This window comes from Providencia sp. PROV129, from assembly GCF_028482245.1.
GTDB classification, from domain to species: Bacteria; Pseudomonadota; Gammaproteobacteria; order Enterobacterales; family Enterobacteriaceae; genus Providencia; species Providencia vermicola.
Map to the genome: position 1 here is coordinate 115,344 of NZ_JAMPQD010000016.1, position 57,671 is coordinate 173,014.

Genomic DNA, 57,671 nt, shown 5'->3' on the forward strand with positions numbered 1-57,671 from the left:
TACAGAAACACCCTGTTCAGAAGCAACATCTTTGATTGTTTGGCGTAACTCTTTGTTGTATACCTCGCTCACATCCAAGAAACGAACACCCAACTCAGGGTTATTCGGCCCCATTAATGGATTATTTGCTGTCAGGTTAATGTGATCGGTAATAATCATCAGGTCACCTGGGTTAAAATCGGTATTTACCGCGCCACAGGCGTTAGTGATAATTAATTTTTCGACACCGAGTGCTTTCATCAAACGCACAGGGAAAGTCACTTGGTCTAATGAAAAACCTTCGTAATAGTGAAAACGGCCTTTCATCGCAACTACCGTTTTGCCAGCAATCGTACCAATCACTAATTCATTCGCATGGCCAACAGCCTCAGACTTAGCAAAATGAGGCACTTCGCTATAAGGAATATGAACCGCATTCTCTAGCGTATCTGCAAATGGGCCCAATCCAGAGCCTAAAATAATCCCAACAGTTGGCTTTAATTCCGTACGTGACTGAATAAATTTCAGGCTTTCTAAAATATCTTTCGTCTGGTGCATGGCTATCTCCAAATTAAAATCGAATACTGATTGTTGAAATCGATCATAGCGTAATTTAGAAACAGAACAGCGATCTTAATCTCATTTTAAGAAAAAGATTTTAGGTATGATGTGCGGCATAATGCAGAACTTTATATATAGATTTGGTAATCTTAAGCCTAATGGTTGGAACGAAAAGGAGTGGGGCGCTTGTTACATACATTATTAAATGAATTTCGCACCTCAAAAAATTCAAAAACACAAAAACTGAAAGTGCTTTACCGATTAGTTCTCAATCACGGGCCAATTCGAGCCGAGATGCTCGCTACACTCGCGAGTATGAAGCCAGCCACCTGTGCAAGATTGCTAGATGAGCTGAGTAAATGCCAATTAATTTCAACCTCTGAGCTGGGTGAATCCACAGGAGGACGTAAGCCCATTTTGTACAGTATCAACCCTGCGGATGGTTACCTTGTTGGTATTGAAATGAGTGATATCTATTCCACCATTGTTTTACAAAACCTAAAACTCGAAATTCTAGGGATGGTGAAAGTCAAATATGAGCACCTTGAAACGGCTGAGAACATGCTCGATCATCTGCTTAGTAAAGTTGACTCCCTCCTTGCAGGACATCAACTAAGTGTAGAAAACCTGCTCGGTATCGGCATTGCTATCGACCATATTTTAGAGCGTGACAAACTCCCCTATCATCAATATAACTCGCGCATCAAAGGGCTCTATAACTACATCACGCAAAAAGTACCGTGCTTTGTGCTACTGGGAAGCGGGATCAGTTTTGCCGCATTCGCCGAATACCGTTTACATTATACGTCTGATAGCCAACGATTTTTATTTACCACCTGCGACACGGACATTCGCAGTTGCACGATCATCAATAATCATTACGCACCCGCACCAATTAGCACTGCGCAGGCATTTGGCCATACAACGATTGATATTAATGGGCAACGCTGTGAATGTGGCTCGTTTGGCTGTTTAAAGCAATACAGCTCGTTGTCCGCCATAAAATCTCGGGTGATCCAACAACTCCGATTAGGTAAAAGCTCGGTCATTAATGATCTTGTTAATAATGAAGCAGATATTAACTACCACACAATTTTCCAAGCGCTGACATTAAACGACACCATTTGTCTCGAAGCTCTTGAAGAAGCGGCTTATTATTATGGAATCGCTATCGCGAATGCTATTTTAACGACTCAAGCAGATGTCGTTGTTTGTGGTGGAACCTTAACACCAAAAAATCATTTCTTTGAGATGACGAAAAAGTCCGTTGAAGAAAAATTAGCCGCCTTCCCTCATATCAAAACACGTATTTATGCAGCTAATGACTCTTATGAAATTGTCGCACAAGGTGCTGGGGGAATGGTAATGGAAAATTACCTTTCAGATTAACGACTTCTTTCATTAAGAGGGATAGAGTGTAGAATAAATCCACTATTTTATACTCTATCACGCAAAATGAGGGGATCATGATCGAATTTGAACATATCAACGATGCTGTAATATCACCGATATTACAGCAACTTCACAGCAAATCTCCTCTCGTTCACTGCATGACCAATGATGTCGTTCAAACCTTTACCGCAAATGTTCTGTTAGCGCTAAATTGTTCCCCTGCCATGGTCATTGAACCTGAAGAAGCTGAGCAATTTGCTGCCATAGCAAACAGTTTATTAATTAATGTGGGAACACTCACGACGGATAGGCAACAAGCAATGAAACGCGCTGTACATAGTGCAAATACCGCGGAAAAACCTTGGGTTCTTGACCCTGTAGCTGTTGGTGCTCTCACTTTTCGTACCCGCTTCTGTCATGAGCTTCTTGGCCTTAAACCTGCTGCAATTCGGGGCAATGCATCCGAAATTATGGCATTAGCAGGTAACAGTCTCGGTGGTCGAGGGGTAGACTCCCTAAACTCCACAAATGATGCCCTTCCTGCAGCAAAATCACTGGCCAAACAAGCGAACACCATTGTCGCCATCAGTGGCGAAATTGATTATGTCACTGATGGCAAACGCACAATTGCTATCGCAGGCGGGGATATTTTAATGACTCGCGTAGTTGGGACGGGATGCGCACTATCCGCTGTCGTTGCCGCTAGCTGTGCGCTATCTGGTGATAGGCTACAACATGTTGCAACCGCTTGTGCACTAATGAAACAGGCAGGGGAAACAGCGACACATCGCTGTCGCGGTACTGGTAGCTTTATCCCTGAGTTTTTAGATGCACTTTATCAATTAAACCCATAAATTCACCGATAAGAAAACTCAATTTAGTCTATAACCGAGTTTTCTTACCTCGCAACTTTCTAGACCAATGGCGAAAGTTATCCCTAAAACGAATAAACCGATAAGCCCCGTTTTTTTTGTCTGGCTCAATACCATAAAAACGTTTTAAGGCGATTAAATCATTTGCTTTACATATGGTTAAATTTCCGTAATCAGACAAATCAATCACTTTCAGTCCATTCTCTGTCAAAACAAAGTTTCCTGCATGAATGTCATTAGAAGATAAACCATAGCGATGAAGTTGGTCGATAACCGATTTCATTTCAGCATAATAAGGTGTTAGATCATCCAATTCTGATAGGACAGTTCCTTCAACATATTCAGCAATAATCCACGTTTCAACTGATTCGCGGCATTGCATTTTTTCTGCCACAAAATAGATGTCATTTGTAACAGTGCAGCCCTGATTTTGTGCGGAGACTAAACGCATTAATAAACGTGAATAAAATGGGCCAGATAACATACGCATTACTCTTTTTTCAATGCGTTTATCCCGCTCTTTTTCACATTTGATAATATAATTTTGGCCATTTAGTTGAATACGTTCGACACTTCGTTCTGTATTTCCACTGCCTAAATCTTTACCAACAATTCGTCCATCAATATAGTCAGTCATGACTTGCCAAAAATCAATTTCACCTGCTTTTTGGTAAGTTATGAAGTCACCTCTTTGTTTTTTTATAATTTTTTGCATGACAGAGCGCCCGCTTTTTAATCAATCGGCGGATGCTAACAAATGAAAAAAGACATTTCTTAGCGATTCTTGCAAAAATGGTTCAAAAATAAAGAAGTTGTGGAATACCGCACAAAATGAGCGGTTTTTAGGAAGGAAAAGGTGAAAAATAGGCTGGCAAACTGCCAACCCATTCTTACTATTAATATTTAGTCATTACCAAATAAATCACGGGTATACACTTTGTCTGCCACATCTTCGATTTCAGGCACCATACGGTTAGCCAAAATGATGTCGCATTGAGCTTTAAATTCCGCTAAATCATTGACCACTTTTGAACGGAAAAACTCGGTTTCTTTCATCACAGGCTCATACACCACCACTTCAATGCCTTTGGCTTTGATGCGCTTCATGATGCCCTGCACCGCAGAAGCACGGAAATTATCTGAACCGGCTTTCATCACTAAGCGATAGACACCAACTTTACGTGGTGCTTTGGCAATAATTGCGTCCGAAATGAAGTCTTTACGCGTGCGGTTGGATTCGACAATCGCGTTAATCAGGTTGTTCGGCACATCATCGTAGTTAGCCAGCAATTGCTTGGTATCTTTCGGTAAACAATAACCGCCGTAACCGAATGATGGGTTGTTATAATGGCTGCCAATACGTGGGTCTAACGAAACACCTTCAATAATTTGGCGTGCATTTAAACCGCGGCTTTCTGCGTAAGTGTCTAGCTCATTAAAATACGCCACGCGCATCGCTAAGTAAGTGTTAGCGAACAACTTAATGGCTTCGGCTTCAGTTCCATCCGTGAATAACACAGGAACGTCTTTTTTGATGGCACCTTCCAGCAACAAATCGGCAAAAATCTGCGCGCGCTCAGAGCGCTCACCGACCACAATACGGGACGGATGAAGGTTATCCCACAATGCGCGGCCCTCACGTAGAAATTCGGGGGAGAAAATCACGTTGGTGTAGCCAAATTCTTCCCGCAAACGTGCGGTAAAACCGACAGGAATGGTCGATTTCACGATAATCGTGGCGGTTGGGTTGATTTTATTTACATCATGAATAACCGATTCCACCGATTTAGTATTGAAATAGTTAGTTTTTGGGTCATAGTCTGTTGGCGTAGCAACAATAACGTACTGCGCACCCGTATAAGCTTCCACTTTATCTTCCGTGGCGCGGAAATGCAGTGTTTTTTCCGTTAAAAACTGCTCAATCTCCGTGTCGACAATGGGTGATTGGTGGTTGTTCAACATCGCCACTTTTTCGGGAATGATGTCCACAGCAACCACTTCGTGGTGTTGTGACAGTAACATGGCGTTAGATAGACCGACGTAGCCAGTCCCTGCGATTGCTATTTTCAAACTTGCCTCTCAAATCCTGCTACGGATATTACAGGTTGTTGATATTATTGATGGTAATAAGAACGATACCAATCAACAAACGCCTGAACACCCTGTTCAATAGAAACCTGTGGGCGATAACCTATTACATTAAACAGGTCTTCAGTATCTGCCCACGTTGTGTACACATCCCCAGCTTGCATCGGTAAAAAGTTTTTAATTGCTTCTTTTCCAAGGGCTTTTTCTAACGCAGAAATAAACTCAATCAACTTAACGGGCTGGCCGTTACCAATATTATAGATGCGATACGGTGCGCTGCTTTGCGCTGGTGATGTCGAATGATTGTTTGGGTCTGCTTGAGGGATTATATCGGAAATTCGTATCACCCCTTCGACAATATCATCAACAAAAGTGAAATCACGGCTCAGATTGCCGTTATTATAAACATCAATAGCTTCGCCCGCTAAAATGGCTTTAGTAAATTTAAATAACGCCATATCAGGACGTCCCCATGGCCCATATACCGTAAAGAAGCGCAAACCTGTTGTTGGCAACTGATATAGGTGTGAATAGGAATGGGACATTAATTCATTGGCTTTCTTTGTTGCGGCATACAATGAAATGGGGTGATCTGTAGGCATGTCCGTGGTAAATGGCGCATTATCCGTCACACCGTATACAGAACTAGAAGAAGCATACACCAGATGCTTCACTTTCGCTTGACGGCAGCCTTCTAAAATCGATAAATGCCCAGTTAAGTTGCTGTCCGCGTAAGCAAATGGATTTTCTAACGAGTAACGCACACCAGCTTGAGCGGCAAGGTGGATCACTCGGTCAAACTGCTCTTGGGTACATAGTACTCTGACCGTTTCACGATCCGTCAAATCAAGGTGAATAAAGCGAAATAAGGGGTGTTGCTCTAATAAATGTAAACGAGATTGTTTAAGGCCCTGATCGTAATAGGCATTTAGGTTATCAATTCCAACGACTTCATGCCCATTTTCTAATAAACGCTGACACAATCTAAAACCAATAAAACCCGCACTTCCCGTGACCAAGTATTTCATATTTATCGTCTTCTAGCATTAAACCATTCACAAAGCTCAATAGAGCACCAAGTTTCACAGAAAAAATTAACTTAATTTAAGACAAAAAAAACAGTGAATGGTTTTATGGTTAGAATAATAATGTGTAAAAAAGCAGTGAATTTTAAGGAAGTATTAAGATTTCAAAAATAGACATAAAAGAAAGCCGCAAGTTTGCTCCAACCTGCGGCCAATCATCACAATTTATTGAGTACCGCTTTTATCTGCCGCTTCCAATGTGCGATAAATGTAATTACGGTAACTATCTAACAATTTTTGGTCTTCACAATCATTGAGCTTACCATCACATAAATGACGCATTTTGATATTTGCTTCATAGAATGGAGAAATCTTTAAGTTTGCTCTTTCCAGCAAAATTCCACCCAAGAATGAAATATCGGTTAATTCCCCTGTTTTGATTGCAGTACCTGATTTTAAATTGTCCCGCAATGTAAATTGCGTTAAATACGCAGGGGATGAAAATGGTGAATCGTACTGATTTAGGCTAATACCTGGTTGATGATCCCCAAAATATAAAAACATTAACGGGCGGTCGCGCTTATCAATAAACTCAGCGAAATCTCGCATCGCCCCATCGGACGCGGTAATTTTTTCCATATAGTGGCTAAATTCACCAGCTGCATCTTGATGCTTAATTTTATCTTTTATACCGAAATCATCACTATGTGTTTCTTTATAAGGCCCATGTTCATACATGGTTAAAGAGAAAATAAAGACTGGCTTATCCGTTTCTTTTGCTAAGATTTCTTTGACGTACTTCAGCATGTCGTCCGTGCTAATAGTCCATAGATTATCTTGTAATTTCCCTGGGTAGCCAAGTTCCTGGGGCTGAATAATTCTATCCACACCTAATGTTTCATATGCATGACCCGAATGATAAGCCCCTTTATTAAATGGCGTCAGCACAACAGTATAATAACCATTGGCTTTCATTTCTTTAAATAAGCTATTTTTCAAGTTATCGACAATAAAGTAAAACACACCACTTTTTTGTGCCCCGAAATCATCACTATTTAACCCAGTTAACGCTGAAAACTCAGATAACCAAGTGCCACCTCCAAAGGTTTGGACTCGCATTTGACTATGAGCAATGACCCCTGCATCCTGCTGGAACATAAATAAATTAGGGAGTTTCGTGCCTTCTGGCAAATCATAAATGTGCGGGTCAACCGTTGATTCTTGCAGTAATAAAACAATGTCTGGCTTTTCTGACGAGGTGCTATTGTTTAATGAGACTGTCGCCGCTTTTTCGATAAAGTAGTCAGCGGTACCCACAAACTCAGGAGATTGGTAACTGGAATTTTTTGCGGACATAATGATATTAGTCACAGTCCCGCGGCCTTTTGGCAACGTCTGGGACCATCGGTCATAATAATGGGAGCTAGCAAAATTAGCGCCAAAATAACCCACAACAACCAGTATCACACCTAAAATGCGTGAAACATGTGATTTGCTCGACTTAATTAAACGCCAACTAATGGCACCATTAACGACCAGTAGAATTAATAGCCCAACTAGCGCAACACCTGCTAACCAATAATGGCTTAACGTGCCCATATTAGAGGTGTCTGTCATAATATTAATATCAGTGAAGAAAAGCTGTTCTTTGTAATAATGGACTTTTAACTGATTTAGGAATTTTATGATAATAAACAGGGTACTGGTAATTACGACAGAAAATAACCAGCGTGCGGTTAATACCATTAAAATACCAAATAACACAGCATATACACTGAGCGATATGAGAGCAGGATAAATCACGCTACCTTTCTCAAACACCAAGAAAAGAGAGCCAATAAAAATCAATGCTAGATAAAAGCCTGCAAATAACTTTTTCTTCATCAGTTTTACCACAAGTTTAATATGAGGGGTTTGCTATGAGGCACCACTATAGCGGATCAAAACACTCAATTTATTCAACGAAAATGCCTTTATCTCGTAAATAGTGACCATCGCCTTTACGACGAGTAAAACCGCTTTTGTCAAAAAACTCAAGAATTTGTATCGCAAGTTTTCGACCAATCCCTAACTCATTACGAAAATCAGCAGCAAAAATGACGTCATTTTCCAAACAATGACGGTGGATTAGTGATGCGAAATGATTAATTTGCTCATGGCTATAATAACGATCACGAACAATAGCGGTAATTAACCCCATTTGAGCCGCTTTTTTGAGTACTCGGCGCATAGCCTCTTCTTCATGCCCAGTTTCTACTGCTAAATCACGTACCCACCATGCCTCATTGCGCGTCAATAAAGGGAAAATTTGTTGCCAAATCACTTCCTGCTGGGCATCAAAAATAAGTCCATGCTGCGGCATATGCAACCAACCGCGCGTTTGCTTAATCGTTCCATTTTCAATCAAGTCATTAATTAATTTGAAAACTAACGCATCACTCATTGAAGGCAGTGCCATACGTTTTAAACGCGCTTTTCCAACGCCTATCTGGTCGCTATGTACTTCATTAAATTTTTCAAGAGTTTGAATTAATCGGTCTTTCGCAGTTTGTGCTTTAAACGCAGAGAGAACGCTATTTCCAACATGTTCTGCATCCGTTTGCACTAATATGTTTTCAAGTGCATCACCTGTTAACTGCCTAGCCCAACCATAATCTTGTAGGTTTAATTCACCTTGAGGAAGTTGCAACTTGAAATGCGTTAGCTCATCATCTTCTTTCGACAATAAAGCTAACCAATCTAAAAATTCTGGAAGGCGCTTTCCTCGACGAGGAGAGGTTAATCTGAGCACTCTAGCCCCCCCTAATGTTTGGCGGGCACTGATATCTCGAATAATCAATCGGTCATTATCAGCTAACCATAATGGGGTATCTAAAATTAACTCGGCAAGAACAGGTGTTTCCCCTTGCTCAACCAATAAAGAAACTCGCCCAGTGATATGACTAGCACCATGGTATAAGTGGACAGGCTGCCAATGCTTAATTAGCGAGTCACACTCCAGTTCAACAATCACACGATTAGCAATAAATGCAGGTTTTTCGGCCAGTAACCAATCACCTCGGGTGATATCTTCTTTATCAATATCACCTGAAAGATTTAATGCAACACGGTCACCCGCCTGTGCAAAATCTGCAGGTTGATTTTGCCGATGGATCCCCCTAACGCGCACTTGCTTATCTGCGCCTGTCACCCACAATGAGCCGCCGACTTGAACTTGGCCTGCAAGGGCCGTTCCTGTAACAACAATCCCTGCGCCTTTAACATGGAAAACACGGTCTATCGCTAAGCGAAAACGGCGTTGTAAATTTTCATGTGTTCCACTTTGCTGATGTAACTGCTGCAAGTATTCGCGTAATGCATCAATACCGCGCCCATCTAGGGTCGAGGTGATAAACAAAGTCGCATTAGGCCAACCTTGTTGAGATAATTCAGCTTTAACCTGTTCAGCCACCTGTTCGATACGTAAATCATCAGCGCGGTCTGCTTTCGTTAAAATAACCGTAAGATCTTGGCAACCTGCAAGCCTTAAAATAGACAAGTGCTCAAGAGTTTGCGCCATCACGCCATCATCACACGCCACGACAAGAAGTGCATGATTAATCCCGCCGATTCCCGCCAACATATTAGCTAAGAACTTTTCATGCCCTGGAACATCAATAAAACCAATAGCACTACCATCACGTTGAGGCCAATAGGCATAGCCCAAATCGATAGTCATCCCACGCTTTTTCTCTTCAGGAAGATGCGCAGTGTTTATGCCTGTAATTAGTTGAATTAATGATGTTTTTCCATGGTCAACATGGCCTGCAGTTGCGAAAATCATGAAAGTAAAACCTGTAATAATGTATGTTCATCATCGAGGCAGCGCAAATCTAGCCACAGTTTCCCATCTTTCATTCGTCCAATCACAGGTTCAGATAGTTGACGCCAATGAGACGCTAACTGCTCCAATGTACCGCCTTTACCATTGAGAGGCGCAAAGGTAATCGCAAAGCTTGGCAATCTATCAATAGGTAATGAGCCACTACCAATTTGTGACAAGCAAGGTTCAATTTCAACGATAAACTTGTCACCATAGAATGCCTGTAAAGCCACTAACACATTATCTGCACTACGACGAATTGTCTCAGGGTCACGCGTTAACCAACGTAATGTCGGTAAATCATTAGTCAGTTTTTCAGGGGTAAGATAGAGCTTTAATGTCGCTTCCAGTGCCGCTAACGTCATTTTGTCGACTCGCAATGCACGTTTTAACGGATGTTTTTGTATAGCATCGATCCATTTTTTCTTTCCAAGAATGATACCTGCTTGTGGGCCTCCTAGCAGTTTATCTCCTGAAATAGAAACCAAATCAATACCTTGAGTGAGATAAGTATGAGGCATAGGCTCCTCAGGCAAACCATATGCCGTCATATCAATCATGGAACCACTGCCTAAATCAATTGCTGTGGGAAGCTGGTATTTTTTGCCTAACTCAGCCAGTTCATGACCTTCAACCTCAGCGGTGAAGCCTTCAATGCTATAGTTACTGGTATGCACCTTCATTAATAGTGCGGTGTGCTCATTAATCGCATTTTCGTAATCACGTAAGTGAGTACGATTAGTGGTACCCACTTCAACCAGTTGGCAACCCGCTTGAGACATTACATCTGGCACACGAAAAGCACCGCCAATTTCAACCAACTCACCGCGAGAAACAATCACTTGCTGACCATTTGCCACCGTTGCAAGCAACAATAAAACTGCTGCGGCATTATTATTTACAATACAAGCATCCTCTGCGCCTGTGAGCTCGCAAAGTAAGTCTGCAATTGCGCGATCCCGATGACCACGCATTGCGCCATCAAGAGAATATTCTAATGTGACAGATGAACTCATCGCTTTGCTAACTGCGTCAATCGCTGTTTTGGACATCACTGCTCGCCCAAGATTGGTATGCAAAACCGTTCCCGTTAGATTAAAGACATTTTTTAATGCACTTTGGCCTAATTCATCGTGGCGTTTAGCGAGTTCTTTTAGCCAGTCAATATGCCAATCTGGTAGCTGTCCCTGCTGAGAGATACACTTTCGCGCTTGTTCCTGCATTTCACGTAAACACGTGGTGACCCAATGCAACCCCGACTGTTCAACCAATATTTGCACTTCATCAAGCTGCAATAGTTTGTCAATTGAGGGTAATTGTCGATATAACGCTAAGTTTGCTTCCACCATAGTCACTATTCTCTTTTACAACTTACTTTTCGCCAGGAAACAGGAATGGGTTAATACTGCTACGAGCAAAGCCTTCTTCTTCCATACGAGCATCAAGAATAATTGAGGCTAAATCATCCGCAACGGCTTCCACTTTGGCTTCTTTTTCTTGGTAAAGAATTTTAAGATAACTGCCGCAATCGCCGCAACTTTCCGCCTTCACCGCCGCATTTTCATCATCAAGAGACCAATAGTTTAACTTACCTGTTTGCTCGCAATTGCTGCACTTCACTCTCACCATGTGCCATTCAGTTTCACACAAGTTACAGTGTAAATAGCGTAGACCTTGAGAAGTCCCAATTTGAACGATGCTAGAAACAGGCATGCTATTACACACAGGGCAAAAATGACGATGATCACCGTGTTCTGCACGCGCTTTACCTGGAATATTCGCCGCCATTTGCGCCCAATAAACAGAAAGCGCGGCCCAGATAAACATAGACTTATCTGCAGGTACCTTTTCAAACTCTTCATTTAATAACGCTGTTGCCATGGCCTCTAATTCATTTTCAGATGCCTTATCTAAATTTTCGAGCGCTGGACGTACAGATTCAGGAACAACTGGCATTAATTCTGCAATTATTGATTTTAATAATTTATGCCAATGTGTTGTACGAGGCAGCGTTTTAGCATCCAACGGCGGATTATTAGTATGAATTGAACGCTCTAAAACTACTGTCATATCAATATCTAGTGGATTATCATGCTGTGCATTATGTTGTGCAGTTGCCACTTCAGCTGCAAAGCTAAGATAATCAGCAAAAGGATGTTCCCCAATACCTAGCTCTTTCAGTCTCTCAGCTCGACGTTGGTATAAGCTTTTTAAGTTAGGGAACAGTACTGGCGGAATAAAACCAATGCCTTTTTCTTTTAATCTTTCTTGTCCTAACTCTTCTTTAGGAACGATACGAATACCCATTGCATTCTCACTTTTCTATTTTCTGAACGATTTTTTGAGCATATAGGGTAAGCCTATACACAAATTTATCATTCCTATTTTATGCCATCAGCAAAAATTGCTGCTATTAACTGCTCAGGATAAAACAAATTTGGTTGGGTCGCTACCTTAACCCCTTTGTATCAATACGGGTATTTGATCTGATAAGGGTTTTGCGGACAACTAAAGAAAAAACACCGACAAATTTACCTTAAAGAATCGGCAATTATGATATTGAGTAATCGATAAAAATCCGTTTTTGAAGTATGGATTATGCCTATTTCAATGCTATAAATTATCGAAGCACTCTAACCTGTGAAGTTCATAAAATTTTAATAATATCAAAATTATTAATCATTCAATAAATACAGTTAAATAAAATTTCGTTTTAATCAGTAATAATAAATTATTACAGAGAAAGAAAATAAAGAGAAACAACTCACGTATTGTTAATTTTACGTCCAAATCACTCAATTTTATTTCTTATCTAATTATAGTGAAATCAAAAATATAGTTAAACCAACATTAGCAATCTAATGCTTTTATAATAATATTAATTGCATTTTTTATCGTAATACATTATCAATGGTCTGATAACCTAACTTATAATCTACCAACCAACTAAGGACAGTTATATTTTTCTCAAAATAATTAAACCAATTTATTTCTCTGACTAAAAATAGTTCACTAAATCAATCGGATGAACCTATCAACGTCACATCCTTAGGGATATCGCAAGGTTTAATTTTACTCGATAAAAGCTTGGAAAGAACATGTTAGTAGAAAAACAAACTACTTATTTCAGACGATAGCATTGCGTTATTTAATAAAATCCCGCCCACAATGAGAGTATAAATAAAATATTAAATAACAATATATTAATATTAGATAACTTGAAAAATTAACGGGGTTACTATTAGGGAAAATTCAGTCATAATAAAAACACAGCATTAAATTTGGCAATATTTTACCAAGATATCATAGATGGGGTGCTAAATTTTAATTTAAAACCGTATTTATATACGCGACCAGTTTATCTTGATCGCGTATATTTAAGTATATCTAACTATTCGATAGTTCAATAATGCCAAATCATCAAAGCAAGCATTATGAAGATAAATTATGCTTTTAATAACTCAGGATAATACATCCGCTTAAGTGCTAGCTCTAATCCCCGTACTTCCGCCAGTCCTTTTAAACGACCAATCGCTGAGTAACCTGGGTTTGTAACTTTCTTTAGGTCATCCAAAATTTGGTGACCATGGTCAGGACGCATTGGAATAGGTGGTAAACCCGCCTCATTGCGTTTTTGTTCAATCGCTAAAATCGCTTTAACGACTTCGAACATGTCGACATCACCCGCAATGTGGTTCCCTTCATGGAAAGTATTTGGGTTTTCTTCTCTCACCGTTGAACGCAAATGTGTAAAATGAATACGATCCCCAAATGTATTAATCATTTTCACAAGGTCGTTATCTGCGCGTACACCATATGAGCCTGTACACATCGTAAAACCATTATGAATACTATCGCAGCTTTCTTTAATAAACTGCATATCTTCAATTGTTGAAACAATACGTGGTAAACCTAAAATAGGGCGTGGTGGGTCATCAGGGTGAATTGCTAATACAACATTTTCTTCTTCACAGACAGGTACGATTTTCTGCAAGAAATAACGTAAGTTTTCACGCAATTGGTTTTTATCAATATCATTATACAATGCTAAGCGCTCACGGAATTGGTCTAATGTATAGCCCTCTTCTGCTCCAGGTAGCCCTGCAATAATGGTTTTAATTAAATTATCAATATCGTCGGATGACATTGCCGCATAATATTCAGCCGCCTCTTTAACTTCTTGTTCTGAATAACTTGCTGCTGCATTTTCACGTTTTAAAATATGAATTTCAAATGCTGCAAACGCGATATTATCAAAGCGTAATGCTTTAGAACCATCAGGCAACGTATAGCCAAGGTCGGTACGCGTCCAATCAAGAATTGGCATGAAGTTATAGCAAATTGTTTTAATGCCACATGAGGCTAAATTGCGAATACTTTGCTGATAATTCTGAATATATTTTTCGAAATCACCCTGTTGGGTTTTAATATCTTCGTGAACAGGGATGCTTTCAACAACAGACCAAACTAAACCAGCGTCCTCAATGATAGCCTTACGCTTTACGATTTCCTCAACACTCCAAACAACACCGTTTGGAATATGATGGAGAGCAGAGACGATCCCTGTCGCCTCAGCTTGCCTTGCATCACTTAAAGAAACTGGGTCATTAGGCCCATACCAACGCCACGTATGCTCCATGAGTACATCTCCTTCACTTATTCAAAAATAGTCTGATAAGGAATTGTTTCAAATAAATAACCATCAAAATTGGGGTCGTCAAAATCGGAAAGCTGCATTAGAGTATTTTTGACATTCTCTAAGTGTTGCCACATCTCTTTTTTCGCCAATTCAGGGTCACGCTTTTGTAGTGCATTTAAAATATTTTCATGATCAATCAACCACTTCTTACGGTAAGTCGTGTTATCGATATGCTCATGCAATTTGTCCCACATTGGACTTTGTAACCGTACAGCCCAAATATCATCAATGATCTTCGCCATCATGTCGTTCTTACTTGCGCGAGCAATAAGCACATGAAACTTATGATCATTTTCATCATCACTTTCATTATTAGCAACTTTAATCCGTTCATCTTCGAGTAACGCACGGATTTCTTGGATATCTGCTTTTGTTGCTGACAAGGCAGCGCATGCCGCAATTGCGCTTTCAATCACTTGGCGAGCTTGTAGAATTTCAAAAGGCCCATGATCCAAACTCTTGATTTCATCAATAAGCAAGTCTGGATGATTAATGACATAAACACCTGAACCCTTCTTGATAGAAACCAACTTTTCAATTTCCAGCATGATGAGCGCTTCACGTACCAATGAGCGACTGACATCATATTTTTTAGCGATCTCACGTTCTGGCATTAAACGACTTCCTATCGGATATTCACCAGATGCAATGAGCTCTTTTAACTGCTGACCTAGGTACTGGTACGAGCGGTATTGAGTTTTCATATATATGTACAACGCGTTGTCGAATTAAATTTAGTTCTTCCATTGTAGATTATCGTCACTCTTGATAATGGTCAACCAATTTATCCATTATTTTGGCCAAATTAGTTAACCAATTTGTGATCACCTTCACTTATTGTCGGCTTTTTAGTCGTTGTCTTTTAATTTCTTGGTTGGTAGAGTGAAAAAAAGAAAATTTGGTCAACCAATAAATAAACCAGTTAGGTGTTTTTCTCTCATTTTGGTTGATCAGTTGGTTAACATAAATATGGATATGGGCAAAAATGAAAATCGTAAACGCAGAAGTGTTTGTATGTAGCCCCGGTCGTAACTTTGTCACATTAAAAATTACCACGGATGAAGGCGTGTATGGCGTGGGTGACGCGACACTCAATGGTCGTGAACTCTCCGTTGTTTCATACTTAAAAGACCACCTATGCCCTCAGCTCATTGGTCGTGACCCACACAAAATTGAAGATATTTACCAGTTTTTCTACAAAGGGGCTTATTGGCGTAGAGGCCCAGTGACCATGTCTGCCATTTCAGCCATCGACATGGCTTTATGGGATATTAAAGGCAAAATTGCTAACTTGCCTGTATACCAATTATTAGGTGGAGCATCCCGTGAAGGCGTGATGGTGTACTGCCATACAACAGGTAAAGATATTCCTGAAGCATTAGATAACTACGCAAAATATAAGGAAAAAGGCTTTAAAGCTATCCGCGTGCAGTGTGGGATCCCTGGTATGGCAACGACCTATGGTCAAAGCAAAGGACAAAACCTTGCTTACGAACCTGCCACCAAAGGACACCACCCCGAAGAACAACTTTGGTCAACCGAAAAATACCTCGATTTCATGCCAAAACTGTTTGAAGCTGTTCGCGATAAATACGGTTTCAATGAACACCTCCTGCACGATGTGCATCACCGCTTAACACCGATTGAAGCGGCTCGCTTTGGTAAAAGTATTGAAGATGCACGTTTATTTTGGATGGAAGATCCAACACCAGCGGAAAATCAATCCTGTTTTAGACTGATCCGCCAGCACACAGTCACCCCAATCGCCGTTGGTGAAGTTTTCAATAGTATTTGGGACTGCAAACAACTAATCGAAGAACAGCTTATCGACTATATCCGTACCACTATTACACATGCGGGCGGTATCACAGGTATGCGTCGAATTGCAGATTTCGCCTCACTTTATCAAGTTAGAACGGGCTCACATGGCCCATCCGATCTGTCCCCTATTTGTCACGCCGCTGCCCTGCACTTTGACCTATGGGTACCCAACTTTGGTGTACAAGAATTTATGGGGTACTCCGAAGAAATGCTCTCTGTCTTTAGCCCTAACTGGACATTTAAAGACGGCTACATGCACCCAAGTGATAAGCCTGGTTTAGGTATCGATTTTGATGAAAAACGGGCAGCGAAATACCCGTACAACCCAGCTTACCTACCTATTGCCCGTCTTGAAGACGGTACTTTATGGAATTGGTGATTTTTAGATAATTCGGAGTTAAATATGAAAGCTGTAGTGATAAAAGAACCCAATACATTATTGATAGAAGAGCGTTCAATTCCTGAACCTGCTGAAAATCAAGTGCAAATCAAAGTTCGCTTAGCGGGTATTTGTGGCTCTGATAGCCATATATATCGTGGTCACAACCCATTTGCAAAATACCCTCGTATCATCGGCCATGAGTTTTTTGGCGTCATTGAAAAAGTGGGTAGCGGTGTGGATAGCAAACGTATCGGTGAACGCGTCTCTATCGACCCTGTACTCAGTTGTGGTCATTGTTACCCTTGCTCAATTGGTAAACCAAATGTCTGTGAAACCTTAGAAGTCTTGGGCGTTCATACTGATGGCGGCTTTACTGAGTATGTCACTGTGCCTGCAGCCAATGCGTATACCATTCCTGATTCAATCAGTGATGAGTGTGCAGTGACTGTCGAGCCTTACTCTATCGCAGCCAACGTTACCTCGCACGTTCAGCCAACCAAAGATGATGTGGCCTTAGTCTATGGTGCAGGCACGATTGGATTAACCTGTGCACAAGTCTTAAAAGGCGTTTACCAAGTCAAAACCTTAATTGTGGTTGACCGTGTTGCTGAGCGATTAGCCAGAGCCACAGCATGTGGAGCGGATATCGTGATTGATAACTCACAAACACCGCTTCCTGAACAACTCAAAGCCTTAAATCTACGACCTACGGTTGTGTTAGATGCAGCGTGCCATCCCGCTATTTTGCAAGAAGCGATTTTAATTGCATCTCCTGCGGCAAGAGTATCTATTATGGGATTCTCGAGTGAGCCAAGTTCCGTGACACAACAGAGCATTACCAGTAAAGAGATTGCCCTATTCTCTTCACGCCTAAATGCGAAAAAATTCCCAGAGGTGATTAGCTGGATTGAATCGAACAAAATCGACCCAACCAAAATCTTAACCCATCAGTTCCCATTCACTGAGGCGCAAGAGGCAATTCTAACCTTTGAGAAAGACCAAAAAACCTGCTGTAAAATTCTTTTAACCTTTTAATTTTATTACAAAAAAATAATTATTTTAAATACTACCCGACGTGATTAATAGGATAATAATATGAATACTCAGTCGATAGACCAATCAGGGAAAGTCGAACGTAGCTCTGGGGATCTCACCAAAGCTGCTGTTTCTGGTTGGCTTGGAACCGCCCTCGAATTTATGGATTTTCAGCTTTACTCACTAGGTGCAGCACTTGTTTTCCACGAAATTTTCTTCCCAGAGCAATCGGCATCAATGGCGTTAATCCTCGCCATGGGTACCTATGGTGCGGGATATGTCGCCCGTATTGTTGGTGCCGTCTTCTTTGGTCAGATGGGGGATAGAATCGGTCGTAAAAAAGTGTTATTCATTACCATCACTATGATGGGGGTGTGTACCACCTTAATCGGGGTATTACCGACTTATGCACAGGTTGGTATCCTCGCACCGCTGCTATTAGTTCTCTTGCGAATTATTCAAGGCTTAGGTGCTGGTGCTGAAATTTCAGGCGCAGGAACCATGCTCGCCGAATATGCGCCAAAAGGCCGCCGCGGTATTGTCGCTTCACTGGTTGGTTTAGGTACAAACTGCGGAACACTGAGCGCAACGGCTATCTGGGCATTTATGTTCTTCTGGTTAGACAAAGAAGACTTACTGGCTTGGGGTTGGCGTGTACCATTCTTAGCAAGTTTTGTTGTGATGCTGTTTGCTGTCTGGCTACGACTGAACCTCAAAGAAAGCCCAGTGTTTGAGAAAGTACAAAATGCAGAAGAGCAAGAAGCTCAGGTGGCTGTCCAAACACCACCAAAAGAAAGTTTCTTTGCGATGTTCAAAACGAAAGCGTTTTGGTTGGCAACAGGTATCCGTTTTGGCCAAGCAGGTAACTCAGGGCTGATCCAAACATTCCTCGCGGGTTATTTAGTTCAAAGTCTATTATTCGATAAAAGCATTCCAACTGATGCGATCATGATCAGTTCCGTTGTAGGTTTCCTTACAATCCCTGTGATTGGCCTACTATCAGATAAATTTGGTCGCCGTATTCCTTATATCATCCTTAGTTTATCCGCGATGCTGCTCGCCTACCCGATGCTTTCCGTCATCGTAAACGGAGCCAACAGTGTCAGCTTAATCACCATCTGTATTATTATTGTCCATAACTGTTCAGTTCTCGGGTTATTTGCTCTTGAAAATATTACGATGGCTGAAATGTTCAACTCACGTAACCGTTTTACGGGTATGGCTGTTGCAAAAGAAATTGGTGGGTTAATTGCATCTGGCTTAGGCCCAGTGCTTGCAGGTATCTTCTGTAGCATCACAGAGAGCTGGTGGCCTATCGCTATTATGATCATTGTTTATTCTGCCATTTCATTAATTACCGCCATCATCATGCCTGAAGTCAAAGACCGTGACTTAGCCAGCCCACTGGATGCGGTTGAAGAAGTTGAGCAACAAAAAAATAAAGGTAAGGCCAAATATGCAACTGTCAATCAATAACCTAAACCAACTCCCTGCGGCTATCAAAGTGCCAAACTACGATAGAAATCAGGTTAACGTTAAAATGCTTCACTTGGGTTTCGGCGCGTTTCACCGCGCCCATCAAGCCATCTTTGCAGACATTTTAGCGACGGAGCACCAAAGTGATTGGGGATTTTGTGAAGTTAACTTAGTGGGTGGCGAGCAGCAAATCGAAGATTTACTGGCCCAAGACTGCTTGTATAACGTTGTTGAAATGCAAGGTGATAACTGGCAAACCCGTACCGTTGGCGTGGTTAAAGAGGCACTACACCCAACCATTCACGGTATTGATGCTGTTATCAATCGTATGTTAGACCCAAATATTGCTATCGTCTCCATGACGGTCACAGAAAAAGGGTACTGCTACGTTCCATCAACTGGGTCAATTGATTTTGATAACCCCGCTATCGCCCATGATTTAGTGTCCCCTGAAGCACCTAAATCATTGCCTGGCGTGATTGTTGAAGCGCTTCGTCGCCGCAAAGTATTAGGATTAGCACCCTTTACCGTGATGTCCTGCGACAATATGCCAGAAAATGGGCATATTACGAAAAATGTTATCCTTGCGATGGCGGCAAAGCGCGATGCAGAGTTAGCCAAATGGATTGAGGAAAATGTCACGTTTCCGTCAACCATGGTAGATAGAATTGTACCTGCAATGACCACAGAAACCGCAGAGAAAATTCAATCCCAACTTGGTTCTGTTGTTGATAAAGTTGCGATTGCCTGTGAGCCTTTTAAGCAATGGGTGATAGAAGATAACTTTGTTGCAGGCCGCCCTGAATGGGAAAAAGCAGGTGCCCAGTTAGTCACAGATGTTATCCCATTTGAAGAAATGAAACTGCGCATGTTAAACGGCAGCCACTCATTCCTTGCTTACTTGGGATACTTAGCAGGCTATCAGTACATTAATGAATGTATGCAAGACAGTGCTTATGAAAAAGCGGCTTACCACTTGATGGTGAATGAGCAAGCATCGACACTTTCCATTAAAAATGTCGATTTACCTCAGTATGCAAATGCGTTAATTGAACGCTTTAAAAATACGGGGCTCAAACACCGCACATGGCAAATTGCGATGGATGGAACCCTAAAACTATCTCAACGTTTGTTGGATTCGATTCAAATTCACCTAAAAAATGGCCAATCATTTGATTATTTAGCGTTAGCTGTTGCAGGGTGGATGCGTTATGTCAGTGGGAAGGACGATCAGGGTGCAGATATTCAAGTGAGTGACCCACAGGCCGCTAAACTGGCTGAACTGGTGGCGCAAAGTCAGGATGATGAAAACCGCGTTAAGGCATTGCTCTCACTGGAAAGTTTGTTTACCCAAGAATTGGTCAACAACCCGTTATTTACTGAAAAAGTGACTGCGTTTTACCTATCACTGCGTGATAACGGTGCAAAAAAAACCATTGAAGCATTAAACCGCGAACATTCGCTGTAATTATTCGCTGATAAACGTCGTTAACTCTCAAACCTGATACTTCCCGTATCAGGTTTTTTTATTATTTTCTAAATAATGCATATACTCACCATCACTATCTATTTTGATGAGCGGCAGGACAACCAATGTCATTATTCCAATTTGAAGCCAACTCCCATACGCCCTTTTTCCTCTTACTGGCCTTTATTGGCGGGTTTGTTGATGCCTGCTCTTTCGTGATTTTTGAAGTGTTCACGGGGCATCTGACGGGGAACAGTATTTTAAGCATGGTGTACCTCGCCAAGTTAGATTGGCCAATGCTCCTACTTTCCGCAGTTTCTATCTGTGGCTTTTTTCTAGGGACTTGCCTTGGTTCATGGCAACGGTTAAAAAATAACTCACTACGTGATTACCGTTTTCTGATTGGTTTATCATTTTTATTATTTACTGGGGTGTTTGCGCTCTATTTCTTCGCCCATGCCGTCTATTCTGACAATATCGTAATATTTATCATTAGTTTATCCATGGGGTTACAAAACGGCTTTTTTAATAAGGCGGGGACTGTTGGTATTCATTCAACGTATGTTACTGGGATGACAACATCCTGCATCAATGCTTTTTTAAAAAACGTGCAAGGTGATAGCAGCAAAAAGGTGCTGTTCCTCGCCGTATTATCTTTTATTCTGGGGGGATTAACGGGCGGGGTGTTATCCGTCAATTACCAATTCCTCGGTTTTTCTTTTGTGTTGATACTGCTAGCACTGGCTTTTGTCTATAGCCTGACCATTAATGATAGGTGATTTTTTGATTACTGTAATCATAATAAAATAACACAAATGACAACACATTAGGCTTATTATGGATACTATTCATTTTAGAATTGATTAAGAAACAAAGCGCTTAGCGATGCAAGCTGCAAAGCGCCACCAAACAGACCTAACAAAATTAATGCGATAAATAATAATGAAAGTGGTAAAGCGGCTTTTATAGAACATGGTGAAAGTCAAAAACGAATGGCTCAATTACGGAAAAAACTCTGTGGAGATGATAAATGATAAAACTGCTTTGGGAAAAAGCGGCACAAACAGATAGGGAACACATTTATCACTATTTTTTAAACATGCAAGAATATTACTCGCAGATAAAATTAACAAACGATTTCAAGAAGTTACAGAATTACCACAAGCACCCCTACTCTGGTGTGAAAGTTAAAAACAAAGAAAGTTACAGAAAATTAATCATTCCTAATTTCCCATTTTTCATACTTTATCAAGTTCACAAAAAAGATAATCACATTCGCATACTTAGAATGTTACGCATTGCGACACGTTTAGCCTCTAATTATTAACTCTTCTCTCCAATAAAAAAGCCTGCCTCAATATCATCAAGAGCAGGCCTTATTATTACGTGACAAGATAAAACTTAGTTTTTCTCTTGCTGTTGTTTTTCTTGCTTTTCTTTTTCAAGAAGTTGGCGGTACCACAGTGGGTGGTGCTTTCTCGCCCAACCACGGGTTACCCAACCTTCGACCATCGCACGAACCGAACCTTTCACCCAAATCGCCGCGTAAGCGTGAACCACAATCATAATGATCAACGCAATCGCAGAGAGTGAGTGGATCAGAATCGCTGCACGATAAACAGGGATTGGGAAGTATTCGGCGAAATAAGGGCGCCACATGATGACACCTGTGACCACCAGTGCCAATAAGCAGATAGTGACCACCCAATACACCCCTTTTTGACCGAGGTTATACTGACCTACATCGCCTGCTTCTTCGTTTTTCAGTACTTTGCCGATATTTTTTGCCCACTTAATATCTTCTTTATTAATGAAGTTATGGTGGAAATAACGGAAAAACATGAACACGAACAGCAAGAACATCGCCGTACCCACGAATGGATGCAAAATACGCGACAGCTGTGGCGTGCCTAAAATATTCATAAACCAGTTCAGTGAGGGGAAGAAAAACCCTAAGCCACTGATTGCTGTGAACAAAAAGCAAATCACAACCGCCCAGTGATTGATCCTTTCAATCGGCTTATGGCGGATAATTTTGTCGTTATCATCTGGCATCATTTCTGATCCTCCCCTTCTTTTGACTTGGAAGTGTCATCAGATGACATTGCATTATGCAAATCTTCTAGAGCCTCTTCTTCATCTTTTTTGGAGACGCGGTTCGGACCAATACCCACATAGTGGAAGATGGCCGCCGCAAATGTTGCAGCAAAACCAACCGCAGCTAACGGCTTCCAAATACCTTTCCAGAAAGTCACTGTTGGGCTAATTGTCGGGTTTTCTGGCAGTCCGTGGTACAACTGGGGTTTATCTGCGTGGTGCAGGACGTACATCACGTGCGTACCGCCAACACCTTCAGGGTCATATAAACCTGCATTTGCATAACCACGGGTTTTCAGCTCTTCAACACGCTCACCCGCCATGCCAATCATGTCTTCTTTGCTACCAAAGTGAATAGCACCTGTTGGGCATGTTTTCACACACGCAGGTTCTTGACCCACTTCAACACGGTCAACACACAGCGTACATTTGTATGCACGGTTATCTTCAGGGTTGATGCGTGGTACATCAAACGGGCAACCCGCGATACAGTAGCCACAACCAATACAGTGTTCTGATTGGAAATCAACAATACCGTTTTTATACTGAACAATCGCACCTTCTGAAGGACACGCCTTCAGACAGCCTGGGTCAGCACAGTGCATACAGCCATCTTTACGAATTAGCCATTCGAATTTATCGTTCTCTTCTACTTCAGAGAAGCGCATTACCGTCCATGACTTGGCGGTTAAATCGGTTGGGTTATCATATACCCCAACGTTAGTACCGATTTTGTCACGGATATCGTTCCATTCGGAACACGCGACCTGACACGCTTTACAGCCGATACAGGTCGTTACGTCGATAAGCTTTGCAACTTCTTCCTTATAGTCCCGCACCTGAGGCGCGGGAGTCAGGGAATTGGTGGCAGAGCGACGAATAATGTCCTGAGATTGCATTGACATAATTTATCTCCTTACACCTTTTCCACGTTGACAAGGAATGATTTAAATTCCGGCGTTTGTGTATTCGCATCGCCCACATATGGCGTTAGCGTGTTGGCAATAAAGCCTTTCACCGCCAAACCTTCAAAGCCCCAGTGGATTGGAATACCAATAGTATCGATATCTTTTCCAGCCACTTTCAGCGTATGAATACGTTTGGTGACCACCGCTTTTGCTTTAATGTAGCCACGTTTAGAACTCACTTTCACTGTATCACCTTGCTCGATACCCTTCTCTTTCGCCAAGCGCTCACCGATTTCGATAAATTGCTGTGGCTGAATGATGGCATTCAACAGGGCGTGTTTTGTCCAATAGTGGAAGTGCTCTGTTAAGCGATAAGTTGTTCCCACATAAGGGAATTCTGTCGCTTTACCCATTTGCGCCCAGTCGTCTTTAAACACGCGAGCCGCAGGGTTAGACACCACATTTGGATGCAGCGGGTTAGTATCCAGCGGCGTTTCGATAGGTTCATAGTGCTCAGGGAATGGGCCTTCGGCCATTTTATCCAGTGCAAACAAACGTCCCATACCTTCAGGCTGCATGATAAACGGCCCTACACCACTTCCAGGAGGCGCATTGCTATAGTCAGGAATATCCATCCCTGTCCACTTGCTGCCATCCCACTCAAGAATTTGACGTTTCGGATCCCACGGTTTACCCATTGGGTCTGCCGATGCACGGTTATAAATGACGCGGCGGTTCAGCGGCCATGCCCATGCCCAACCTAATGTGTTACCCAGACCTGTTGGGTCAGAGTTATCACGATTCGCCATTTGGTTACCTTTCGGCGTCCAGCTACCCGTAAAGATCCAACAGCCGCTTGATGTTGTCCCGTCGTCACGTAATTGAGCAAACGAAGTCAACAGCTCACCTTTCTTCACAATGACGTTGCCGTCAGCGTCTTTCAAGTCAACTAAAGCATAACCATTGTTTTCTTGAGCGACTTCTTCTGGCGTTGGATTATCTCGGTCGAAGTAATTCCAAGTCATACTTAGAACTTGTTCAGGTACCGCACCGCCTTCAGAGGCATACAGTTGACGTAGACGATGGAAAATACCCGACAGAATTTCACCATCACTGATCGCTTCGCCTGGGGCATCAGCACCTTTCCAGTGCCACTGTAACCAACGCGCTGAGTTAACAATCGAACCGTTTTCTTCTGCGAAACAGCATGAAGGCAAACGGAATACCGTAGTTTGGATTTCCGCTGGATTTACATCGTTCATTTCGCCATGGTTTTGCCAGAAATTCGACGTTTCCGTATTCAGTGGGTCAATAGTAATCAAGAATTTCAGTTTTGATAACGACTTAACCACTTTGTTTTTATTCGGGAATGACGCTAATGGGTTAAAGCCTTGGCAGATATAACCATTGACTTCGCCCTTATCCATCATCTCGAAATAACGCAGCACGTCATAGCCTTGATCCCACTTAGGTAAGTAGTCAAAGCCCCAATTATTTTCTTTCTGCGCTTTATCACCGTAAAACGTCTTCATCATACTGACAAAGAATTTCGGGTAGTTGCCCCAGTAGTTTACTTGGCCTGCAACAGTGGCTTTCGGTGTATTCGCCGCTAAATAGGTTTCTAACGTGGTTTGTTTTTCTGAAGGTAATGTCAGATAGCCAGGTAGACTTTGTGACAATAAACCTAAGTCAGTTAAACCTTGAATGTTCGAGTGGCCACGCAGTGCGTTAACACCACCACCTAGCATCCCCATATTACCTAACAGCAATTGGATCATCGCCATCGTACGGATGTTTTGTGCACCCACCGTATGTTGAGTCCAACCTAACGCATATAAGAACGATGCTGTTTTATCTTTAACACTGGTTTCTGCAAGGTATTCACAGACTTGCAGGAAGTCTTTGATTGGCGTACCACAGATGTTATTCACCACTTCTGGTGTATAACGGCTAACGTGTTCTTTTAATAAATTCAGTACACAACGTGGGTGTTTCAGAGTTGGATCGCGCAGCGCAAGGCCGTTTTCGTCCATCTCATAGTTCCACGTAGTTTTATCGTATTGGCGTTTTTCTTCGTCATAGCCAGTAAATAGACCATCATCGAAGCCAAAATCTTCACGGATCACTAAACTCGCATTGGTATACGCTTCCACGTATTCACGCTGAATTTTTTCATTATCCAGTAAGTATTTGATAACACCTGATAAAAACGCAATATCTGTACCTGAACGGATAGGCGTGTAGAAATCCGCCACTGCCGCAGTACGGGTAAAGCGTGGGTCAATCACGATTAATTTGGCTTTATTATGGATTTTAGCTTCCATCGCCCAGCGGAAACCGACTGGATGCGCTTCTGCCGCATTACCACCCATAACGACAACTAGGTTTGCATTTTTAATGTCAACCCAGTGGTTGGTCATCGCACCGCGACCAAATGTTGGAGCAAGACTTGCTACCGTTGGTCCGTGTCAGACACGCGCTTGGTTATCTACGGCAAGCATGCCGAGAGCGCGAGTAAATTTTTGAGTGACAAAGCCACTTTCATTACTTCCCGCAGATGCGCACAGCATACCTGTGGTCAGCCAACGGTTAACTGTGACGCCGTCTTTATTTTTTTCAATGAAGTTTGCATCGCGGTCTTCTTTCATCAACTTAGCGATACGGTCAAAAGCGTCGTTCCACGTGATACGTTTCCACTCATTGGTACCAGGCTCACGCACTTCGGGGTATTTTAAGCGGCTTTCACTGTGGATGAAATCGATAAGTCCAGCACCTTTAGGACAAAGTGCACCACGGTTTACCGGATGATCCGGGTCCCCTTCAATATGGAAAATGCTCTCTTTTGCATTTTTCGCGCCATCACCGAGACTGTACATTAACAGCCCACAGCCGACAGAACAGTAGGTACAGGTATTTCTGGTTTCCTTCGCACGCAGTAATTTATACTGGCGCGTTGACGCTAACGCGGTTGCAGGTGCAAAACCTAACGCCGCTGCCGTCGTACCTGCCATACCGCCAGCGCAGATCTTAAAGAACTGCCTTCTGCTGACTTGCATGGGGATCTCCTCATTTACATTGCTCATGTTTACCTAACGTCAATTGCGATAATCAGGTAAACTGTTTTTATTCAACGTCTTCCTTACGTCCCAGGTTCATTGCCTGGCAAATGGTGTAAATTCTTTTTACCCATAATTAATATTATGTATCATTAATGCTAGGAATTCATCTAATGTATGAAACAAATACTACAAATGACTCCCAAATCACCCAAATGATTGGCTTAAACAGCACAATTGTGCAACAAAAAGGCAACCTTAACTCACCAGTGAAAGATTACGTTGCAGAAGAATATCCTGTTGCATTAGTGTTCAATGGCATATCCCATGTGGTAATGATGGCAACCCCAAAAGATCTTGAGGATTTCGCTGTCGGGTTCTCACTTTCGGAAGGCATAATACAGTCCAGTGATGAAATTCGTGGAATTGATATCGTTGAAGGCTGCAATCGGGGCATTGAAGTTCACGTGGAATTATCTAGCCGCCGCTTTATGGAACTCAAAGAACGTCGTCGTAATTTAGCAGGCCGCACAGGCTGTGGTATTTGTGGCACAGAGCAGCTTGATGAAATTTTTAAGCCTATCTCTCCCCTACCTTTCAGCCAAACCTTCTCTCTCTCGCACCTTGATAATGCATTGCATGAATTGAAAAAAGTACAGGAAATTGGCGCACTAACAGGCTGTACCCATGCCGCTGCATGGATATCCCCAGAAGGTCAATTAGTCGGTGGTTGTGAAGATGTCGGCCGCCATGTTGCTCTTGATAAACTACTGGGAATGAAAAGCCGTCATCAATGGCAACAAGGAGCCGTTTTGGTTTCCAGCCGTGCCAGTTACGAAATGGTGCAAAAAGCCGCCAGTTGCGGCGCGGAAATTTTATTTGCCGTTTCTGCTGCCACCGCGCTTGCTATCGAGGTAGCAGAGAAGGCTAACTTGACGCTAGTCGGCTTTTGCCGTCAAGGTAAAGCGACGGTGTTTACTCATGGTAGCCGTATCACTGATTAATTTACCAAACTTTAAAAGAATGCAGCATCCGCAAATTAGGTTCGACTTGTAGGCGCTGCGTATCAGTACATATGAACACTCCATACGCTTAGTTTCATACCGCTAAAACTCGTGTATAAACTAAACCTCCACAGATAGTCTAGCTATAAGTCTATACCTCTCATTTCTAATGAGCTCGAGCGTGGAATTTCAGTGACAAAAGGTTACCGAGACACTAAAGATACTTTAACGAGGATATTTTTACTCTCTTGGCTTTTCCAAAACTGTGCTTGCAGTGGGATCAGCCCTTCATAAACCCCATCCTCTAGTTTAATATCCTGATTATCTTCAGGAAAATATTGCAATATGAATTTAGAATACTTATTGGACGAAGCACAAGCCGCTGCAGTATTCATGGAGCTTGAAGAACAATCTGTTGCACGCTGGCCTCTCAAATTAACCAATACTTCATCACCAGATGCAGATTTTAATAATGCTTTTACCTTTGAATAGCCTTTTTCAAACCAAACCAAAGACATTGGACCTTGATCGCGATATAAAGCAACAAACCCATAATAATCACTGCCTTTCACAACATAGTTGATCGTGTTTTTCTCCCGTTGACTAAGATTAAAATCTAAAACTTCTGCGCTTTCAATATCAAATGGGATATCGTAAGGATCATAATTATCAAAAACTAACCTAATAACATGATTTTTTATATTATGCATATCGTCAGATATTTTAAAAGTGATCCAAAATTTAACTAGCTCTTTTTTCCCAAGATCAAAATCATATAACCTTAAAAAAACATCACCGGTAATATCACCATGAAGATGAGTTTGATAATCATCATTCACTAAACCAGCTTTAAATATGAGTGGAGATATTTCATTCATGACTAAATCAATGGCTTCAACCTGCATAATTGAATAGTCATCATAACCTTCAATTTTAACTGTATCAAACGGCTGAATACGACTCCCCTCACTGAGATATAGAGGAATTAATTTTTCAAACGAACTAATTGGTGTTAATTCAAGATTCGTCGATGAAACTTTTCCTAACCCTATTATAGAATTATTACTATTTTCTATAAAATGCCCTAACTGAAAATTCAAATTTTGAGCAGATACACCAACGTTTACATTACCGCCCCCCCAATGTAACCCAATTAGTTTATTATCATCTCTAGAAATAACGGGGGAACCTGATGAACCGCCTTGTGAATCGGCATTATACGTTATTTTATTTCCATTGTTTTCAATCTTCAGTATTTTTGCAGGCTCCCCATTTTTTGTATCACCAATATGCATTGGACGTAATCCACCATTACCATATTGAGGAATATAAATCTTCTCGCCTTTTTCTGGGTTATTTTTTCTTAGCTCAAGCCCACCAAATAATACTTTTACATTTGAATTTAAATAATCAAAATTATCCAATGTAAATAATGCATAATCATTATCTCCACTACTCGCGCCCTTTTTTAACACTTTGCCCGGTTTTAAACGCACAGGTTCAGTCACCGGTGATGTTGAGCTACAAGTCTCATTAAACCAATTAAACCATATTTCGCCATTGATTAAATTAGGATCACTTTCGACAACATGGTTATTAGTGAGAACATGATTTTCACTACCAATTAAGGAACAAGACCCCCATCCACCAATACGTGCAGCTGCACTTGATAACGCATACTCCGCAATTGTGCTTCCTTCATAACACATATAAGGTTTTCGTTCGTCTTGGCCGATAATCACCCTTGAGTGATTATCGTGCTCAATCGAATCTAGGAAAAACGAAAATACATTTTCTACATCAGTGAGTAATGGTAATCTAACACGAATATTAACACCGCTACTCGGGATCGTCATTATCGCCTCATTCATCTGATAAAAACTTTCTCGCTGTATAACGCTATCCCCATATTCAAATTCAACATAACCATTTTTAGGTAAATTAATATGTGAGAAATACAACTTTAAAAAATTCGAATTAGTGCGTTCGAAAAAAAAGGTATGAAGCTTTTCTTTGCTATTTTTTTTAATAATATCAATATTAATTTTTTCATTAACACTTTTTACATCATATATTTCCATCATTGAGCCCTTTATTTAAAATTTAAATTACAGGGTTAATGATAGTTTTTTTATTCATGTAAAAAATAACATAAAAATTAATATTGTTTTTTATTATTTAATTAAAATAAAAATAATAGGGTAAATAACAATTTTAGTAGTGATTTAATATTCAAAAGTGAATGATGACTTATATGTAATGCGTTGCTCAGCTGTTTTTAGGTCAGGTATCAGCACGAATTCAATAATCGGCTGATACCCTCTCAGATTTTACTATTTTCCAATACAAAAACTGGAGAAAATACGGCCTAATAAATCATCAGAGGTAAATTCACCTGTAATTTCACTCAGTTCTTGCTGAGCCAAACGCAGCTCTTCGGCCAGTAATTCACCGGAGCGAGCATTCACTAACTGGTCATATCCCTGTTCTAGGTGAACGGCCGCTGCATTCAGTGCTTGTAAATGGCGGCTACGAGCAAGGAACCCACCTTCGGTATTACTGTTAAAGCCAATGGCCTCTTTCAGATGATCGCGCAGCAAATCGATACCTTTTTCTTCACGAGCAGACAAACGAATCAATGGGTAACGCGTATCATCGATAAACTCAACAGGTTCCCCCGTCATATCTGCTTTATTGCGGATCACCGTAACAGGCAGTTCAGCTGGTAATCGTGCCATAAATTCAGGCCAAATTTCTTGTGGTTCCGTGGCATTGGTTGTGGTGCTATCCACCATAAACAACACATGGTCAGCTTGTTCAATCTCTTTCCATGCGCGCTCGATACCAATACGCTCAACTTCATCACTGGCTTCGCGCAGACCTGCGGTATCAATGATATGCAGTGGCATCCCATCAATATGAATATGTTCACGCAGTACATCACGCGTGGTCCCCGCAATATCGGTTACAATTGCGGCTTCACGACCTGCTAATGCATTAAGCAAACTGGACTTCCCTGCATTTGGACGCCCAGCAATAACCACTTTCATTCCTTCACGCAACAAACTGCCTTGGCGAGCTTGGGAACGAACCTGCTCTAAATCCGCCACAACTTCATTAAGTTTGGCTTCAATTTTACCGTCAGAAAGGAAATCAATTTCTTCATCAGGGAAATCAATCGCGGCTTCCACATAGATGCGTAAGTGAGTGAGTGCTTCCACCAATTGGTGGATATGGGAAGAAAATGCGCCTTGTAATGAATTCATTGCTGAACGTGCCGCTTGCTCAGAACTGGCGTCAATTAAGTCGGCGATCGCTTCGGCTTGGGCTAAATCGAGCTTATCATTTAAAAATGCGCGCTCAGAAAACTCTCCAGGATTTGCGATACGAATACCATCGATAGCTAGAATTCTTCTCAGTAATAGGTCAAGGATGACCGGGCCACCATGCCCTTGTAGCTCAAGAACATCTTCCCCTGTAAAGGAGTTGGGGCCAGGAAAATAAATCGCAATACCTTGATCAAGAACAGCGCCTTCCACATCACGAAAAGGGAGATAATCCGCATAACGCGGCTTAGGAAGTTTCCCCAATACGGTTTCAGCAACCAGTGCCGCCTTCGGGCCTGATACACGTAAAATACCGACACCACCACGACCGGGAGGTGTTGCCTGTGCGATGATAGTATCGTTAATCAGCATGATGTTTCTCTGTCTTTGACTTTTTGAAAAGAATAAGGCGACCTTATCTGGTCGCCTTAATACTACTATAGAATCCCGCTTTGTGAAGCCATTCTCATCTTACTGAGAACCGAGATTATTTTTTCTCTTTTTTATCGCGACTATGCAGACCACGTTTTTCCAAGCCACGGTAAATCACTTGTTGCTGGATGATGGTTACTAAGTTACTCACGATATAATACAGTACCAGACCTGATGGGAACCACAGGAAGAAGATAGTGAACACGACTGGCATGTACGTCATAATCTTCTGCTGCATTGGGTCAGTGACTGCTGTTGGTGACATTTTCTGGATAACAAACATCGTCACACCCATCAATACTGGCAGGATGTAGTACGGGTCTTGTGCAGACAAGTCTTGGATCCAACCGAAGAACGGCGCATGACGCAGTTCAACAGAACCCATCAACATATAGTAAAGTGCAAGGAAAATAGGCATTTGGATAAGCAGCGGTAAACAACCACCCAGTGGGTTTACTTTTTCTGCTTTATACATCGCCATCATTTCTTGGCTCATACGCTGTTTATCATCACCAATACGCTCACGCATTGCCGCCAGTTTTGGTTGCAGTAAACGCATTTTCGCCATGGAGGTGTACTGCGCTTTAGTCAGCGGATACATGATACCACGAACGATAAAGGTGATAACGATGATGGCAATACCCCAGTTACCCACGAAACCGTGAATAAATTTCAGCAATTTAAACAATGGCTGAGAGATAAACCATAACCAACCGTAATCAACAGTTAAGTCTAAGTGTGGTGCAACTGCTGCCATCTCAGACTGAATTTCTGGGCCAACCCATAACGTTGATGAATAAGTACCTGCGCCATTTGCGGCAATCGTCATTGGTTCACTCTTATAACCAATGATGGCAGATTTTTTATCAAGGTCGATGGTGTAGAACGTGCTTTTCTCTGCGCTTGCAGGGATCCAAGCTGTCGCAAAGTATTGTTGCAACATCGCAACCCAACCGCCTTTCGTTGTCAGGCTCAGGTTTTTATCTTCGATGTCTCCAAAGCTATATTTTTTATAGTTGTTTTCATCGGAAGAATACGCCGCACCGCGGTATGTGTGCAGAGCAAAGTTGCTGCTCCCTGTATCACGTTCTTTTGGTAATTCGATAGTTTGTTTTAACTGACCGAAAAACGCCAACGTTAGCGGCTGTGCTGTAGGGTTTTGGATGCTGTATTCAACTTCAACCGTATATTGACCGCGTTTTACAATGTACGTTTTTTGGTAAACAACGCCGTTGTTATCCGTAAATGACATTGGTACACGTAATACGTCTTGGCCGTTCGCTAATGTGAAAGTTGCAGAATCTGCCGAGTATAGCGGACGTTCACCGTTATTATTTGCTGGGTTGTCTGGGCCATGAGGGCCAATCAAACCACTTTGTGCCTGGTAGACAAAGCCTGGGTTAGTTTCCAGTAAACGGAAAGGGTCTTCCGAATGAAGGGTCGCAGGATAGGCTAACAGGTCAGCCTCATCGATATCACCACCACGAGTATTGATGCGAATATCCAGTACATCCGTTTTAACGGTGATGAGCTTACCTTGCCCACTGCTAGTTACTGCTTGGGCATCACTGCTTGGCATATCCGCTTGTTGCGAAGTTTGAACAGTTTTAACGTCCTGAGCAACTTTATCGCTCTCCCAGGCCTGCCAAACTAAGAACGACACGAACAACAAAGCGATGAGTAGAAGATTGCGTTGCGAATCCATCGTTATAATTCTCTATTATCATCAGTTTTTCTGGGTGGGACAGGATCATCTCCACCAGCGTGTAAAGGGTGGCATTTTAATACGCGTTTCGCCGTTAACCAACTCCCTTTTAGCATACCAAACCTGCGCAATGCCTCAATTCCGTAATTTGAACAAGTAGGATTGAAGCGACAACGAGGCCCTAACAACGGGCTAATCGCCAGTTGGTAGCCTCTGATCAGCATGATCAGGATTTTTGAGCCAAGCGACGGTGACGACGCCATAACTTATCCAATGCTTCCGTGATCTGTTGATTGTCGAGATTGGCAACCCCTTTCCTTACCAATACCACAAAGTCCATTGAAGGCAACTCGTGTTGATGCAGACGAAAGTATTCACGCGCTAATCGCTTAATACGATTTCGCTCATGAGCTCGTTTAACATTTTTTTTGGCGATGGTAAGACCGATGCGGGGATGCCCCAGCTCGTTTAGGCGACCAAGGATTGTTATCTCTGGGGAACTCGCCCTCTGCGGCTGCTTAAAGACATTATCGAAATGCCTGGGAGTTAACAAGCGTAACTCCCGGGTAAAAGCGAGCGTAACCACTGGAATAGAGGGCTAGCTTTATTACTTAGATGAAACGGTCAGACGAGCGCGGCCTTTAGCACGACGGCGAGCCAGGACCTGACGACCATTTTTAGTGGCCATACGAGCACGGAAACCGTGTGAACGGTTGCGCTTCAGTACGGACGGTTGAAAAGTGCGTTTCATAACGATTTCTACCTAACTTTAAAATTTATTACTGATTCAGTAAACGCGTTGGCAACCAGTGGAAACTGATTTACACCTGTGCCTCTATCGCAACAATATAGAAAGAGGCAGGATTGTAATAAAACATAGGGGGTCACGTCAATAAAATGACGCAATCAAACCACTTTTATTTATAGCCTGGCTGACCGGTTTGCCGACATATGCTGTGACAGTCAACTCATGATTCTATTTTCATACTGACTGACAACCTGCTTTTCGTCTGTATTCAAGTCTAACGTTAACGCGAGAACAGAACGCAGAACCCAACAAGTATACCTCAGTTTCGTGTAAAAACCACATCAGCACTGTGCACAGGGAGGAAGATTATACGGACTCCACCCTAAAGCGCAAGGATCTTCCCGCGATCTAAAAATATTTTTTGATCTTAAGGAATATTTTCACTAAATCGTCTAGAGTTATCCCCAGCCATGTGGAAAAACGAACAAAAATTCAAGTAGCCCAGCTAACTTCTTCCTTATAGGCGATGCCTTATCACATTTACCTGTGGATAAAAAGCATAAAAACTGTGTAAAAGAATGAAGATCTCTGGTGAATTTTGCGGTATGATCGCAGGTCTATTCTGATCCACAGATCAGCAATATGCGGTGAGTTAAAGTTAATCTAAAACCACTCTGAGTCGTTTTAAAAATGGCTCTTAGAAAATTCTGTGTTTAAATCCGTACTTCTTTGTTCCATTGACCTTGTTTAGGGGAGCCCAACGTGTCACTTTCGCTTTGGCAGCAATGTCTTGCCCGATTGCAGGATGAACTACCTGCCACAGAATTCAGTATGTGGATACGCCCCCTTCAAGCTGAATTAAACGATAATACATTGGCACTTTATGCCCCAAATCGTTTCGTTCTCGACTGGGTTAGGGATAAATACATCAATAATATCAATGAATTATTGAATGATTTTTGTGGTTCTGACGCACCTGCACTACACTTTGAAGTAGGCAATAAACCGATTACCGTCGCGCCGGCAGCCCCCCAAGCACGCACCATTCATGAAGTGCCTGCTTTTGCCGTACCGTCAGCCCCCGTTAAACCGAGTTGGGACAACTCAGCCAAAGTACAACCTGATGTCGCTTATCGTTCTAATGTGAATCCTAAGCATACATTTGATAACTTTGTTGAAGGTAAATCGAACCAATTGGCTCGCGCAGCAGCGAGGCAAGTGGCTGAAAATCCAGGTGGCGCCTATAATCCATTATTCCTTTATGGTGGAACAGGTTTAGGTAAAACCCACTTATTACATGCTGTAGGTAACAGCATCATGCAGCATAAGGCCAATGCACGTGTCGTTTACATGCACTCTGAACGTTTTGTTCAAGATATGGTCAAAGCTTTACAGAACAACGCGATTGAAGAATTCAAGCGCTATTACCGTTCTGTCGATGCTTTATTAATTGATGATATTCAATTTTTTGCCAATAAAGAGCGCTCACAGGAAGAATTTTTCCATACGTTTAACGCATTACTTGAAGGCAATCAGCAAATTATTTTAACATCCGACCGCTATCCGAAAGAAATCAACGGGGTGGAAGATCGCTTAAAATCACGCTTTGGTTGGGGCTTAACCGTCGCTATTGAACCACCTGAACTGGAAACGCGTGTGGCGATCTTAATGAAAAAAGCAGATGAAAATGAAATCCAACTTCCAGGTGAAGTGGCCTTTTTCATTGCAAAACGTCTGCGTTCGAACGTCCGTGAATTGGAAGGCGCGTTAAATCGTGTGATTGCCAACGCAAACTTTACTGGCCGCGCGATTACTATCGATTTTGTCAGAGAAGCACTGCGTGACCTATTAGCACTACAAGAAAAGCTGGTAACTATTGATAATATTCAGAAAACAGTTGCTGAGTATTATAAAATTAAAGTAGCAGATTTACTTTCAAAACGCCGTTCTCGTTCTGTCGCACGTCCGCGTCAGATGGCAATGGCACTAGCGAAAGAGCTAACTAACCATAGTTTACCTGAAATCGGGGATGCCTTTGGCGGCCGTGACCATACCACGGTGTTACACGCTTGTCGTAAAATTGAACAGTTACGAGAAGAAAGCCATGACATCAAAGAAGATTTTTCTAATTTAATCAGAACATTATCATCTTAATTGCTATGAAATTTATAATAGAACGCGAGCAGTTATTAAAACCGTTACAACAGGTTAGTGGTCCTTTAGGTGGGCGTCCAACTCTGCCTATTTTAGGTAACCTTTTATTACAGGTAAAAGAAGGCACCCTCCAACTCACTGGAACCGACCTTGAAATGGAGATGATGGCCAATGTCACCCTAACTGGGGAACATGAAGTTGGCGCAACAACGGTGCCCGCACGCAAATTTTTCGATATTTGGCGTGGATTACCTGAGGGTTCTGAAATTCATGTAGAGCTCAATGATGACAGACTGCTCGTCCGTTCTGGTCGTAGCCGCTTCTCATTATCGACGCTGCCTGCGGCTGATTTTCCAAACTTGGATGATTGGCAAAGCGAGGTTGAGTTTTCTCTTCCGCAATCAATACTGAAACGTTTAATTGAAGCGACTCAGTTTTCAATGGCGCACCAAGATGTCCGTTATTACCTCAACGGCATGTTATTTGAAACTGAAGACCAAATGCTCAGAACCGTTTCAACCGATGGCCACCGTTTGGCTGTTTGCGCGATGGATATTGGGCAATCACTGCCATCCCACTCTGTCATTGTTCCACGTAAAGGCGTGATTGAGTTAATGCGTTTATTAGATGGTGGCGATGCACCTCTGCAATTACAAATTGGCAGCAATAATATTCGAGCCCATGTTGGCGATTTTATTTTCACCTCTAAATTGGTGGATGGTCGTTTCCCTGATTACCGCCGCGTATTACCGAAAAACCCAGACAAAACATTAGAAGCGCGTTGTGATTTACTTAAACAAGCGTTTTCTCGCGCGGCAATTTTATCAAATGAAAAATTCCGCGGTGTCCGTCTGTATTTTAGCGAAAACCAATTGCGCATCACGGCAAATAACCCAGAGCAAGAGGAAGCCGAAGAAATCGTTGACGTGAGCTATCAAGGCACTGAAATGGAAATCGGCTTTAACGTCAGTTACATTTTAGATGTCCTTAACGCACTGAAAAGTGAAAATGTACAGCTGCTGCTAACTGATGCAACTTCTAGCGTACAAATTGAAGATGCCGACAGCAAAGCCGCTGTTTATGTCGTCATGCCAATGCGTTTGTAATCGGTATTTATGATCCTTTCGCGTTTATTGATCCGCGATTTTCGAAATATAGAAAATGCGGATCTCTCCTTAGCCAATGGGTTTAATTTTCTCATTGGCCCAAATGGGAGCGGTAAAACCAGTATATTGGAAGCAATATACACCTTAGGCCATGGCCGTGCATTTCGCAGCATTCAAGCGAACCGCGTTATACGCCATGAGCAAGAACAATTTATTCTTCATGGTAAACTTAGCCACTTAGATGAAACGCGTAACGACCTTTCATTAGGCTTAAGCAAAAACCGCGAAGGTGACAGTAAAGTCCGAATTGACGGAACAGATGGCCATAAAATAGCTGAATTAGCAAAATTATTGCCAATGCAGTTAATTACCCCTGAAGGTTTTACCTTACTCAATGGTGGCCCTAAATATCGACGCGCTTTCATTGATTGGGGCTGTTTTCACAATGACCCACTGTTTTTCTCTGTTTGGTCAGATTTAAAACGGTTATTAAAGCAGCGAAATGCCGCTTTACGGCAAGTCACTCGTTATGAGCAAATTCGCCATTGGGATGCTCAGCTAGCACCGCTTTCAGAGCAGATAAGCCAATGGCGCCAAGACTATATTTCTGGCATCGCTGAAAATATAGAGCAGACTTGCCAACAGTTTTTACCCGAATTTTCATTATCCGTTTCCTTCCAACGCGGCTGGGATAAAGAAATTGATTATTCAGAACAACTAGAACGCCAATTTGAGCGTGATAGAGCACTAACCTATACCGCTTCAGGGCCACATAAAGCGGACTTGCGTATCAGAGCCAATGGTACACCCGTTGAAGATATGCTATCACGGGGACAGCTCAAGCTGTTGATGTGTGCACTTAGGTTAGCGCAGGGTGAGTTTTTCACCCGTCAGAGCGGGCAGCAATGCCTGTATCTGCTGGATGATTTTGCCTCCGAACTCGATGCGGGTCGCCGTCAATTATTGGCAGCTCGCCTCAAAGCTACGCAAGCACAGGTGTTTGTCAGTGCCATTACACCCGAGCAAGTTAATGATATGATAGATGCAAATAGCAAGATGTTTAGCGTAGAACATGGCAAAATAGAAGTTCAACCTCAGAAATAGAAAGAGCAGGAAACGTTGATGTCGAATACATATGACTCCTCAAGTATCAAGGTATTAAAAGGACTGGATGCGGTGCGTAAGCGCCCGGGCATGTATATCGGTGATACAGACGATGGAACAGGTCTTCATCACATGGTTTTCGAGGTTGTCGACAATGCTATCGACGAAGCCCTCGCAGGCTTTTGTGACGATATCGTTATCACTATCCATGCCGATAACTCTATCTCCGTACAGGATGATGGACGTGGTATCCCAACGGGTATCCACGAAGAAGAAGGTGTCTCTGCCGCAGAAGTCATCATGACCGTTCTGCACGCAGGGGGTAAATTCGATGATAACTCCTATAAAGTTTCCGGCGGATTGCACGGTGTCGGGGTATCGGTTGTTAACGCCTTATCTGAAAAATTAGAATTAGTTATCAAACGTGATGGCAAAGTTCACGAACAAATCTACAAACACGGTGAGCCACAAGGCCCTCTGTCCGTTGTTGGTGAAACTGACCAAACAGGAACACGCGTCCGCTTTTGGCCAAGCATGGACACCTTTAAAGGTGTCACTGAGTTCGAATATGATGTATTAGCGAAGCGTTTACGTGAGTTGTCCTTCTTAAACTCAGGCGTTTCTATCAAACTCATTGATAAGCGTGATGGAAAAGAAGACCATTTCCATTATGAAGGTGGTATCAAAGCGTTTGTTGAGTATTTAAGCCGTAACAAAACCCCAATTCACCCATCCGTATTCTATTTTTCTACAGAAAAAGACGGTATTGGCGTTGAAGTTTCAATGCAGTGGAATGATGGTTTCCAAGAAAACGTATACTGCTTTACCAACAACATTCCTCAGCGTGATGGCGGTACTCACCTCGCTGGTTTCCGTGCAGCAATGACCCGTACATTGAATAACTACATGGAAAAAGAAGGTTATCAGAAGAAAAGCAAAGTCAACGCAACAGGTGACGATGCCCGTGAAGGTCTGATTGCTGTTATTTCTGTGAAAGTGCCTGATCCTAAATTCTCATCACAGACCAAAGAAAAATTGGTATCTTCCGAAGTGAAAACTGCGGTTGAAACGATGATGAACGAGAAACTGGTCGAATATTTACTGGAAAACCCAAATGACGCCAAAATTGTCGTTGGGAAAATTATTGATGCCGCACGCGCACGTGAAGCAGCACGTAAAGCTCGTGAAATGACTCGTCGTAAAGGCGCATTAGATTTAGCAGGCTTACCGGGTAAACTGGCTGACTGCCAAGAACGCGACCCTGCATTATCCGAACTGTACCTTGTGGAAGGGGACTCTGCGGGCGGCTCTGCAAAACAGGGGCGTAACCGTAAAAACCAGGCCATCCTACCTCTGAAAGGTAAAATTCTTAACGTTGAAAAAGCGCGTTTTGATAAAATGCTTTCTTCTCAGGAAGTTGCAACCCTGATTACCGCATTAGGTTGTGGTATCGGTCGCGATGAATATAACCCAGACAAACTGCGTTATCACAGCATTATTATCATGACAGATGCCGACGTCGATGGTTCGCACATTCGTACGTTACTGTTGACCTTCTTCTACCGTCAAATGCCTGAGATTGTTGAGCGCGGCCATATCTTTATTGCTCAACCACCACTGTATAAAGTGAAACGTGGTAAACAAGAACAGTACATTAAAGATGACGATGCAATGGACGATTACCTAATTTCTATCGCCCTTGATGGTGCTGAGCTGCATTTAAGTGCTGAAGCACCCGCCATGAAAGGTGAAGAACTTGAGAAACTGGTTGTCGAATATAATGCAGCTCACCGCATTATCCGTCGTCTTGAGCGTCTTTACCCGCAAGCACTGCTTAACAGCTTGGTCTATCAGTCAACACTCACCGAAGATGACTTAAAAGACAGCGCAAAAGTCGAAGAATGGGCTGCTACGTTAGTTAAACGCTTAGAAGATAACGAACAATTTGGTAGCACCTACAGCTACACAATTACCGAAAATCGTGAGCGCCAGCTATTCGAACCCACTATTCGTATCCGTACCCATGGTGTTGATACCGACTACAATTTAGACTTCGATTTTGTTCACGGCAGCGAATACCGTCGTATCACGCACTTAGGTGACTTAATCAGTGGCTTAATTGAAGAAGGCGCTTATATCCAGCGTGGCGAACGCCGCCAAGATATCAGTAATTTCGAAGAAGCACTGGCTTGGTTGACTCGTGAATCCCGTCGTGGCCTATACGTACAGCGCTATAAAGGCCTTGGTGAAATGAACCCAGAACAACTTTGGGAAACCACCATGAACCCAGAAACCCGCCGTATGATGCGTGTAACGGTGAAAGATGCAATCGCAACTGACCTACTATTCACCACGTTAATGGGTGATGCCGTAGAGCCACGTCGTGCATTTATCGAAGAAAACGCCTTAAAAGCAGCCAATATCGATATCTAATTATTCTGTTGGTTGAATAAAATTCAATAACCCCATACGAAAGTCTGGGGTTATTTTTTATGAAAAATTTTTATAACGATTATCTTATTTCCACGATTTAATTAAATTTATAATAAAAGAATAAAAAAATAACTCCCATCAATAAGAAGCAATTTTACTCACAAGAAAATAATTAAAAATAAAACTTAACACTTTAATTAGTATGACTTTTTTATTCCAAATAACTGTCATAAAAAATAAATATATTATCAATAAACTCCGCCAAATGAAAAATCACTAGTAGCATTAGCGGGGTTACAATGAGAAAATTTTTTATTTCAGCGTCACTAACTTTATTACCATTCATATTCACGAATACTCTAACAGCAAAAACTCATGTTTTAGAATTAGAGGAAAATATTATTGATATCAGAAGTACATGGCTTGAGGATATTAAAAACAATGTTATTAATAGCACACCTAAAGAAGGCAGTGCAGTTGCTGAGCAAGATAGGCTTATTAGTCGTGAATACACCAGTATCACTGGGGAAAGAAAGAAATTAGCGCTCGCAGATAAATCCCAAGACTCGGGTTATTTATTTAACAGTTATCAAACCATACTGTTTGGTGAACATGATATTAATATAAGAGACCATAAACAATATCAAGAAATCAATTTATTACATAATACAAGTACCCGTGCTTATGACGAAAAAAAACAACGTACACGGTCGATTGATTTTATTCTTAAAGACCACTTTAAACGCGGTCGCCCTTACCAAGTCTTGGATGACGATGGTCATTATATTGCTGAATATTCGAAAATACAGGGCTCATCTTACCCAAGTGGCCATACGTGGAATGGTTTCAAACAAGCCGCAGTATTAGCGATGATTTTTCCCGAAAAAGGCAGCGAAATGTTCAACCGAGCAATTGAATATGGTGAAAGCCGCGTGATTGTTGGCGCACACTTTGCCACCGATACTATCGCTTCTCGTGTCGGTAATTATTATTTATTATCACAACTACTGTCTGATGAAAAAAACACCAAATTCATTGTTGAATCCGCAAAAAATATCCGTAAAGATATTTCATCATCATGTCCAAATAACCAAAAAAACTGCTTAACAGTATCTAGCCCTATCACCAATGAGCATATCGGCTATTATGGAAAAGAAAACACCCAAAATACGGCTAATATCGAGCCTAAAAATATCCCTAAAACTGCCAGTTATTTACTTCGATTACGTTTCCCTTACCTAAATAATAAACAATGGAATAATATTTTAGCCAGCACGGCATACCCAAGCCATTCAATTGCTGGGTGGAATATCAAAGAAAATGATCCCAATACTTATTGGGGGTTAATTAACTTACCTGCTGCTTATCAAGGCCCCGCTTATTTATATGAAAACTTGGTTGTTAATCAAGAAACTAATGATTTGGATATCGCTAATTTTGGCGAGTTAGATGAATGGAAAAATAATATTCAAGGCGTTGGAAAATTAATTAAAAATGGCCATGGAACCCTCATATTATCCGGCAACAATACTTTTGCAGGTCTCACCGTCAATCAAGGCCACTTAGTGTTAGCAGGCGAAAATAAATATTTGCAAAAATCCCATATTAATGGCGGCAAAGTGACCCTTAAAAAAAACTTAGACTCCGCAATTGATATTAATAAAGGAACCTTGGATCTCGAAGGGGGGCAGGTCGGAGCCCCAGTTAATATTCATCATCAGGGTTTACTGACGGGCAACGGTAGCATTCAACAATTAACCGCCAACCAAGGCGCTGCAGTTGCTCCAGGTCATTCTATTGGTACAATTAACATTGTTGATTCAATAACTTTTGCGCCTGATAGCCACTATTTGGTGGAAATCACCCCTGAAGGTAATAACGATAAAATCATTAGCCAAGGCAGCGCTTCATTAAAAGGCGGTATCGTCACCGTCTCATTTGAAAACCAAAACGAGCCTCTCTCTAAGCTCGATATTAACCGCTTGTTTGGTACTCAATATACGATCCTTAGCGCTCAAAATGGGGTTAATGGCCAATTCGATACCGTTTTACCTAATTATCAGTTTATTGGAACCACGCTGAATTACGCCCCGAAAGAGGTCACACTTAAAATAGGGCGTAATAATACCCCATTTTCCAGTGCGGCTACCACGCCAAATCAAAAAGCTGCCGCTAACGCTATTGATAGGCTTCCGATAAGCCACCCTCTGTATGAACAAACGTTAAAAAGTCGCTCAAAGCAGGAGGCTCAAACCCTATTTAGTGATGTAACCAGGCAAATATATGCTGACGTATTATCAAACCAATTAAATGATAGCCGTCAAATTAAAGAGGCCGTACTGCAACAAGCTCGCTTATCTGAATCATTAAATAGCGAAGACAAAGGTAATGTGTGGGTTAACATGTTATACGACTGGGATAAAACCACGGGTGATAGCAATGCGACAGGGTATAAATCATCAAGCTATGGTCTATTACTCGGTGCAAACCGACGTTTTATTAATGATAAAATGACATTCGGCATCGCCGCAGGTTTTAGCCAAAGTTCATTATCTAATCACCTAGACCAAGGTCACAGTAATAACTACCATGCCGCTATTTATGGTAGTGCAGTATGGCAACCGATCGCCGTTCGTTCAGGGCTTAGCCATACTTCACACCTCGTTCACACTGAACGCGCAATCAGTGATGGCACAAGTCACTCCGCGAATTATTATACCAATACCCACCAAGCGTTTATTGAAATGGCCTATCCGATTAACACCCGTTGGATGAACCTTGAACCATTCACCAACTTCACTTATATCAACACAACAAATTATGCTATCAATGAGCACATCAACAACACCTCTTTGCAAGCAGGTAAACAGTATATTGGCTCTCGTTTATCAACAGTCGGGTTGCGTCTTGATAACCAGTGGAAGATCGGTAACGAGTCAAATATCGGTCTACATGGTGAACTTAACTGGCAATATCAATATGGCAACTTGAATAGAGGGGTCAAATTGAATTTTTCTGATACGACGAGCGCATTTACGACACATAGTGCCCCAGCAGCACGCCATGGCGTCGCGTTAAAAGTCGGTACAAATATCAATATAAAAGAAAATACTAAGCTATCAATTAACTACAATAAATTTTTATCTGGGCATTATCACGATAACAATATTGATGCCAAAGTTGCGATCGCTTTTTAACCCTGTTTATTCTCCCCCGCTTATGGCGGGGGTTGTTCCACACTGCCAAGGCAGACACTCACCATGACTAAACATCACAAGATTTTACAGTTTTTTACGCCATGATTTTGATTATCTTATCTTTTTTTATGTTATAAACGAATAACAGCCAAAGTTAACTAAATGTTAATTTATAAACTTATGATTTTTAATTTATCCACATAACTTAAGGCAAGGCCAAAAACAGATAAAAAGAGCACCCTAATGCGCCAACTTATTATTCCAATTTATGCGTTATTGATATCTATCATTCCTATATTTTTCAGTGGGGATGTTAGCCTTATTGCAGACATTGCGATTGTGATTTCAGGTACCCTGATACTACTGCTTTGCGCTGGCGTCTATCGGTTTCTTCTTGGCAAGGTATTTACTGTTTTTGTTTCGCTCTTGTGGGCACTCAATTTATCCGTCTCATTCTTCTTTTATCAAAAACACGATATCCGCTTCTCTTCTTCTATCGCAGAAACCTTTATCAATACCAATAGCAGTGAGACGGTGGGAATGCTTTCCTACAATATTGGCTATGTAATTTTCTATCTATTTGTTTTTACTTTATATTTATCAAGTATTCATCTATATGCAAAATATATGAATCGCCGTACCGCCGCGATAAGCTTGGCACTCCTTTGCGGTTATCTACTAGCCATCCCAGCCTATTACGCATCACTGTTTAGTAAGCCTGATAGCGCATTATTAATCACTGAAAAATACTTACTGAATACACCGTTCTACAATGCCGCAGCGCTAGTCAAAAATTTATATGAAAACCGCGGGATCAAGAAAATATCGTCCCAGAAAGTTTCGTTTAATTATCAGAAAAAAAACTCTGAAACCCAAATCTATGTGCTTGTCATTGGGGAATCGCTACGTCGTGACCATATGAGTTTCTACGGCTATCAGTATGATACAACACCTAATTTGAATAATCGGAAACCCCAAATTTTTGCGTTTCAACAAGCCTATTCCCCTGCGCCTGTCACCATATTGTCGGTTCCTATTTCATTGTCTAACATCCGTTTTGAGCAGATGCAGGACAAATCACATTATGCAGACAATATTATTTCATTAGCGAATCACGCGGGTTTTAAAACGTATTGGATCAGCAATCAGGGCAAAACGAACAAACGTACCAGTATCATTTCTGCAATTGCTTCGATGTCACAACAGAAAGCTTGGAACGAATTTGTTGGCTATGATGAAGAACTGCAAGATGATTTCCGTAATGCTCTCAATGACCCAACCGATAAACAAAAGCTCATCGTTTTACATACCTATGGGAGCCATGAACCTGCTTGTAACCGGTTTCCTGAAGACGAGCTAAAAACATTTAGTGGCCAAGAAGATGACGATTGCTACGACAGTTCAATTGCTTATACCGATAAATTTATCGAAAACCTTATGCAGCAACTCGAAGGTAAACCTGCGACTTTGATGTACTATTCAGATCACGCATTGCAACGCTTAGACAGTGATAACACTATTCACTACCACCATGGTGTAAATAACCCAAGAAAAGAGGCCTATGAAATTCCCTTATTAATTTGGTACAGCCAAAGTGCTAGTAAGCCAACCGTAAATACAACACATTTACACGCCCCTTATTCCACAGCAAATAATTATTGGCTAATCAGTGATTGGCTTGGTATACAACAGCGCACGTCTCAAGCTTGCTTATCACCTCTGCGCGCATGTTACCAACCAAGCGATAATATTCAGGTAATTGACGGTAACCGAAATTTATTATCCATTAATCAATTACCAACAGAAACGGTCGACCCACAATAAAACTCGATATTTTGCCAATCTTTGCTCATAGTTAGCGCATTGAGTTTCATCTAAATATCGAGGCTTGTATGTTCGAATTAACTTTTTTACGTGAGTTATTAGGCTCTAGCGTTCATGTACTTCAATTACTGTTAGAAGCCATTTCTGTCATCTGTGTGATTATTGGTTTAATCAAAACATTAATTGTGTGGTTTCGCGTTAAAATAGCGCGTACCGCACGTTATTGCTTTGGTGATTGGTTAGCCACCGCATTAGAGTTTCAGTTAGCAGCGGATATTTTAGCTACCACCGTTGACCCTGATTTAGATAGCCTGATCAAATTAGGTATCATCGCCGTGATCAGGACGTTCCTAAACTATTTCTTAGCAAAAGAATTAGAACACCAGCCACAACAACATCCCCAAAAAATACAATAAATTACCAAGCCCTTTTAACGAAAAAAGCCTACACAATGTTCATGTGTAGGCTTGATAAAACACGGTATTAGTTTGTCATTACAGTAAGATTCTCAACATACGGCGCAGCGGTTCAGCGGCGCCCCATAGCAATTGGTCACCGACAGTAAAGGCAGATAAATACTCTGGGCCCATATTCAGTTTACGCAGGCGCCCTACTGGTGTGCTTAGTGTGCCTGTAACTGCTGCGGGTGTTAGCTCACGCATTGTAATTTCACGGTCATTCGGCACCACTTTCACCCAATCATTATGAGAAGCCAACAATTGTTCAACTTCATTTAATGGGACATCTTTTTTCAGTTTCAATGTGAAAGCTTGGCTGTGGCAACGTAGCGCACCAATACGTACACATAAACCATCAACTGGAATGATATTATTTCCTGTCGCAAGAATTTTGTTGGTTTCCGCTTGGCCTTTCCACTCTTCGCGGCTTTGGCCGTTTTCTAATGCTTTATCAATCCAAGGGATCAGGCTGCCTGCTAATGGCACACCGAAGGCATCTGTTGGCATTGTGCCACTACGGGTAAAGTCGGTGACTTTTTTCTCGATATCTAAAATTGCAGATGCAGGGTCTTGCAGCTCTTTTGCGACTTGCGTGTGTAATGACCCCATTTGAGCTAAAAGTTCACGCATATTACGAGCACCCGCACCCGATGCCGCTTGGTAAGTGGCAACAGATGCCCATTCAACCAAATTATTGGTGAATAAGCCGCCCAGAGACATCAACATCAAACTCACTGTACAGTTACCACCAACAAAGGTCTTAATGCCTTTATTTAAACCATCTTGGATGTGTTGGTTGTTCACTGGGTCAAGGATGATAATCGCATCGTCTTTCATACGTAATGAAGATGCTGCGTCAATCCAGTAGCCATTCCAGCCTGACTCACGAAGTTTAGGGTAAACTTCATTAGTATAATCACCGCCTTGGCAGCTAATGATGATATCCAATGCTTTTAAAGCATCAATATCAAAGGCATCCTGTAAAACACCACGATGACCACCGTAAACCGGTGCTTCAGCGCCATGTTGTGAGGTCGTAAAGAAAACAGGATGAATCGCATCAAAATCACGTTCTTCGACCATTCTCTGCATCAATACTGAGCCGACCATTCCTCGCCAGCCAACAAACCCTACATTTTTCATTTTTATTCACCCTGTTTGTTTAATTTTTACCAAGAAATTTCCAGTTCCAGCTCCATTGGCGTCAATGCGGCCATTTTTTAATCATTCATTCGGCATTCACGGAAGTTGAAGCTCGAAATTTTTCGGATGTATTAAACCTGACAAAATATGAACCGGTGTGCAAGTGAATTTCATCACTATTAGCAGGATGATTAGTAATAAAACTAATGGACGCAAAGAAAAAACAAAAAAAACCACGACAAGGAGTATGTGTTGTCGTGGTTAAGCTAAAAACAAAATGAGGCAATACAGGTAAATTTTTAAAGGAAAAGCAGGAACTAACGTTTTTTCTTGCAACCTTGCACCGCTTTAAAACGCGGATTGGCTTTACAAATCACATATACGCGCCCACGGCGGCGAACCACTTGGCAATCTGGGTGGCGCGTTTTTGCTGTTTTTAATGAACTCAACACTTTCACGTTTACTTATCCTCTGTTCGCAGAAAACGCCCAAAACGTTTCTGGAATTGCGCTGTTTTCCCTTCTTGGGAAATTAATTTTTGTTTTCCCGTGTAGAACGGATGTGATTGAGAAGAGACGTCCAACGTAACATACGGAAAAGTTTCGCCTTCAAATTCAATCGTTTTTTCTGTTTTAATCGTTGAACCCACTTTGAAATAGGCATCCGCACTGGTGTCATGGAAAACAACCGTGCGATATTGAGGATGGATCCCTTGTTTCATAATAACCACCTAAATGTAATGTTATAATATAACAATAACTCATTTAAAATAGTGGCGCAATGATTTTATTAATCAACCAATAAAAATTAAATTTGTCTTTGTTTTCCAGAGAATCTTTATTTGATATTTATCCTAATCATTAACAGCTAGATTAAGAAGTCATCTTACCTATGATAAGGAGCAAAAATGCCAATCAAATATTTACCATGTATACCATCTTGCATATCAATCGCTTACATAAAAAATAATTCCAATAAAAATAATGTCGTTGATGCTATTAAATCAATTCAGGTAGCTGACGATGTAGATGGATCACTTTTTGGTAAAAATACAGAAAAAAGAATACCAGGCCCATCTTTTCAGCTAACAAGAGAATACCTAAGCAAATTGAATGCAAAACAACAGACTCAATCCGTTAATGAACAAAACAGTAAAAATCCAGAGAACAAAGGAATTAACTATTTTGATAGAGTCATTGTTATTGGTGATAGCTTGTCTGATTCTGAAGGAAGAATGCACCGTAAATCTGGGGGGTTATTACCTCGTTCGAGGCAGTACTATGAAGGTAAATTTACAAATGGTAGTACATGGATTGAATTTTTAGTTAATCCAGTTTTTATGAAAAGTCACTCATTCCATAATGGAAAGGTAGAAAAATCAAAGGTCGAGCTGATTAATCGCTCAGAAGGAGGCTCACCTTGCGCATCATACTCATCTGATCCTAAATTCCTTTTTCTGTCCAATATGAAAAAACAGCAAAAAGGGCTTACATTTGATGAAAAAGATTTAAGTATCATCTTCTTTGGCGCTAATGATTACATGACTTACGGAAAATCTGATGTAGATAAAGTTATTAACTCTCACAAAAAGCATATCAAAAAAATGATTAATAACGGAGCTAAAAATATTCTCGTAATGGGGCTTCCTGATTTATCTGAACCCCCAGCGATAAAAACCACCTCCCCACAAACACAACGAAAAATACAAAACCTCAGCATAGAGCATAATAATAAACTTCAGACTCTAGTTAATATATTCAAATTAAACAAAAATATTAATATTAATTACTTCAATGTTAATAACGTAATGAAAAAAATAATTAATATTGTTGGTGATATAAACAAAAATTCACCAGGTGCATATAATATGAAAACGGCCTTTTCTGATGGTTATATTCGCCGTGATCGTCCACATCTAGAAGTTGATCCCCATTATATTTTTATCGATGACGTTCATCCTACACAGGAAGTTCATAACATTATTGCAATGGAATTGCATAATTTTATCTTAGAAAAGTACAAATAGGTAAATAACAAAGAATGATACTTTTTTTTCAATCGAAAACTAACAAATACCCGCTAGTCTCATGCGAGTATAAAAATAAATATCAAATCAATAATTCTTTCATTAAATAACTTTTGTATAATCAAGTTAATTAGCACTTTCATTTATTATTTATCATATAGATACATGATACATAAATAACTAAAGGATGATGAAAATGTATTACGGCTTTGACATGGGCGGAACCAAAATTGAGCTTGCAGTCTTTGATAATGAACTCAATCAAGTCTGGCAGAAACGTGTTCCGACACCTAAAAATGACTACCAAGCACTGCTGGATGCCTTTCTTGCACTCACCCAAGAAGCCGATGAAAAATTCAATTGCCAAGGGAAAATTGGCGTTGGCGTTCCTGGTATTGTTAATCATGCAGAGGGCACCGTATTTACCACTAACGTTCCCGCAGCGCAGTACAAGCCTCTGATTCATGACTTAACCAATGCGTTACAGCGCCCAGTAAAAGTGGAAAACGATGCCAATTGCTTTGCACTATCCGAAGCTTGGGATCCTGAATTTAAGCGTTATCCAACGGTGTTGGGCTTAATTTTGGGTACAGGTGTGGGGGGTGGCTTTGTCATTAATGGCAAAGTGTTGTCAGGAAAAAATGGGATTGCAGGCGAAATTGGCCACATGAACCTCAGTGTTCGCGCAGCAAAACTATTAGGGGATACCGTCCCTGAAGTAACCTGTGGCTGCGGACAAACAGCTTGTTTCGAGACTTACCTTTCAGGCCCTGGGTTTGAACGTATTTATACTGCATTTACAGGGGAAAAACGCTCTGCTATTGAAATTATTGAGCGATATCATCAGCAAAGCCCTGAAGCAATCGAACACGTTGAACGCTACATGTCTGTATTGGCGATGTTTATGGGGCAAGTCATTACTGTATTCGACCCCGATTTAGTCGTCTTTGGCGGCGGTTTATCGCAATTTGAAGAAATTTACCGGCGTTTGCCTGAAGTTCTACCTCAATATCTGTATGGAATTGCCACTTTACCTGCCATTGAAAAAGCCCGCTATGGTGATTCTGGCGGGGCACGCGGTGCTGCGTTCCTCAACTTAATCGACTAACTTTCCTTTCATACTCCTTGGTAATTATCTGCCAAGGAGTTCATTTACCTTTATTTTCAGATGATAATCATTATCATTCATTTACAAATGGTGCTAAAATAACCGAAGATCCATCGGTTTTATTATCATTGTCATTCTAAGAATAATTTCAGCAAATTATAAATAGAAAACAGCAAGATATTATTAAATTTGGGCGATAAAGACTTGTCTGATACAGCTTGTGGCTAAAAACGCTATTATTGCATTACATACAATAAGGTAATAAACAAAAACATCCGCCGTTACCCCTTAAACAACAATAAAGAGAAAGCCTTATGGGATTGTTTTTTCAGAATAGTTTGATGTTTCCCACCATTGTTTTTAGTGGATTACTCATTATTGTTTTATTTTACTGGTTATGTGCTGCATTTGGCTTACTCGATATTGATGTCTTTAATATCGATACTGAATTTGATGCAGGACTCGACGCTACGGGCTTTGCGGGCTGGCTCACTAAACTGGGCTTAGCGGGAATTCCAGTTACCATTATTCTAACCTTATTTACGCTATTTGGCTGGGTTATCAGTTACTTTTGCGTTTATGGCTTTATCCGTTTTATTGATTCAACCCTATTACGCTACCTTGTTGGCTTTGCCGTATTTGCCATCACACTGTTTATTTCCCTTCATCTCACTGCTTTATGTTTAAAACCTGTTCGTAAAAAACTCGTCAGCCTCAATAAACCCAAAACCGTACATCAGCTTATTGGTAAATTAGCAACTGTACGTTCAGGCTCTGTGAGTGAACAAAATGGGGAAGCGATGTTAGAAGATGGCGGTGCAGGGTTAATTTTACAGATACGCGCACCATCAATCGAGAATTTAAAGCGAGGCGATCGCGTCGTCATTATTAGCTATGATGCGCAGTCCCACAGTTACCAAGTCGTGACGGAAGATGAGTTCCGTCATTAGTTTTAACGATATAGACAATAAACCTTTGCTTGCCTATTTAAAATAACGACCTCGTCGGAACCTATGGAGAAGAAATATGGATTTGGCTGCATTAATGCCCTTTTTAACCATTATTGGCGGGATCATCGTCATTATTTTAGGCTTCTTTGGATTATTTAAAGCCTTCTATATCAAAGTCCCACAAGGTACAGCACTGATTGTGAATGACATGTCTTCACAGCCCAAAGTGCATTTCACAGGTGCGCTGGTCTATCCTGTTATCTACAAAAAAGAATTTATGCGCATTTCACTTCTAACATTAGAAGTGGATCGCCGTGGCAAAGACGGTTTAATTTGCCATGATAACTTGCGTGCGGATATCACTGTTGCTTTTTACTTACGCGTAAATGAAACCACTGAAGACGTATTGAAAGTAGCAAAAGCCATTGGGGTTGACCGCGCTTCTGACCATCAAGCCGTCAGCACCTTATTTAGTGCAAAATTCTCTGAAGCACTAAAAACAGTCGGTAAACAGTTTGATTTAGCGAAACTTTTTGAAGATCGCCAAAACTTCCGTGACCGCATCGTTGATGTGATTGGCAAAGACCTTAATGGTTATGCATTAGAAGACGTTGCCATCGACTACTTAGAGCAAACACCGAAATCTGCCCTTGATCCAAACAATATCTTTGACTCTGAAGGTATTCGTAAAATCACTGAAATTACCGCTATCCATAATATTGAAACGAACCAAAAAGAACGTGACCAAGAGTTAGCGATTCAAAAGAAAAATGTGGAAACACGCGAAGCCAGTTTAGCGCTAGAACGCCAACAAGCGGATGCGGAAGCACGTCAAAAACGTGAAATTGATAATATTCGTTCCCGCGAACAAGCTGAAACCTTGCGTGTTCAAGAAGAAGAACGCTTAAAATCGGAACAAGCACGTATACAAACTCAGCAAGAAATTGAGATTCGTGAAGAAAACCGAATGCGTGAAGTTGAAGTTGCTCAACAAAACCGCACCCGTGCCGTAGCCATTGAAGAAGAACGCGTTAGTCGCGCACGAGAGCTTGAAATCGTTGCCCGTGAACGTGAAGTTGAGCTACAACGCATTGAAAAAGAAAAAGCATTAGAAGAAGAACGCAAAAACATCTCGAATGTGATCCGTGAACGTGTTGCCGTTGAAAAAACTGTCGCACAGGAAGAGGAACGTATAAAAGAAGTCCGTGAAGTATCCGAAGCTGATCGTATGCGCCAAGTGACTGTGATCAATGCACAAGCTGAAGCTGAAGAGTTATTGGTTCGCCAAGTGAAAAGAGCCGAAGCCGATGAAGCGAGCGCTAAACACAAAGCGGAAGAAATCAGCACCATGGCACAAGCCGAATTAGAAGCCTCAGCCAAACAAGCAGAAGCGAAAAAACGCTTAGCAGAAGGAATTGAAGCTGAACACGCTGCATTAGGTTTAGCAGAAGCACGCGTTCGCCAAGCGACTGCCGAAGCAGAAGAAAAAGAAGGTTTAGTGCTTGCCAATATCACCGCCGAAAAACTGTTAGCTGAAGCACGCGGCTTAAAAGAAAAAGGTTTAACCGAAGCACAAGTCATGGAAGCCAAAGCGAAAGCAGAGCAACAACAAGGGCTTGCTGAAGCCAAAATCCTCGAAGAGAAATTAGCAGCGCAAGCGCGTGGTGAAGAACAACAAGCTAACGCAAAAGAAAAATTAGGTTTAGCGGATGCAAAAGTCCTTGAAGAGAAACTGGCAGCACAAGCTCGAGGTGAAGGCCAATTAGGTTCAGCACAGGCGGAAGTTATTCGCCAGCGCCTGAAAGCCGAAGCAGACGGCTTAACTGACAAATTCAAATCAATGGATCACCTCAGCGATACCGCACGTTCCCATGAAGAATTCCGTATGCGCCTTGAGAAAGAATTTGAACAAGCTATGGCTTCTATCGATGCCAACAAAGAAATCGCTCGTGAGCAAGCGGATGTCTTGGCTGCAGCGCTTAGCAAAACCAATATCGAAATTGTGGGCGGCGATGGCAACTTCTTCAACACCTTCTCTAAAGCACTTAGCTTAGGTAAGGCTGTCGATGGCTTTATGGATAAAAGTAGTTTTGCCAAAGAAAATGTGGAAAAGCTGATTAACCGCAGTAAAGAAGATAAAAAAATCGATATTGCCGCTTTACTGAAAAACCCTGAAGTTCAAGACCTAATCAATGGCTTTATGGCTGCAAAAGGGGCTGGACAATTAGCAAAAACCGTAACGGCAAAACCCGTTCCACCCGCTGATGACCAACTTTAGTTAATCAAAATCTGAGGGGGGCTTTTTTGCCCCCTATTGCCTTTTTTTCATCCACTTTAAGGGAATTCGCTGCACCATGTCAGATTTTCAGGAAACGGATCGCGAGCAAGAAATACTCGATAGCGCTGTTGCAGAAGGGGACGCATATGACATTTTACGTAAGCGGCTGACCGAACAAGGCCAGCAACTTCACCAAAAAGCCATACAGCTCAATGAAAAACGCCTAGAAGAATTTGGTCAAAGCCAAATGGATATTATTGGGCGTATTCGTATTCGTACTGAAAATAACTGCCAAGCCCGAGATATTGTTCGAGTGGGTGAATGGTTGCTATTTGGCTATAACGTTTTCCTTGGATTAAAAAAAGAAACGCACCTCAATGATGTGTTTTCATTGTATCGATTGATTGAAAACGAAGGCGAATTTGATGTTGAAGCCGTCGATAATGAAGATACCTTTTTAAATGATACTCGCTTTGTTCAGGATTTTACTGAGCTCTATACCTATTATAAAAATACCCAATTACTGCAACTTGTCGAACGAGATGGCAAACTACTGGCCAGCTTCCAAATTGGCGACCGCATTACCGATGTCCGCGTTTTTCGTTGGTCGATTTCAAGCGATAAACAACGTATTGAATACATTGATAATCGAGGGGAACGCGATATCGCCCTCCCCCCCGCTTATGACTTTGAGTGGCAAAAAACCACTCGCGAAGATACTGTAAATGGCCGTTACCCTCACATTAATATCCTCGACACCGTATTCGTTGAAACTATCGGTGGTGACTTAACAATCAAGTGTGAAAATAACACTGAAGATGGTTTGGGGATTTATCGTGAAGCAGTGCTGGATAAAAATCAGTCCCTCGATGATGCGCAAATTGAATATGCCCAAACAGGCAGTTTGATTATTTTAAAGATTTTGCCTTACCGAGAAGAAAGCTGGCGCTATCTGGTTTACAACACACTGACCCAGTCTGTGCAGCGCATTGACGCCATTGGGCAGGCTTGCGTTCAACTCCCTGAAGATCACGGTATTATTTTCCCAGGGGGGTATTACCTACAAAATGGTGAATACAAAACCTTTGAACAATCGATGGATGGCATGCGTTTTCGCCGCTTACGTCGTTCACCCAATGGCGAAGACGTTTTATATGTTTTTTATTCCCCGAACCAAGGCCGTATCGCACTTTTCAACTATAACCTGATTGAACGTACCCTGTCCGTTCCATTGATTGGGCATGGTTATGCCATGCTTGAAGATGGCAAAATGGTTCTGTTCGAAGGGGAAGGGGAAGAAGCCACGCGCGTCCATCCAATGCAAGTGTGGCAAACACCATTTTATTCTGATGAATTTGCGGATAAGCAACCGACTCGAGGGGGCTTTTTTGGCCGAATTGGTAACGCAGATTTAGTCCGTGGTATTTCTGAAATATTGCATGTTGCCAAAGAGATTGAAGGTAATCATGTTTCTATCGCCCGCTATGAGCAGCTCAGCCAGCAACCTAAAAATTTATTGGATTTATACTATTGGTTCAGCGATGAGCAATGCTTAGAAATTGGTAAGTTACTGAAAGAAATCACGCAAACCAGTGAATTAGTGCTTGATGAATATGAAAAGGTAGAAAGCATCCGCCAGCAGTCGGCTAAATCGATGAATGAAGCCATTAGCCGCCAGAAATCACTATTATCGCTGACATTACCCGACAGCTGGGATGATATTCAGCAATTTGTTGATGGTTTAAATGCCCTAAATGCACAACGCGGGCACTTGATTTCGCTGCGTGAATTTCGCTATATGGATTTAGAAAAACTGAGTGAAATGGAAGGCGAAATTGAAAAAAATCAACAATATGTCTCCCAAGAAACCGCCGTTTTTCTGGCTAGCGATAAAGCGCTACAACCTTTCAAAGCACAATTAACCGTTTTTGAAGAACAAACCGAAAAAGCGCAAAACAGCGCCCAATTAGATATCCCAATGAATGACATGGAAAAAATGTCAACAGATTTGGATATGCTATCTAATTTAATGGCTTCACTGTCATTCAATGATGTGACACAACAAACCCATATCATTGATTCTATCTCACAAATTTATGCACAGCTGAATCAGTCACGGGCTCGCTTACAACAGAAACGAAAGTCCCAAACCAGCGTTGAAACCGTGGCGCAGTTTGGCGCACAATTTCGTTTATTTAGCCAAGGTATCACCAACGCATTGTCCCTTGCGACAGACCCTGAGCGTTGTGATGATCAGCTATCAAGATTACTGGTTCAATTAGAAGAACTGGAAAGCCAGTTTAGTGGCCACGATGAGTTTCTTGATGATATCTTAGCCAAGCGTGAAGAGTTACTTGAAACCTTTGAATCTCATAAACAAATTCTTATTGATGACCGCCAACGCCGTGCACAAAACCTGTTAACTGCTGCTGACCGCTTACTCGATAGCTTGCAACGCAGAACCACCCGTCTGCAGTCTCAAGATGAGCTAAATGCATTTTTTGCCTCAGACCCCCTTGCGTTAAAAACGCGAGAAATCATCGAAAAACTAAGAGAGATTAACGACAACGTTAAAGCCGATGATATCGATGCTCGCTTAAAAGCATCTCGTGATCAAGCTATCCGCATTCTGCGCGATAAAACCGATATTTTTGAAGATGGCGGTAATATCATCAAATTGGGTCGCCATCGGTTTAGCGTTAACACGCAAGAGCTAGACCTCACTATCTTGCCTAAAAATAACCAACTCTGGGTATATCTCACGGGTACGGATTTTCAGGAACCGATTGAAAATGAAGAGCTCACACAGTTACAGCCTTATTGGACGGCAACTTTAGAATCTGAGTCAGAGACAGTTTATCGCGCGGAGTACCTTGCTTATTCGATTATTTATTCTGCCGCTAAACGCCAAGACGAACTCAACATGGCGTTGTTAACCAGCGCGTTAACTTCCCCTGAAAAGCTGGAAAAAATCGTGCGCGATTTTGCAGGCCCACGCTACAAAGAAGGCTATGAAAAAGGGATTCACGACCACGATGCCATTGCAATCTTAAAAAAATTAATTCCTGTCGGGGAGAGTGCCGATCTTCTGCGTTATAACCCGACTGCGCGTGCAATTGCAGCGATTTACTGGGAAATAGCCCAAAACGAAGAATTCCCCGCTCTTTGGCCTGAACGTGCTAGAACAGCGATGAACATTCATCAGCTGTTCCATAATGATAATGCCTTACTTGACCTACAAGCGGAAATTGAAGCCAATATCAGTTTGTTTTTACAAGATAATCCTATTCAATGCCAAAGTTATGAGCAAACACAAGCTGCGGAATATCTGAGCTTTACATTAGCACGAACGCCTATCGAACTGGTCTACAGTAAATATGCAAAAGAACTCGTTCTAGCGTTACAAGAACGCTTAGAAGAAGCCCATATGTGGCTCGATTTCAATCGTTCCCAACAAAATTTAGGTACACGCTACGCCCAACGTTGGTCACTTATTCAAAATTGGCTGCAAGGGCTGTGCTCAACCCCTCAATTCGCACATCTAGTACCTTATATACCTGGTGCAATTGCCATTATTATTTTAGATAAAGTGGCTTCTGCCCGCTACAGCGAAGCTGATCTTTACTTTAAAGTCAGCGGTTTACTGGGGGAACACCCAACCATTGAAAACCAAACGCTATCACTCAGCTTAGATAATTACTTTAGCCGGATGCGCGGGCAGCGAAAACGCTTTATCCCTGAATTCCGCCAATACCAAGCTTTGCGACAACGCATCGTAACAGAGGAACGTAGCCGCTTAAAATTGCATGAGTTTAAAGCTAAGCCATTGAGCTCTTTCGTACGTAACAAACTGATTAATGATGTCTACTTACCCATTATTGGCGATAACATGGCGAAGCAAATCGGCGCACTCGGTGAAGGAAAACGTACCGACTTAATGGGGCTACTGTTAAT

General features: G+C 41.7%; 43 protein-coding genes (2 of these 43 cut by a window edge). 21 read left to right on the forward strand and 22 right to left on the reverse strand.

Going from position 1 to position 57,671, the window contains the following annotated elements:
• A protein-coding gene (locus PSF27_RS12475) for a purine-nucleoside phosphorylase (protein ID WP_206085679.1) crosses the window boundary here: on the reverse strand, window positions 1-537 show its 5' portion. It extends 282 nt beyond the left edge of the window; the window shows 537 of its 819 coding nt (coding positions 1-537); the start codon lies at window positions 535-537; its stop codon lies beyond the left edge, outside the window.
• Between the two features lie 189 nt (window positions 538-726).
• Here PSF27_RS12475 and PSF27_RS12480 point away from each other — a divergent pair, with 189 nt between their 5' ends.
• Both PSF27_RS12480 and thiM read left to right on the forward strand, forming a co-directional pair.
• The gene (locus PSF27_RS12480) at window positions 727-1,929 is read left to right on the forward strand and encodes an ROK family protein (protein ID WP_272574399.1); all 1,203 of its coding nucleotides are present in this window, start codon (window positions 727-729) and stop codon (window positions 1,927-1,929) included.
• A gap of 77 nt (window positions 1,930-2,006) precedes the next feature.
• On the forward strand, window positions 2,007-2,786 hold the full coding sequence (gene thiM / locus PSF27_RS12485; protein ID WP_272681571.1) for a hydroxyethylthiazole kinase: 780 nt from the start codon (window positions 2,007-2,009) through the stop codon (window positions 2,784-2,786).
• A gap of 28 nt (window positions 2,787-2,814) precedes the next feature.
• Here thiM and PSF27_RS12490 read toward each other — a convergent pair whose 3' ends face one another.
• From PSF27_RS12490 to PSF27_RS12530, 9 genes are all read right to left on the reverse strand, one after another.
• Window positions 2,815-3,519, reverse strand: a complete 705-nt coding sequence (locus PSF27_RS12490; protein ID WP_272681572.1) for a lipopolysaccharide core heptose(II) kinase RfaY — start codon at window positions 3,517-3,519, stop codon at window positions 2,815-2,817.
• Window positions 3,520-3,707: 188 nt separating this feature from the next.
• Window positions 3,708-4,874, reverse strand: a complete 1,167-nt coding sequence (locus PSF27_RS12495) for a nucleotide sugar dehydrogenase (protein ID WP_272681573.1) — start codon at window positions 4,872-4,874, stop codon at window positions 3,708-3,710.
• A gap of 44 nt (window positions 4,875-4,918) precedes the next feature.
• Window positions 4,919-5,920, reverse strand: coding sequence for an NAD-dependent epimerase (locus tag PSF27_RS12500; RefSeq protein ID WP_272681574.1), 1,002 nt, complete (start codon window positions 5,918-5,920; stop codon window positions 4,919-4,921).
• A 222-nt stretch (window positions 5,921-6,142) separates the two neighbouring features.
• Window positions 6,143-7,801 (reverse strand): LTA synthase family protein, encoded by a 1,659-nt coding sequence (locus PSF27_RS12505; protein WP_272681575.1) that lies wholly within the window; start codon window positions 7,799-7,801, stop codon window positions 6,143-6,145.
• Between the two features lie 70 nt (window positions 7,802-7,871).
• Window positions 7,872-9,740 (reverse strand): selenocysteine-specific translation elongation factor, encoded by a 1,869-nt coding sequence (selB, locus tag PSF27_RS12510; RefSeq protein ID WP_272681576.1) that lies wholly within the window; start codon window positions 9,738-9,740, stop codon window positions 7,872-7,874.
• Window positions 9,737-11,128, reverse strand: a complete 1,392-nt coding sequence (gene selA, locus PSF27_RS12515; protein ID WP_272681604.1) for an L-seryl-tRNA(Sec) selenium transferase — start codon at window positions 11,126-11,128, stop codon at window positions 9,737-9,739. The genes selB and selA overlap by 4 nt, the downstream gene beginning before the upstream one ends.
• A 22-nt stretch (window positions 11,129-11,150) precedes the next feature.
• Window positions 11,151-12,086 (reverse strand): formate dehydrogenase accessory protein FdhE, encoded by a 936-nt coding sequence (fdhE, locus tag PSF27_RS12520; RefSeq protein ID WP_206085656.1) that lies wholly within the window; start codon window positions 12,084-12,086, stop codon window positions 11,151-11,153.
• A 1,138-nt stretch (window positions 12,087-13,224) separates the two neighbouring features.
• A complete protein-coding gene (uxuA, locus tag PSF27_RS12525; protein ID WP_206085654.1) occupies window positions 13,225-14,418 on the reverse strand; it encodes a mannonate dehydratase in 1,194 nt (397 codons plus the stop codon).
• Between the two features lie 17 nt (window positions 14,419-14,435).
• The gene (locus PSF27_RS12530) at window positions 14,436-15,182 is read right to left on the reverse strand and encodes an FCD domain-containing protein (protein ID WP_206085652.1); all 747 of its coding nucleotides are present in this window, start codon (window positions 15,180-15,182) and stop codon (window positions 14,436-14,438) included.
• Window positions 15,183-15,463: 281 nt separating this feature from the next.
• On the opposite strand from PSF27_RS12530, the gene manD reads away from it, so the two are divergent.
• From manD to PSF27_RS12560, 6 genes are all read left to right on the forward strand, one after another.
• A complete protein-coding gene (manD, locus tag PSF27_RS12535; protein ID WP_272539755.1) occupies window positions 15,464-16,678 on the forward strand; it encodes a D-mannonate dehydratase ManD in 1,215 nt (404 codons plus the stop codon).
• Between the two features lie 24 nt (window positions 16,679-16,702).
• Entirely contained in the window at window positions 16,703-17,716 is a 1,014-nt protein-coding gene (locus PSF27_RS12540) for a Zn-dependent oxidoreductase (protein ID WP_206085648.1), read from the forward strand.
• 60 nt (window positions 17,717-17,776) lie between these two features.
• Window positions 17,777-19,192: an MFS transporter gene (locus PSF27_RS12545; protein ID WP_272681577.1), complete on the forward strand. Its 1,416-nt coding sequence runs from the start codon at window positions 17,777-17,779 to the stop codon at window positions 19,190-19,192.
• A complete protein-coding gene (locus PSF27_RS12550) occupies window positions 19,173-20,660 on the forward strand; it encodes a mannitol dehydrogenase family protein (RefSeq protein WP_272539756.1) in 1,488 nt (495 codons plus the stop codon). Before PSF27_RS12545 ends, PSF27_RS12550 begins: the two co-directional genes overlap by 20 nt.
• Window positions 20,661-20,785: 125 nt before the next feature.
• A complete protein-coding gene (locus PSF27_RS12555; protein WP_272539757.1) occupies window positions 20,786-21,439 on the forward strand; it encodes a YoaK family protein in 654 nt (217 codons plus the stop codon).
• 251 nt (window positions 21,440-21,690) lie between these two features.
• Complete coding sequence (locus PSF27_RS12560) at window positions 21,691-21,987, forward strand: type II toxin-antitoxin system RelE/ParE family toxin (RefSeq protein ID WP_272681578.1); 297 nt, start codon at window positions 21,691-21,693, stop codon at window positions 21,985-21,987.
• Window positions 21,988-22,061: 74 nt separating this feature from the next.
• On the opposite strand, the gene fdoI is transcribed toward PSF27_RS12560, so the two are convergent.
• From fdoI to fdnG, 3 genes are read right to left on the reverse strand one after another with little or no spacing between them, the layout of a single operon-like run.
• Window positions 22,062-22,718 carry a formate dehydrogenase cytochrome b556 subunit gene (gene fdoI / locus PSF27_RS12565; RefSeq protein ID WP_047755785.1) on the reverse strand — a complete coding sequence of 219 codons (657 nt, stop codon included), beginning with the start codon at window positions 22,716-22,718 and terminating at the stop codon, window positions 22,062-22,064.
• Window positions 22,715-23,662 carry a formate dehydrogenase subunit beta gene (fdxH, locus tag PSF27_RS12570; protein ID WP_206085639.1) on the reverse strand — a complete coding sequence of 316 codons (948 nt, stop codon included), beginning with the start codon at window positions 23,660-23,662 and terminating at the stop codon, window positions 22,715-22,717. The genes fdoI and fdxH overlap by 4 nt, the downstream gene beginning before the upstream one ends.
• A gap of 11 nt (window positions 23,663-23,673) precedes the next feature.
• The gene (gene fdnG / locus PSF27_RS12575) at window positions 23,674-26,721 is read right to left on the reverse strand and encodes a formate dehydrogenase-N subunit alpha (protein WP_272681579.1); all 3,048 of its coding nucleotides are present in this window, start codon (window positions 26,719-26,721) and stop codon (window positions 23,674-23,676) included.
• Window positions 26,722-26,894: 173 nt separating this feature from the next.
• Here fdnG and fdhD point away from each other — a divergent pair, with 173 nt between their 5' ends.
• A complete protein-coding gene (gene fdhD / locus PSF27_RS12580) occupies window positions 26,895-27,725 on the forward strand; it encodes a formate dehydrogenase accessory sulfurtransferase FdhD (protein WP_272681580.1) in 831 nt (276 codons plus the stop codon).
• A gap of 203 nt (window positions 27,726-27,928) precedes the next feature.
• Here the strand turns inward: fdhD and PSF27_RS12585 are convergent, their stop codons facing one another.
• From PSF27_RS12585 to rpmH, 6 genes are all read right to left on the reverse strand, one after another.
• Window positions 27,929-29,809, reverse strand: coding sequence for a trypsin-like serine peptidase (locus PSF27_RS12585; RefSeq protein WP_272681581.1), 1,881 nt, complete (start codon window positions 29,807-29,809; stop codon window positions 27,929-27,931).
• Window positions 29,810-30,058: 249 nt separating this feature from the next.
• A complete protein-coding gene (mnmE, locus tag PSF27_RS12590; RefSeq protein ID WP_225820440.1) occupies window positions 30,059-31,423 on the reverse strand; it encodes a tRNA uridine-5-carboxymethylaminomethyl(34) synthesis GTPase MnmE in 1,365 nt (454 codons plus the stop codon).
• A 115-nt stretch (window positions 31,424-31,538) separates the two neighbouring features.
• Window positions 31,539-33,188, reverse strand: coding sequence for a membrane protein insertase YidC (gene yidC / locus PSF27_RS12595; RefSeq protein WP_206085629.1), 1,650 nt, complete (start codon window positions 33,186-33,188; stop codon window positions 31,539-31,541).
• Window positions 33,189-33,190: 2 nt separating this feature from the next.
• Window positions 33,191-33,451 carry a membrane protein insertion efficiency factor YidD gene (yidD, locus tag PSF27_RS12600; RefSeq protein WP_036959180.1) on the reverse strand — a complete coding sequence of 87 codons (261 nt, stop codon included), beginning with the start codon at window positions 33,449-33,451 and terminating at the stop codon, window positions 33,191-33,193.
• On the reverse strand, window positions 33,415-33,774 hold the full coding sequence (gene rnpA / locus PSF27_RS12605) for a ribonuclease P protein component (protein ID WP_004906229.1): 360 nt from the start codon (window positions 33,772-33,774) through the stop codon (window positions 33,415-33,417). The genes yidD and rnpA overlap by 37 nt, the downstream gene beginning before the upstream one ends.
• 21 nt (window positions 33,775-33,795) lie before the next feature.
• The gene (rpmH, locus tag PSF27_RS12610; RefSeq protein WP_004906236.1) at window positions 33,796-33,939 is read right to left on the reverse strand and encodes a 50S ribosomal protein L34; all 144 of its coding nucleotides are present in this window, start codon (window positions 33,937-33,939) and stop codon (window positions 33,796-33,798) included.
• 759 nt (window positions 33,940-34,698) lie between these two features.
• Here rpmH and dnaA point away from each other — a divergent pair.
• The 7 genes from dnaA (at window position 34,699) to PSF27_RS12645 (ending at window position 46,170) form a co-directional block, all read left to right on the forward strand.
• Window positions 34,699-36,090 carry a chromosomal replication initiator protein DnaA gene (dnaA, locus tag PSF27_RS12615; RefSeq protein ID WP_206085627.1) on the forward strand — a complete coding sequence of 464 codons (1,392 nt, stop codon included), beginning with the start codon at window positions 34,699-34,701 and terminating at the stop codon, window positions 36,088-36,090.
• A gap of 5 nt (window positions 36,091-36,095) precedes the next feature.
• A complete protein-coding gene (gene dnaN / locus PSF27_RS12620) occupies window positions 36,096-37,196 on the forward strand; it encodes a DNA polymerase III subunit beta (protein ID WP_206085625.1) in 1,101 nt (366 codons plus the stop codon).
• Between the two features lie 9 nt (window positions 37,197-37,205).
• On the forward strand, window positions 37,206-38,300 hold the full coding sequence (gene recF / locus PSF27_RS12625) for a DNA replication/repair protein RecF (protein ID WP_206085623.1): 1,095 nt from the start codon (window positions 37,206-37,208) through the stop codon (window positions 38,298-38,300).
• 18 nt (window positions 38,301-38,318) lie between these two features.
• Window positions 38,319-40,733, forward strand: a complete 2,415-nt coding sequence (gene gyrB / locus PSF27_RS12630; RefSeq protein ID WP_272681582.1) for a DNA topoisomerase (ATP-hydrolyzing) subunit B — start codon at window positions 38,319-38,321, stop codon at window positions 40,731-40,733.
• 299 nt (window positions 40,734-41,032) lie between these two features.
• Complete coding sequence (locus tag PSF27_RS12635; RefSeq protein WP_272681583.1) at window positions 41,033-43,930, forward strand: autotransporter domain-containing protein; 2,898 nt, start codon at window positions 41,033-41,035, stop codon at window positions 43,928-43,930.
• A 243-nt stretch (window positions 43,931-44,173) separates the two neighbouring features.
• Window positions 44,174-45,754: a phosphoethanolamine transferase gene (locus PSF27_RS12640; protein ID WP_272681584.1), complete on the forward strand. Its 1,581-nt coding sequence runs from the start codon at window positions 44,174-44,176 to the stop codon at window positions 45,752-45,754.
• A gap of 68 nt (window positions 45,755-45,822) precedes the next feature.
• A complete protein-coding gene (locus tag PSF27_RS12645) occupies window positions 45,823-46,170 on the forward strand; it encodes a DUF1622 domain-containing protein (protein WP_272681585.1) in 348 nt (115 codons plus the stop codon).
• A gap of 78 nt (window positions 46,171-46,248) precedes the next feature.
• Here PSF27_RS12645 and asd read toward each other — a convergent pair whose 3' ends face one another.
• The 3 genes from asd to PSF27_RS12660 all read right to left on the reverse strand — a co-directional run bounded on the left by asd (window position 46,249) and on the right by PSF27_RS12660 (window position 48,076).
• On the reverse strand, window positions 46,249-47,355 hold the full coding sequence (gene asd, locus PSF27_RS12650; protein WP_004906258.1) for an aspartate-semialdehyde dehydrogenase: 1,107 nt from the start codon (window positions 47,353-47,355) through the stop codon (window positions 46,249-46,251).
• A gap of 317 nt (window positions 47,356-47,672) precedes the next feature.
• Window positions 47,673-47,813 (reverse strand): type B 50S ribosomal protein L36, encoded by a 141-nt coding sequence (gene ykgO / locus PSF27_RS12655; protein ID WP_206085604.1) that lies wholly within the window; start codon window positions 47,811-47,813, stop codon window positions 47,673-47,675.
• A 2-nt stretch (window positions 47,814-47,815) separates the two neighbouring features.
• Window positions 47,816-48,076 carry a type B 50S ribosomal protein L31 gene (locus tag PSF27_RS12660; protein ID WP_206085597.1) on the reverse strand — a complete coding sequence of 87 codons (261 nt, stop codon included), beginning with the start codon at window positions 48,074-48,076 and terminating at the stop codon, window positions 47,816-47,818.
• A 186-nt stretch (window positions 48,077-48,262) separates the two neighbouring features.
• Here PSF27_RS12660 and PSF27_RS12665 point away from each other — a divergent pair, with 186 nt between their 5' ends.
• The 5 genes from PSF27_RS12665 to PSF27_RS12685 all read left to right on the forward strand — a co-directional run.
• Window positions 48,263-49,381, forward strand: a complete 1,119-nt coding sequence (locus PSF27_RS12665) for an SGNH/GDSL hydrolase family protein (protein ID WP_272681586.1) — start codon at window positions 48,263-48,265, stop codon at window positions 49,379-49,381.
• 196 nt (window positions 49,382-49,577) lie between these two features.
• Entirely contained in the window at window positions 49,578-50,489 is a 912-nt protein-coding gene (gene nagK, locus PSF27_RS12670; protein WP_206085582.1) for an N-acetylglucosamine kinase, read from the forward strand.
• Between the two features lie 314 nt (window positions 50,490-50,803).
• The gene (locus PSF27_RS12675; protein WP_272539762.1) at window positions 50,804-51,439 is read left to right on the forward strand and encodes an OB-fold-containig protein; all 636 of its coding nucleotides are present in this window, start codon (window positions 50,804-50,806) and stop codon (window positions 51,437-51,439) included.
• Between the two features lie 76 nt (window positions 51,440-51,515).
• Window positions 51,516-53,717, forward strand: coding sequence for a flotillin family protein (locus PSF27_RS12680; RefSeq protein ID WP_225820451.1), 2,202 nt, complete (start codon window positions 51,516-51,518; stop codon window positions 53,715-53,717).
• A gap of 76 nt (window positions 53,718-53,793) precedes the next feature.
• Window positions 53,794-57,671, forward strand: partial view of a DNA repair ATPase gene (locus tag PSF27_RS12685; RefSeq protein ID WP_272681587.1) — the 5' portion only. Its footprint extends 1,063 nt past the window's final position; the window shows 3,878 of its 4,941 coding nt (coding positions 1-3,878); it begins with the start codon at window positions 53,794-53,796; its stop codon lies beyond the right edge, outside the window.

Bases quoted from the DNA above. Each gene is read 5' to 3' on its own strand.
- PSF27_RS12675 (WP_272539762.1), top strand. From the start codon at position 50,804: ATGGGATTGTTTTTTCAGAATAGTTTGATGTTTCCCACCATTGTTTTT.
- fdxH (WP_206085639.1), bottom strand. From the start codon at position 23,662: ATGTCAATGCAATCTCAGGACATTATTCGTCGCTCTGCCACCAATTCC.
- PSF27_RS12635 (WP_272681583.1), top strand. From the start codon at position 41,033: ATGAGAAAATTTTTTATTTCAGCGTCACTAACTTTATTACCATTCATA.
- yidC (WP_206085629.1), bottom strand. From the start codon at position 33,188: ATGGATTCGCAACGCAATCTTCTACTCATCGCTTTGTTGTTCGTGTCG.
- PSF27_RS12550 (WP_272539756.1), top strand. From the start codon at position 19,173: ATGCAACTGTCAATCAATAACCTAAACCAACTCCCTGCGGCTATCAAA.
- PSF27_RS12640 (WP_272681584.1), top strand. From the start codon at position 44,174: ATGCGCCAACTTATTATTCCAATTTATGCGTTATTGATATCTATCATT.
- PSF27_RS12530 (WP_206085652.1), bottom strand. From the start codon at position 15,182: ATGAAAACTCAATACCGCTCGTACCAGTACCTAGGTCAGCAGTTAAAA.
- selA (WP_272681604.1), bottom strand. From the start codon at position 11,128: ATGGTGGAAGCAAACTTAGCGTTATATCGACAATTACCCTCAATTGAC.
- gyrB (WP_272681582.1), top strand. From the start codon at position 38,319: ATGTCGAATACATATGACTCCTCAAGTATCAAGGTATTAAAAGGACTG.
- manD (WP_272539755.1), top strand. From the start codon at position 15,464: ATGAAAATCGTAAACGCAGAAGTGTTTGTATGTAGCCCCGGTCGTAAC.
- thiM (WP_272681571.1), top strand. From the start codon at position 2,007: ATGATCGAATTTGAACATATCAACGATGCTGTAATATCACCGATATTA.
- dnaN (WP_206085625.1), top strand. From the start codon at position 36,096: ATGAAATTTATAATAGAACGCGAGCAGTTATTAAAACCGTTACAACAG.
- PSF27_RS12645 (WP_272681585.1), top strand. From the start codon at position 45,823: ATGTTCGAATTAACTTTTTTACGTGAGTTATTAGGCTCTAGCGTTCAT.
- PSF27_RS12505 (WP_272681575.1), bottom strand. From the start codon at position 7,801: ATGAAGAAAAAGTTATTTGCAGGCTTTTATCTAGCATTGATTTTTATT.
- mnmE (WP_225820440.1), bottom strand. From the start codon at position 31,423: ATGCTGATTAACGATACTATCATCGCACAGGCAACACCTCCCGGTCGT.
- PSF27_RS12560 (WP_272681578.1), top strand. From the start codon at position 21,691: ATGATAAAACTGCTTTGGGAAAAAGCGGCACAAACAGATAGGGAACAC.
- yidD (WP_036959180.1), bottom strand. From the start codon at position 33,451: ATGGCGTCGTCACCGTCGCTTGGCTCAAAAATCCTGATCATGCTGATC.
- selB (WP_272681576.1), bottom strand. From the start codon at position 9,740: ATGATTTTCGCAACTGCAGGCCATGTTGACCATGGAAAAACATCATTA.
- recF (WP_206085623.1), top strand. From the start codon at position 37,206: ATGATCCTTTCGCGTTTATTGATCCGCGATTTTCGAAATATAGAAAAT.
- PSF27_RS12490 (WP_272681572.1), bottom strand. From the start codon at position 3,519: ATGCAAAAAATTATAAAAAAACAAAGAGGTGACTTCATAACTTACCAA.
- nagK (WP_206085582.1), top strand. From the start codon at position 49,578: ATGTATTACGGCTTTGACATGGGCGGAACCAAAATTGAGCTTGCAGTC.
- PSF27_RS12545 (WP_272681577.1), top strand. From the start codon at position 17,777: ATGAATACTCAGTCGATAGACCAATCAGGGAAAGTCGAACGTAGCTCT.
- PSF27_RS12665 (WP_272681586.1), top strand. From the start codon at position 48,263: ATGCCAATCAAATATTTACCATGTATACCATCTTGCATATCAATCGCT.
- PSF27_RS12500 (WP_272681574.1), bottom strand. From the start codon at position 5,920: ATGAAATACTTGGTCACGGGAAGTGCGGGTTTTATTGGTTTTAGATTG.
- rpmH (WP_004906236.1), bottom strand. From the start codon at position 33,939: ATGAAACGCACTTTTCAACCGTCCGTACTGAAGCGCAACCGTTCACAC.
- fdoI (WP_047755785.1), bottom strand. From the start codon at position 22,718: ATGATGCCAGATGATAACGACAAAATTATCCGCCATAAGCCGATTGAA.
- PSF27_RS12660 (WP_206085597.1), bottom strand. From the start codon at position 48,076: ATGAAACAAGGGATCCATCCTCAATATCGCACGGTTGTTTTCCATGAC.
- PSF27_RS12555 (WP_272539757.1), top strand. From the start codon at position 20,786: ATGTCATTATTCCAATTTGAAGCCAACTCCCATACGCCCTTTTTCCTC.
- fdhE (WP_206085656.1), bottom strand. From the start codon at position 12,086: ATGGGTATTCGTATCGTTCCTAAAGAAGAGTTAGGACAAGAAAGATTA.
- PSF27_RS12540 (WP_206085648.1), top strand. From the start codon at position 16,703: ATGAAAGCTGTAGTGATAAAAGAACCCAATACATTATTGATAGAAGAG.
- fdhD (WP_272681580.1), top strand. From the start codon at position 26,895: ATGTATGAAACAAATACTACAAATGACTCCCAAATCACCCAAATGATT.
- PSF27_RS12680 (WP_225820451.1), top strand. From the start codon at position 51,516: ATGGATTTGGCTGCATTAATGCCCTTTTTAACCATTATTGGCGGGATC.
- uxuA (WP_206085654.1), bottom strand. From the start codon at position 14,418: ATGGAGCATACGTGGCGTTGGTATGGGCCTAATGACCCAGTTTCTTTA.
- PSF27_RS12585 (WP_272681581.1), bottom strand. From the start codon at position 29,809: ATGATGGAAATATATGATGTAAAAAGTGTTAATGAAAAAATTAATATT.
- asd (WP_004906258.1), bottom strand. From the start codon at position 47,355: ATGAAAAATGTAGGGTTTGTTGGCTGGCGAGGAATGGTCGGCTCAGTA.